General features: G+C 61.4%; 55 protein-coding genes and 1 tRNA gene (1 of these 56 running past the window's edge). 29 read left to right on the top strand and 27 right to left on the bottom strand.

Features of this window, described 5'->3' with window-relative positions; genetic code table 11:
* On the bottom strand, positions 1–881 hold the 5' portion of the coding sequence (locus tag C1725_RS01910; protein WP_102410000.1) for an FRG domain-containing protein. Its footprint begins 4 nt before the window's first position; the window shows 881 of its 885 coding nt (coding positions 1–881); the start codon lies at positions 879–881; its stop codon lies off the left edge, out of view.
* A 900-nt stretch (positions 882–1,781) separates the two neighbouring features.
* A tRNA-Thr gene (locus C1725_RS01905) sits at positions 1,782–1,857 on the bottom strand.
* 247 nt (positions 1,858–2,104) lie between these two features.
* Here C1725_RS01905 and C1725_RS01900 point away from each other — a divergent pair.
* The 6 genes from C1725_RS01900 (at position 2,105) to C1725_RS01875 (ending at position 10,387) form a co-directional block, all read left to right on the top strand.
* Positions 2,105–2,704, top strand: coding sequence for a flavin reductase (locus C1725_RS01900; protein ID WP_102409999.1), 600 nt, complete (start codon positions 2,105–2,107; stop codon positions 2,702–2,704).
* 341 nt (positions 2,705–3,045) lie between these two features.
* Complete coding sequence (leuS, locus tag C1725_RS01895; protein WP_102409998.1) at positions 3,046–5,460, top strand: leucine--tRNA ligase; 2,415 nt, start codon at positions 3,046–3,048, stop codon at positions 5,458–5,460.
* Between the two features lie 103 nt (positions 5,461–5,563).
* Positions 5,564–6,544: a hypothetical protein gene (locus C1725_RS01890; protein WP_102409997.1), complete on the top strand. Its 981-nt coding sequence runs from the start codon at positions 5,564–5,566 to the stop codon at positions 6,542–6,544.
* Positions 6,541–7,524, top strand: a complete 984-nt coding sequence (locus tag C1725_RS01885) for a CorA family divalent cation transporter (RefSeq protein WP_102409996.1) — start codon at positions 6,541–6,543, stop codon at positions 7,522–7,524. The genes C1725_RS01890 and C1725_RS01885 overlap by 4 nt, the downstream gene beginning before the upstream one ends.
* Before the next feature lie 131 nt (positions 7,525–7,655).
* Positions 7,656–9,647, top strand: coding sequence for an alpha-amylase family glycosyl hydrolase (locus tag C1725_RS01880; protein ID WP_102409995.1), 1,992 nt, complete (start codon positions 7,656–7,658; stop codon positions 9,645–9,647).
* Between the two features lie 53 nt (positions 9,648–9,700).
* Complete coding sequence (locus C1725_RS01875) at positions 9,701–10,387, top strand: zinc metallopeptidase (protein WP_102409994.1); 687 nt, start codon at positions 9,701–9,703, stop codon at positions 10,385–10,387.
* A gap of 155 nt (positions 10,388–10,542) precedes the next feature.
* On the opposite strand, the gene C1725_RS01870 is transcribed toward C1725_RS01875, so the two are convergent.
* From C1725_RS01870 to C1725_RS01860, 3 genes are all read right to left on the bottom strand, one after another.
* Entirely contained in the window at positions 10,543–11,607 is a 1,065-nt protein-coding gene (locus C1725_RS01870; protein ID WP_102409993.1) for a helix-turn-helix domain-containing protein, read from the bottom strand.
* 187 nt (positions 11,608–11,794) lie between these two features.
* Positions 11,795–12,058 carry a metal-sensing transcriptional repressor gene (locus C1725_RS01865; protein WP_102409992.1) on the bottom strand — a complete coding sequence of 88 codons (264 nt, stop codon included), beginning with the start codon at positions 12,056–12,058 and terminating at the stop codon, positions 11,795–11,797.
* A complete protein-coding gene (locus C1725_RS01860) occupies positions 12,058–14,676 on the bottom strand; it encodes a heavy metal translocating P-type ATPase (protein ID WP_102409991.1) in 2,619 nt (872 codons plus the stop codon). Before C1725_RS01860 ends, C1725_RS01865 begins: the two co-directional genes overlap by 1 nt.
* Before the next feature lie 166 nt (positions 14,677–14,842).
* Here C1725_RS01860 and C1725_RS18845 point away from each other — a divergent pair, with 166 nt between their 5' ends.
* Together C1725_RS18845 and C1725_RS01855 are read left to right on the top strand one after the other, a co-directional pair.
* Positions 14,843–15,010, top strand: coding sequence for a hypothetical protein (locus C1725_RS18845; RefSeq protein ID WP_346026246.1), 168 nt, complete (start codon positions 14,843–14,845; stop codon positions 15,008–15,010).
* 129 nt (positions 15,011–15,139) lie between these two features.
* The gene (locus C1725_RS01855) at positions 15,140–15,730 is read left to right on the top strand and encodes a CPBP family glutamic-type intramembrane protease (RefSeq protein WP_102409990.1); all 591 of its coding nucleotides are present in this window, start codon (positions 15,140–15,142) and stop codon (positions 15,728–15,730) included.
* Positions 15,731–15,778: 48 nt separating this feature from the next.
* Here C1725_RS01855 and C1725_RS01850 read toward each other — a convergent pair whose 3' ends face one another.
* From C1725_RS01850 to kduI, 3 genes are all read right to left on the bottom strand, one after another.
* A complete protein-coding gene (locus tag C1725_RS01850) occupies positions 15,779–16,318 on the bottom strand; it encodes a DUF3877 family protein (RefSeq protein WP_102409989.1) in 540 nt (179 codons plus the stop codon).
* Positions 16,319–16,443: 125 nt separating this feature from the next.
* Entirely contained in the window at positions 16,444–17,247 is an 804-nt protein-coding gene (locus C1725_RS01845; RefSeq protein WP_346026245.1) for a gluconate 5-dehydrogenase, read from the bottom strand.
* Between the two features lie 43 nt (positions 17,248–17,290).
* Positions 17,291–18,127 carry a 5-dehydro-4-deoxy-D-glucuronate isomerase gene (gene kduI, locus C1725_RS01840; RefSeq protein WP_102409988.1) on the bottom strand — a complete coding sequence of 279 codons (837 nt, stop codon included), beginning with the start codon at positions 18,125–18,127 and terminating at the stop codon, positions 17,291–17,293.
* A 162-nt stretch (positions 18,128–18,289) separates the two neighbouring features.
* Between kduI and C1725_RS01835 the strand changes: the two genes are divergently transcribed.
* From C1725_RS01835 to C1725_RS01810, 6 genes are all read left to right on the top strand, one after another.
* Complete coding sequence (locus C1725_RS01835; RefSeq protein WP_102409987.1) at positions 18,290–19,186, top strand: helix-turn-helix domain-containing protein; 897 nt, start codon at positions 18,290–18,292, stop codon at positions 19,184–19,186.
* A gap of 62 nt (positions 19,187–19,248) precedes the next feature.
* Entirely contained in the window at positions 19,249–20,148 is a 900-nt protein-coding gene (locus tag C1725_RS01830) for a hypothetical protein (protein WP_102409986.1), read from the top strand.
* 44 nt (positions 20,149–20,192) lie between these two features.
* On the top strand, positions 20,193–20,618 hold the full coding sequence (locus tag C1725_RS01825) for a DMT family transporter (RefSeq protein ID WP_346026244.1): 426 nt from the start codon (positions 20,193–20,195) through the stop codon (positions 20,616–20,618).
* A gap of 13 nt (positions 20,619–20,631) precedes the next feature.
* Positions 20,632–21,075, top strand: a complete 444-nt coding sequence (locus C1725_RS01820; protein ID WP_102409984.1) for a DMT family transporter — start codon at positions 20,632–20,634, stop codon at positions 21,073–21,075.
* Between the two features lie 54 nt (positions 21,076–21,129).
* The gene (locus tag C1725_RS01815; RefSeq protein WP_102409983.1) at positions 21,130–22,707 is read left to right on the top strand and encodes a DUF6056 family protein; all 1,578 of its coding nucleotides are present in this window, start codon (positions 21,130–21,132) and stop codon (positions 22,705–22,707) included.
* A gap of 321 nt (positions 22,708–23,028) precedes the next feature.
* Positions 23,029–25,305 (top strand): EAL domain-containing protein, encoded by a 2,277-nt coding sequence (locus C1725_RS01810; protein WP_102409982.1) that lies wholly within the window; start codon positions 23,029–23,031, stop codon positions 25,303–25,305.
* A 77-nt stretch (positions 25,306–25,382) separates the two neighbouring features.
* Here the strand turns inward: C1725_RS01810 and C1725_RS01805 are convergent, their stop codons facing one another.
* The 13 genes from C1725_RS01805 to C1725_RS01745 all read right to left on the bottom strand — a co-directional run bounded on the left by C1725_RS01805 (position 25,383) and on the right by C1725_RS01745 (position 37,082).
* Positions 25,383–26,054, bottom strand: a complete 672-nt coding sequence (locus C1725_RS01805) for a VTT domain-containing protein (RefSeq protein WP_102409981.1) — start codon at positions 26,052–26,054, stop codon at positions 25,383–25,385.
* Between the two features lie 21 nt (positions 26,055–26,075).
* Complete coding sequence (locus C1725_RS01800) at positions 26,076–26,906, bottom strand: glycosyltransferase family 8 protein (RefSeq protein WP_346026243.1); 831 nt, start codon at positions 26,904–26,906, stop codon at positions 26,076–26,078.
* Between the two features lie 67 nt (positions 26,907–26,973).
* Positions 26,974–27,579, bottom strand: a complete 606-nt coding sequence (gene lepB / locus C1725_RS01795) for a signal peptidase I (RefSeq protein WP_346026242.1) — start codon at positions 27,577–27,579, stop codon at positions 26,974–26,976.
* Between the two features lie 30 nt (positions 27,580–27,609).
* Positions 27,610–28,233 carry a signal peptidase I gene (lepB, locus tag C1725_RS01790; RefSeq protein WP_102409978.1) on the bottom strand — a complete coding sequence of 208 codons (624 nt, stop codon included), beginning with the start codon at positions 28,231–28,233 and terminating at the stop codon, positions 27,610–27,612.
* Positions 28,226–28,474, bottom strand: a complete 249-nt coding sequence (locus C1725_RS01785; protein WP_102409977.1) for a DUF951 family protein — start codon at positions 28,472–28,474, stop codon at positions 28,226–28,228. Before C1725_RS01785 ends, lepB (C1725_RS01790) begins: the two co-directional genes overlap by 8 nt.
* A gap of 61 nt (positions 28,475–28,535) precedes the next feature.
* On the bottom strand, positions 28,536–28,805 hold the full coding sequence (locus C1725_RS01780; protein WP_102409976.1) for a hypothetical protein: 270 nt from the start codon (positions 28,803–28,805) through the stop codon (positions 28,536–28,538).
* Complete coding sequence (locus C1725_RS01775) at positions 28,802–29,272, bottom strand: sigma-70 family RNA polymerase sigma factor (RefSeq protein WP_102409975.1); 471 nt, start codon at positions 29,270–29,272, stop codon at positions 28,802–28,804. Before C1725_RS01775 ends, C1725_RS01780 begins: the two co-directional genes overlap by 4 nt.
* A 152-nt stretch (positions 29,273–29,424) precedes the next feature.
* The gene (locus C1725_RS01770) at positions 29,425–30,258 is read right to left on the bottom strand and encodes an ATP-binding cassette domain-containing protein (RefSeq protein ID WP_102409974.1); all 834 of its coding nucleotides are present in this window, start codon (positions 30,256–30,258) and stop codon (positions 29,425–29,427) included.
* Positions 30,248–31,258 carry an ABC transporter ATP-binding protein gene (locus tag C1725_RS01765; protein WP_346026241.1) on the bottom strand — a complete coding sequence of 337 codons (1,011 nt, stop codon included), beginning with the start codon at positions 31,256–31,258 and terminating at the stop codon, positions 30,248–30,250. The genes C1725_RS01770 and C1725_RS01765 overlap by 11 nt, the downstream gene beginning before the upstream one ends.
* Positions 31,259–31,271: 13 nt before the next feature.
* Entirely contained in the window at positions 31,272–32,519 is a 1,248-nt protein-coding gene (locus C1725_RS01760) for an ABC transporter permease subunit (RefSeq protein ID WP_102409973.1), read from the bottom strand.
* 14 nt (positions 32,520–32,533) lie between these two features.
* A complete protein-coding gene (locus tag C1725_RS01755) occupies positions 32,534–33,538 on the bottom strand; it encodes an ABC transporter permease subunit (protein WP_102409972.1) in 1,005 nt (334 codons plus the stop codon).
* 110 nt (positions 33,539–33,648) lie between these two features.
* Complete coding sequence (locus C1725_RS01750; RefSeq protein ID WP_102409971.1) at positions 33,649–35,448, bottom strand: ABC transporter substrate-binding protein; 1,800 nt, start codon at positions 35,446–35,448, stop codon at positions 33,649–33,651.
* A 692-nt stretch (positions 35,449–36,140) separates the two neighbouring features.
* Positions 36,141–37,082: a DUF1861 family protein gene (locus tag C1725_RS01745; protein WP_102409970.1), complete on the bottom strand. Its 942-nt coding sequence runs from the start codon at positions 37,080–37,082 to the stop codon at positions 36,141–36,143.
* Between the two features lie 246 nt (positions 37,083–37,328).
* On the opposite strand from C1725_RS01745, the gene C1725_RS01740 reads away from it, so the two are divergent.
* The 3 genes from C1725_RS01740 (at position 37,329) to C1725_RS01730 (ending at position 41,375) form a co-directional block, all read left to right on the top strand.
* The gene (locus tag C1725_RS01740; protein ID WP_102409969.1) at positions 37,329–37,535 is read left to right on the top strand and encodes a DUF1858 domain-containing protein; all 207 of its coding nucleotides are present in this window, start codon (positions 37,329–37,331) and stop codon (positions 37,533–37,535) included.
* A gap of 484 nt (positions 37,536–38,019) precedes the next feature.
* Positions 38,020–39,729: an arginine--tRNA ligase gene (gene argS / locus C1725_RS01735; RefSeq protein ID WP_346026240.1), complete on the top strand. Its 1,710-nt coding sequence runs from the start codon at positions 38,020–38,022 to the stop codon at positions 39,727–39,729.
* 347 nt (positions 39,730–40,076) lie between these two features.
* On the top strand, positions 40,077–41,375 hold the full coding sequence (locus C1725_RS01730; protein ID WP_346026239.1) for an ATP-binding protein: 1,299 nt from the start codon (positions 40,077–40,079) through the stop codon (positions 41,373–41,375).
* A gap of 164 nt (positions 41,376–41,539) precedes the next feature.
* Here C1725_RS01730 and C1725_RS01725 read toward each other — a convergent pair whose 3' ends face one another.
* Both C1725_RS01725 and C1725_RS01720 read right to left on the bottom strand, forming a co-directional pair.
* Positions 41,540–41,761: a helix-turn-helix domain-containing protein gene (locus C1725_RS01725; protein ID WP_102409967.1), complete on the bottom strand. Its 222-nt coding sequence runs from the start codon at positions 41,759–41,761 to the stop codon at positions 41,540–41,542.
* 2 nt (positions 41,762–41,763) lie between these two features.
* Complete coding sequence (locus C1725_RS01720; protein WP_346026238.1) at positions 41,764–42,024, bottom strand: helix-turn-helix domain-containing protein; 261 nt, start codon at positions 42,022–42,024, stop codon at positions 41,764–41,766.
* A 216-nt stretch (positions 42,025–42,240) separates the two neighbouring features.
* On the opposite strand from C1725_RS01720, the gene C1725_RS01715 reads away from it, so the two are divergent.
* The 5 genes from C1725_RS01715 (at position 42,241) to C1725_RS01695 (ending at position 47,003) form a co-directional block, all read left to right on the top strand.
* Positions 42,241–42,579 (top strand): helix-turn-helix transcriptional regulator, encoded by a 339-nt coding sequence (locus tag C1725_RS01715; RefSeq protein WP_102409966.1) that lies wholly within the window; start codon positions 42,241–42,243, stop codon positions 42,577–42,579.
* A complete protein-coding gene (locus tag C1725_RS01710; protein WP_102409965.1) occupies positions 42,576–43,238 on the top strand; it encodes a permease prefix domain 1-containing protein in 663 nt (220 codons plus the stop codon). Before C1725_RS01715 ends, C1725_RS01710 begins: the two co-directional genes overlap by 4 nt.
* Before the next feature lie 113 nt (positions 43,239–43,351).
* Positions 43,352–44,203, top strand: coding sequence for a DUF4097 family beta strand repeat-containing protein (locus C1725_RS01705; protein ID WP_346026237.1), 852 nt, complete (start codon positions 43,352–43,354; stop codon positions 44,201–44,203).
* Between the two features lie 243 nt (positions 44,204–44,446).
* Positions 44,447–45,676 (top strand): S41 family peptidase, encoded by a 1,230-nt coding sequence (locus C1725_RS01700; RefSeq protein WP_102409963.1) that lies wholly within the window; start codon positions 44,447–44,449, stop codon positions 45,674–45,676.
* Positions 45,677–45,782: 106 nt separating this feature from the next.
* A complete protein-coding gene (locus C1725_RS01695) occupies positions 45,783–47,003 on the top strand; it encodes an SH3 domain-containing protein (RefSeq protein ID WP_102409962.1) in 1,221 nt (406 codons plus the stop codon).
* Positions 47,004–47,053: 50 nt separating this feature from the next.
* Here C1725_RS01695 and C1725_RS19115 read toward each other — a convergent pair whose 3' ends face one another.
* Positions 47,054–47,224, bottom strand: coding sequence for a DUF1540 domain-containing protein (locus tag C1725_RS19115; RefSeq protein WP_346026236.1), 171 nt, complete (start codon positions 47,222–47,224; stop codon positions 47,054–47,056).
* A gap of 279 nt (positions 47,225–47,503) precedes the next feature.
* Between C1725_RS19115 and C1725_RS01685 the strand changes: the two genes are divergently transcribed.
* From C1725_RS01685 to C1725_RS01665, 5 genes are all read left to right on the top strand, one after another.
* Positions 47,504–47,986 carry a QueT transporter family protein gene (locus C1725_RS01685; RefSeq protein ID WP_102413208.1) on the top strand — a complete coding sequence of 161 codons (483 nt, stop codon included), beginning with the start codon at positions 47,504–47,506 and terminating at the stop codon, positions 47,984–47,986.
* A gap of 210 nt (positions 47,987–48,196) precedes the next feature.
* Entirely contained in the window at positions 48,197–48,898 is a 702-nt protein-coding gene (locus tag C1725_RS01680; RefSeq protein WP_102409960.1) for an ATP-binding cassette domain-containing protein, read from the top strand.
* Positions 48,892–51,210 (top strand): FtsX-like permease family protein, encoded by a 2,319-nt coding sequence (locus C1725_RS01675; RefSeq protein WP_102409959.1) that lies wholly within the window; start codon positions 48,892–48,894, stop codon positions 51,208–51,210. The genes C1725_RS01680 and C1725_RS01675 overlap by 7 nt, the downstream gene beginning before the upstream one ends.
* Before the next feature lie 39 nt (positions 51,211–51,249).
* Entirely contained in the window at positions 51,250–52,314 is a 1,065-nt protein-coding gene (locus tag C1725_RS01670) for a biotin/lipoyl-containing protein (RefSeq protein WP_346026235.1), read from the top strand.
* A gap of 182 nt (positions 52,315–52,496) precedes the next feature.
* Positions 52,497–53,084, top strand: a complete 588-nt coding sequence (locus C1725_RS01665) for a TetR/AcrR family transcriptional regulator (RefSeq protein ID WP_346026234.1) — start codon at positions 52,497–52,499, stop codon at positions 53,082–53,084.
* Between the two features lie 75 nt (positions 53,085–53,159).
* Here the strand turns inward: C1725_RS01665 and C1725_RS01660 are convergent, their stop codons facing one another.
* Together C1725_RS01660 and C1725_RS01655 are read right to left on the bottom strand one after the other, a co-directional pair.
* The gene (locus C1725_RS01660) at positions 53,160–53,663 is read right to left on the bottom strand and encodes an AAA family ATPase (protein ID WP_102409956.1); all 504 of its coding nucleotides are present in this window, start codon (positions 53,661–53,663) and stop codon (positions 53,160–53,162) included.
* On the bottom strand, positions 53,660–54,361 hold the full coding sequence (locus tag C1725_RS01655; RefSeq protein ID WP_102409955.1) for a methyltransferase domain-containing protein: 702 nt from the start codon (positions 54,359–54,361) through the stop codon (positions 53,660–53,662). Before C1725_RS01655 ends, C1725_RS01660 begins: the two co-directional genes overlap by 4 nt.
* A gap of 168 nt (positions 54,362–54,529) precedes the next feature.
* Here C1725_RS01655 and C1725_RS01650 point away from each other — a divergent pair, with 168 nt between their 5' ends.
* Positions 54,530–55,015, top strand: coding sequence for a GNAT family N-acetyltransferase (locus C1725_RS01650; RefSeq protein ID WP_102409954.1), 486 nt, complete (start codon positions 54,530–54,532; stop codon positions 55,013–55,015).
* Positions 55,016–55,018: 3 nt separating this feature from the next.
* Here the strand turns inward: C1725_RS01650 and C1725_RS01645 are convergent, their stop codons facing one another.
* The gene (locus tag C1725_RS01645) at positions 55,019–55,669 is read right to left on the bottom strand and encodes a hypothetical protein (RefSeq protein WP_146009100.1); all 651 of its coding nucleotides are present in this window, start codon (positions 55,667–55,669) and stop codon (positions 55,019–55,021) included.
* Between the two features lie 104 nt (positions 55,670–55,773).
* Here C1725_RS01645 and C1725_RS01640 point away from each other — a divergent pair, with 104 nt between their 5' ends.
* Positions 55,774–56,049, top strand: coding sequence for a helix-turn-helix domain-containing protein (locus tag C1725_RS01640; protein ID WP_102409952.1), 276 nt, complete (start codon positions 55,774–55,776; stop codon positions 56,047–56,049).
* Positions 56,050–56,091 lie beyond the last annotated feature (42 nt).

Genomic DNA, 56,091 nt, shown 5'->3' with positions numbered 1-56,091 from the left:
GGTTCCCGCCATGCGGAGTTGGCATGCACGGACTTAATATATTTCGCCTGATATTGAAGCTCCGGAAAAAGAAAGGCATGATGAACGCCGATGATTTCAAGTTCCTTCAAAATACGGGCTTTCATATCATACGGAATATCGATATAATCGACCCCATCCTTTTCCGGCGAAAGCGAAAAAGGTCGTTTCCCGAAATCGCCCTCTCCATTTAAGCCAAACAGAATAAACCCGCCATTTTGACGCCTTATGCGTTCGTTGTTCATGGGCGACATAACGAGTTCGTAGCGAATCTGTAAAAGCTTTTTGAAGGTATCGAAATCTTCGCTATCCCGAATAAACCGGTTATAAACGCAGTGCTCCAGGAGCTCTTCCTTCGACCCTGTTTGGCAAAACACCAGAGACGCCAAATACTTAACCGCCTGTGCATCAGGTTTTTTCGGCGCTTTATCAAATATAAAAAAGCGCCCATCCTTGCCGCAGGTATCCGCATTATCTCCGCAATGGCAGGCGAAAAACAAAGCCACCAAAGGGTTAAAGGTTACATCCAACAGCCTTGTCGGCAATTCATAATGCTGCATCTTGATAAGATTTTCGTAAATGCTGAGCCTCTCAGGAAACTCATCCGGTTCCATCAGACGAAAGTCTTTGAACATTTCTTTTTCATCGTAAAAGCAATCGTTACGAAAGATACCGGGCGTTAAAGCAAACTCTGACGAGCTTTGTCCCCGGTAAGAAAATTGACGATACGACGTGGTTATTTTGCACTGATGAAAACGGGCAAAAAGTTTGCATAGGAATGCTCCGACGACGCTATCCGGACACTGATTAATATCGTCCTGAGTGAGTCTGTGCTCATCTGACCTAATCGTCCGATTTGACAATTTTGTCCCCTTCTTTCATGTAATATTTGCACAATCCCATTATAAGATATAGGCAAATGCTTGTCAATACATGGATAACAAGAATTATTTTCAAGCATGATGCTTCCATAATGCGCGAGCTTAGCGATTCTCGTGCCCACGTAAAACAGAGATGAAGACGCAAGAAAGATAAAGGTGTGCCTCGTATGCAACCGCACGCCAAGGATTCTCATCTTTTATCAAAGCATGAAAGGGACAGCAGGTAAATGTAGTACGCCGAGTGTACGAAGGGCAAGGTTACAGCGAAAGCGGACATGCAGCGGTACTGCTTTAAAAACCGCCGAAAACTTTCCGTGAGCCTATGGGGAAAGGGGCTGGCCCGCACAGACACCGTTAGCTCCCCATCCCAGATATGCAAAAGCCGCACCGGATGACAAAACGCAGATGCTGGGTGCGATGACATGCGCTTCGTATTTTAGAAATATGAATTTGACGGCAACCTACGTATACGACAATTCGGCTGATGCGCGGATGTTTGAGCAAGCGCTGGGCGGGCCGCAAAAATTATCGGTAAAGACGGCGGTTACGGTCCTAGCGACGAGCATGAACAGTATTCGATGAAATCAGGCGGAGGGTTCAAGGAGAGCGTAAGTGGCTCGAAGATATACAGAATGGAGCGAATAATGCAAAGATTGCTGGCCACTTACTGCAATCGTTAGCTGGAAAGGCTGAATATGCAATCCGTACATAAACTCACACCGCCGCTCACAGCAAAAAAATTAGCTGAAAAGGCAAAACTCGAACAAAAACAGCTGAAAAGCGCAACCCGCGCCGTTCGGAAAGGGGAAAATTGCGGTAAACGCGCAAACCCTTGAAACATAAAAAAACTCCCCTGCGAACGATTTCGCAGGGGAGGCGATATGGAGCTGATGACCGGAATTGAACCGGTGACCTCGTCCTTACCAAGGACGCGCTCTACCAGCTGAGCTACATCAGCGCATGCTGTAACAGCAGAAATGATTATACCGTACTTTTCGTCAAAAAGCAAGTCTTTTTAGGCCTTCCATAAAAATTTATCAAAAGGCGTTGACAGTGCCTTTCCCCTGCCGCACTATAGATGCAGCGAGATAAACAGGGGGTTGCGGGGCGGGTCATATGCCCGAAAGGAGCCCTTCCGCCGCGCGTTGCCGTACCGGCGGCGCATCCTCCCACTACACTCTAAATTGGAAAGGTGGACGAATGTCATGAAGAAGGTATCGCTTCCCGCTACGAACGACTACTGCCCGCAGACGCTCTTCGCCTACGGCACCTACAAGGAAGACGGCACGCCCAACTTCGGCCTGTTTTGCTGGCTGAGCTATTGCTGGGACGATGGGCTGAGCGTCATGTGCTGTATCGGCGAGGAAAAGCTCACGAAGGATCGCATCCGGGCGACGGGCCGGTTCTCCGCATGCCTCATCACCGAACCGCTGCTGCCGCTGGCCGACTACCTGGGCAGCACGAGCGGCCGGCAGCCCGACAAGATGAACCTTCCCGTCGCCGTCGGTACGGGCGCAAAGCTCGACGTCCCCGTTCTGGAGGAAAGCCCCGTCTGTTTTGAGCTGGAAGTCAAGCGCTCCATTCCGCTCAGTCCCGGCAGCGACCTCTTCATATGCCGCATCGTCAACGTTCTCGCAGACGCGCGCTGCGCAGACGCTGAAAATGCGGAATCGCTGCTTCGCACCTTCGCGCCCGTGCGCACGACCTGCCAGACCTATTTCGCCTATGATGGCCATGCGATGGGCAGGTGGGGCGAACCCGCGCAGGCAGCTAAGGCGTTGCGGACGCACGGTGAAACTCCCTGACGGCGGCGACGCATGGCAAAAAATTTCGCTTTTCATTTGACATTGCACGCGCTTTTGCTTATACTAGGGGAGTAAATTCGATATGCAGACGCTTGGATGGGGAATGCATTCGCATCGGCGCGCTTAGAGATCCGTCGGTTGGTGCAAGACGGAGGCGCATTGCGGTTCTCTCGCCCCGGAGCGTTCCAGATTTGGACGGCAGCACCCGTTATCGTGCGTCGAGCGGGCGGCCTTGCGCCGTCAAGTCGAGTGGTACCGCGGAACAGACGTTCCGTCTCTGACGATTGGAGACGGGACGTCTTTTGTTATCACATCTGCGAATGAATCAAGGAGGAACCCTCATGACCACCCCTTACAATCCATCTGCCATCGAAAGAAAATGGCAGAAAAACTGGGAGGACGCGCATGCCTTTGAGGCGGAGGCGTCGCACGACAAGCCGAAGTTTTACGGCCTGATCGAATTTCCCTACCCGTCCGGCGCGGGCCTGCACGTCGGCCACCCGCGCTCCAACACGGCGCTGGACATCATCTGCCGCAAGCGGCGCATGGAGGGCTACAACGTCCTCTACCCCATCGGGTGGGACGCCTTCGGCCTGCCGACCGAGAATTACGCGATCAAGAATCACGTGCACCCGGCCATCGTCACCAAGCAGAACATCGATCACTTCCGCGAGCAGCTCAAAAAGATCGGCTTTTCGTTCGACTACACGCGCGAGGTGAACACGACCGATCCCAAGTACTACAAGTGGACGCAGTGGATCTTCCTCAAGCTCTTCGAGAAGGGCCTGGCCTACAAGGCCGAAATGCCCGTCAACTGGTGCACGAGCTGCAAATGCGGCCTGGCGAACGAGGAAGTCGTGGGCGGCGTGTGCGAGCGCTGCGGCGGCGAGGTCATCCGCAAGGTCAAGAGCCAATGGATGCTGAAGATCACCGACTACGCCCAAAAGCTGCTCGACGGCCTGGACGACGTGGACTTCATCGAAAAGGTCAAGGTGCAGCAGCGCAACTGGATCGGCCGCAGCGAGGGCGCGGAGGTCGACTTTGGCGTCGCCGGAAGCGACCGCAAGATCCGTGTGTACACCACGCGCCCTGACACCCTGTTCGGCGCGACCTACATGGTGCTCGCGCCCGAGCACCCGCTCGTCGATGAAATGAAGGCGCGCATCGAAAACTACGAGGAAGTGCTCGCCTACCGCGCACAGGCGGCCAAGAAGTCCGACTTTGAGCGCACGGAGCTGGCGAAGGACAAGACCGGCGTCAAGCTCGAGGGGCTTACGGCGATCAACCCGGTGACGGGCAGCGAAATCCCCGTCTTCATCTCCGACTACGTACTGGTCACCTACGGTACCGGCGCGATCATGGCTGTTCCCGCGCACGACACGCGCGACTGGGAATTCGCCAGGAAGTTCGGACTTCCCATCGTCGAAGTCGTCGCGGGCGGCAACGTACAGGAGGAAGCCTACACGGACGTGTCCGACGGCGTGCTGGTCAACTCCGGCTTCCTCGACGGGCTGCGCGTGGCCGAGGCCAAGAAGACGATCATCGAATGGCTGCAGGAAAAGGGCATCGGCACGCGCAAGGTCAACTTCAAGCTGCGCGACTGGGTGTTCAGCCGCCAGCGCTACTGGGGCGAGCCGATTCCGCTGATTCACTGCGACAAGTGCGGCTGGGTACCCGTTCCCGAAAAGGAGCTGCCCGTGCTGCTGCCGGAGGTAGACAACTACGAGCCCACGGACAGCGGCGAGTCCCCCCTTTCCGTGATGACGGACTGGGTGAACACCACCTGTCCGCACTGCGGCGGCCCCGCAAAGCGCGAGACGGATACCATGCCCCAGTGGGCGGGTTCGTCCTGGTATTTCCTGCGCTACATCGACCCGCACAACGACGACATGCTCGCCGCGATGGAAGAGCTGAAGTACTGGCTGCCGGTGGACTGGTACAACGGCGGCATGGAGCACACCACGCTGCACCTGCTCTACAGCCGCTTCTGGCACAAGTTTCTTTACGACGAAGGCTACGTCCCCACGCCCGAGCCCTATCAGAAGCGCACGAGCCACGGCATGATCCTGGGCGCGAACGGCGAAAAGATGAGCAAATCGCGCGGCAACGTCATCAATCCGGACGAGACCATCGCGGAGATCGGCGCAGACGCCTTCCGCCTGTACGAGATGTTCATGGGCGCGTTTGATCAGGCGATTCCGTGGTCGACCGAGGGAGCGCGCGGCTGCCGTCGCTTCCTGGACCGCGTATGGCGGCTTCAGGATATGCTCAACGAAGGCGAAGGCATCTCCAAAAAACTGGAAACGCTCGTCCATCAGACGATCAAGAAGGTCTCCGAGGACTACGAAAAGATGAAGTTCAACACCGCCATCGCGCAGATGATGACGCTGGTGAACGAATTCTACGCGGCCGGGCAGATCACGCGCGGCGACCTGCGGATGCTGCTGCTGCTGCTGAACCCCGTCGCCCCGCACATCACCGAGGAAATGTGGGCGCAGTGTGGTTTTGGCGAGCCGATCTACCGCCAGTCCTGGCCCAAGTGGGACGAAAACAAGCTGCAGGAGGCGACGGTCGAAATCGCCGTGCAGATCAGCGGCAAGGTGCGCGGGCGCATCACCGTCCCTGCCGGCATGACCCGGGAGCAAGCCGAACGCGAGCTGCCGGAACGCGAGGAGGTCCAGCGCCTCATCGCGGGCAAGGCCATCAAAAAGCTCATCTACGTTCCCGGACGCCTCCTGAATGTGGTTGTCGGATAACGTTTGGGCTGGTATAATAGAACAAGCCAGTTGAGCCGGTGCGCGATCTGCGCGCCGGTTTTTTCGATTCTGCCGCCCGGCAGCCAGGAAGGGAGGGACCGCCTTGAGACATCGCTATGCCCGCTATCCGTTTTTGCAGCGCGCGGTCATCGCCCTTTGTGCGGCACTGGCGTGCATCTCCGATCTGGCGCACGGTCAGGGCAACATCACCCTGGCCCGCGCGGCCTTTTGCGCGACCCTCATGCTGCTTGCGCTTGCGCTCGCGCTCATGCGCTGCTGCCTGCTCGTGGACGCGGGCGGCGTATTCATCGGTACGCCCCTGCACCGCCACCGCCTCCTGTGGCGCGACATGGCCGCCGTCGGCTACGTGCAATGCAACGCCCGGCGCGTGTACCTATACGGCATGGCAAAGGGGGAGCCCTCCTTCGCACGCCTGATGCACGACGCTCCCTTTTGCGGCCCGCGCCACTTCGTCGTGCCCGCCTCCGCCTCCCTGCGTGCGGCGCTCGTATCGCTCTGCCCCTTTCCGCCGGACAGCGGTTTTGAACGCGCCGCGCCGCTGCCCCGTTCGCACCGGCGGCTGCTGACGCGCCTGTACATGCCCGCGCTGCTGCTGCTGCCCGGCGGCCTGCTCGCGCTGCTGACCGGCGGGCGCATCGCCTACTCCGTCTGCACGAGCGTCTACCCAACGGCGACGCTCGTAGCGCTTTGCGCGGCCTCGCTCCTTTGCGCCGCGGCGGGCGTTTACCTGCTCTCCTGCGCGCTGAACACGCTGTCGGCTAATCCCGTGCTCGGGCCGGAGGGCGTCCGCGTGGGCTTCCCCGGCCGCACGCTTACGCTGCGCTGGCAGGAGGCCGGCAGCCTCTGCCGCCTGCGGACGCCCGGTTCCAGCACGCTGTACGTGCTGTCCGGGGCGCTGCCGCCGTCAGGCGGCTCGCCCGCACAGCCGCCGCTGCGCTGCATCTCGCTGTACGACACGCGCAACGTCCTCTTTGCGGTGCACTCCTTCTGCCTGCTTCCGCTTCAAGAGGTTCGCATTCCACCCCGTTTTTTCAGGAGCATCCATCGAGGTGACGACGAATGACCGTTTACGCCATCGAAAACACGCTGCGCCCTCTGAACGCGCTGCCCGCCGTCCCGCAGGATTCGCAATCCTCGCAGGATTCGCAATCCCCGCAGGATTCGCAATCCCCGCAGGATTCGCAATCCCCGCGGGCTCCGCTCGCCGTATCGCTGACGTTTGAAGAGCTTGCCCGCTGCCCGCTCGCGACAGAGGAAATCCGCGAGCTCCTTATGCGCAGCCGTGACGGCCATTTCTGCAAGGCTGAGCTGCGCCGCTGCGGCATCGTCGGGGCCGTCAGCATGCCGTCCAAGTCCGGCAAGCACGAGCCTCTATGCTTTTCATACTTTTTGCGCCGCGAGTTCGTCCTCTTCTGCTGCGATGCCGGGAAGATCGAGCGGATGCTGGAAAGGCTGTCCCTCCGGCAGGATTGGGCCTCCCCGGACAGCGGGGAACTGCTGTGCAGCGTGCTCTTTTCGTTAATCGACGGGGATCTTCTTGCGCTCGAAGCGCTCGACACGCGGATCGAAAAGCTGGAAAACGCCGTGCTCTGCGGGCAAATCGAGGCGTTCAACCGCGAAATGCCGGCGCTGCGTAAGCGCCTCACCGCCCTGCAGCGGTTCTATTCCCAGCTCATCGATGCGGGGCAGAAGCTCATCGAAAGCGGCGAGCGTTTTCTGGACGCGGACGCGCTGATGCTCATGCGCCTGCTGTGCGAGCGGTGCATGCGCCTTCGCGAGGAAGCGCAGGCGCTGCGGGAATACGCCATGCAGGTGCGGGAAGAATATCAGGCGCAGATCGACTTAAAGCAAAACCGGGTTATGCAGATTCTGACCGTGGTGACGGTGGTCTTCATGCCGCTGACGCTGATCGCCGGTTGGTTTGGCATGAACCTGAAAATGCCGGAGTTCGAGTGGGACTACGGCTATCCCATGGTCATCGGATTGAGCGTGGTGGTGGTCGCACTCTGCATGCTGATCTGCAAGAAGAAGAAATTCTGGTAAACACCCCTCAAATTTTTCGTACATACATTTCTATTGCGGCAGGGAATCCTACTTTGCGCCGCGAATTTTGAAACGCTGTGGAATTATCCAGGCCCGGCGACGTTGCCGGACTTGATCGGAGGAATTATTTCATGTACCTGTATCACGACAGCCGAGATTCCTTTTACCGTCATCCGCTCGGCGCTGTCCCCTGCGGGCAGACCGTGCGCCTGCGGCTGCGTGTCGAGGGCGACGCGGCTCCGGATCTCGTCTTCCTGCGCATGTGGAACGGCGTCGAAAGGCGCGAGGCGCTTCGCATGCTCGGCGCGCAGGACGGCGGGTACCTCTACGAAACCGAGGTCGCGCTGTGCGGCCATCCCTGTATTACCTGGTACCGTTTTGAAGTGCAGCAGGGACAGGAAACCCGGATCTACGGCAACGCCGCGGACAATCTCGGCGGCGCCGGCCTGGAAGGCCACCTGGACTCCTATCAGATCACGGTATACGACCCCGCCTACGACACGCCCGAATGGATGCGCGAGGGCGTGATGTACCAGATCATGGTGGACCGTTTTTACAACGGTGTGCCCGACGGAAGCCTGCTTCGCGCGCGCAGCGACGTGCACGCGCATACGGACTGGTACGAGCGGCCTGAATGCGAAATCGCAGACAACGGCGACAACGTGGCGCGCGACTTCTTCGGCGGAAATCTCGAGGGCATCCGTCAAAAGCTGCCTTACCTGCGCGATCTGGGCGTCACGGTGCTCTACCTCAACCCGATCTTCAAGGCCCGCTCCAATCACAAGTACGACACGGGCGATTACCGGCAAATCGATCCTATGTTCGGCACGGAGGAGGATTTTTCCCGCCTGTGTGCGGACGCGGAAAAGCAGGGCATGCGCGTGATGCTGGACGGCGTCTTCTCCCACGTGGGCGACGACAGCCTGTACTTCAACCGCTACGGCCGCTACGACAGCGTGGGCGCTTATCAGTCCCAGCACTCGCCCTACGCGAGCTGGTTTCGCTTCAAGCGCTTCCCGGATTCATACGACTGCTGGTGGGGCTTCGACACCCTGCCGAACGTCAACGAGATGGATCCTTCCTACCGCAGCTTCATCCTGGAGGACGACGACTCTGTCGTGCGCCACTGGCTGCGCGCGGGCGCGAGCGGCTGGCGGCTCGACGTCGCGGACGAGCTGCCGATGGAGTTCCTGCGCACGATGCGCAGGCGGGTGAAGGAGCTGTCCGGCGACGACGCGGTGCTGGGCGAGGTCTGGGAAGACGCCTCCCACAAGGTGACGTACGACAAGATGCGCTCCTACGTGCTGGGCGATACGCTGGACTCGGTGATGAACTACCCGCTGCGCGAAGCGCTCATCGCCTTTCTGCGCGGGGAGAAGACCGCCCTGCAGGCATCGCGCGTGGTCGAGTCCCTGCGCGAAAACTACCCCAAACCCTTCTTCTATTCCCTCATGAACCTTCTGGGCAGCCACGACCGCGCGCGCATCATCGACGTGCTGAGCGATCCCTCGGTCGAGACGCTGCCGCGTGAAAAGCGGCCGGATCACCAGCTCACATCGGAGCAGCGGGAGACCGGCATCCTCCGCACGCGCATGATGCTCCGCCTGATTGCGTGCCTGCCGGGCATGCCCTGCATCTACTATGGCGACGAGGCGGGCATGACCGGCGCGGGCGATCCGCTCTGCCGGGCCGCCTATCCGTGGGGACGCGAGGACGCGTCGCAGCTCGCCTTCTTCAAGGAAATGCTCCGCCTGCGCGCCGCGCATCCCGTGCTGCGCACGGGCGAGATGCGCATGCTCGCCCCCTGCGCCGACGTGCTGGGCGTGCTGCGCACGGCCCATGGCGGGCGGGATGCCTTCGGCCGCAGCGTACGCGAGGAAGCCGCGGTCTGCCTCATCAACCGGAGCGCCCGGCCGATCACCGTGCGCATCCCCGTGCAGGACGCGGGCTGTGACCTGCTCGTCGGCGCCTCCGGCGACAACATCCGCGAGCAGGAAGGGGCGCTCTACCTGACAGTGCCGCCGCAAAGCGGCGAAACGTTCTTTCGCGGACGCGGCGGGTTTGAGTCGCTTAAAACGACAACTCATCGGGAAAGCGTTGCGCCGCTGCGCGCCATCGGTTAAGATAAGATCACATAAGTGGCCCTGGCCACGGACTTGGCAAGGAGGTCTTATCCATGTTCTTCTACGACTGGACGATGATCATCGTGTTGCCCGCCCTGCTGCTGGCGCTGTACGCGCAGTCGAAGGTATCGAGCACATTTAACCGCTATTCCAAGGTTTACGCCCGCTCCGGGCTCACCGCCGCGCAGGCCGCGGACGCGATCATGCGCCAAAACGGCATCACCGACGTGCGCATCGAGCGCGTGCGCGGCAACCTGACCGACCACTACGACCCGCGCGCTCGCATACTCCGTCTGTCGGACGGCGTGTACGATTCCACCTCCATCGCGGCGCTGGGCGTAGCGGCGCACGAAGCGGGACACGCCGTGCAGCACGCGCAGGGGTACATGCCGCTGGAGATTCGCAACGTGTTCGCGCCGGTCGCATCGATCGGCTCCAACGCGGCCATTCCGCTTTTCATCCTCGGACTCCTCTTCTCATGGGAGCCGCTGGTAACCGTCGGCCTGGTGTGCTTCTCGTTCGCCGTGGTCTTCTCGCTCATCACCCTGCCGGTGGAGTTCAACGCCTCCAGCCGCGCGGTGGCCTCGCTTTCGGGCTACGGCTACCTCTCGCAGGAAGAGACGGACGGCGCGCAGAAGGTCTTAAACGCCGCAGCGCTCACCTACGTCGCCTCCGCGCTGACGGCAATCCTGCAGCTCGCGCGCCTGTTCATCCTCTCCGGCCGGAGCAGAAGGGATTAAAGAGAACGTCCCGCCTGACCGGCAAAGCCGGCCGATGCGATCGCAGAGAAAGGGGAATTCCCTCTCTTGCATGACGATCCTTTGTAGACCGCAAGACCCCCGGGCAAGCGTTTGCCCGGGGGTCTTGCGCGCCTGCGAGAAGACGCGCCGCCGCGTCAAAGGCTCGCGCGCAGCTTCTCAACCGCCGCCCGAAAGCGGTCGTCCTCTAAAAACGTCGTACATTGCGCATCCTGCTCGATTCCCTTCAGCAGCATTTCGCGCATCTCGCGCGTCGCGGCCGGCTGCCCCGGCGCAATCTGCACGCCGGGCGCGAACAGCAGCGGATTGGGCGAAGCCGCTTCGCCCGCGTATGCCTCTATGAAGCGGGTCATGCTTTCCCGCTCCTCGCGCACAGATCCATCGCGCTTGTAAAGCTCCGCGCAAAAGCCCTCGTACATCCCGCCGCTGCAACCAAAGAGCGTCTCCACACCGCGATAAATCTCTGCAATAGCGCGCGCACGCTGGGCGTCCGGCTCCAATTCCTCGCGCATGCGCAGCATCAGGCAGCTTTCTACCTGGCGAATCAGGATGTACAGCCGCTTTTGCACCGCCTTCAGCGCCTCTTCCGTCTCGCCGCGCTTGAGGTGGAGCTCCACCCAGGCGATCGTGGTATCGAGCGCGTGTTCCGGCAGCGTGCGCAGGCTCGCCTCCGCCTCTTCCAGCTCGCCGTCCAGCGTCGCGAGGGTGGCGAGCTGCAAAGCCGCCTGCTGCCAATACGCGCTTTCGCGATCCCGTCGCACCGCCTCGAGCAGCTCCTTCTTGCGCCTGCGCCACCTGAGCTTCTCGTCCTCGTCGGCCTTGGGATCGAACATCCCGAACATCGTAAACGCGATGGCCGCGTAATACATCAGCGTGGCGTTCGATGGGTACTGGTGCAATCGCTCCTCCAGCAGCCTTTCAGCCTGCGCGCTGTCCCCCGTCCTGGCAAGCTCCAACACCTCGTTGCTGAGCTGCAAGGCGCGTTCCTCCGATAGCTTCTCCTCGAACTGCAGCAGCGTGTCCACGTCGGTGCCCAGTGCACGCGCAAGCGGACAGAGGAGCGCGATATCCGGGCAGGACTTGTCCGTTTCCCACTTGCTGACGGCGGGCGGGGATACGCCCACGGCCTCCGCCAGCTGTCCCTGCGTGAGGCCTTTGGCCCTTCGAAGCGCCGCAATCTGCGCGCCAAGCCCTGTTTCCATTGAAATACGCTCCTTTCGTCCCGCTCCCTGATAGCTACAGTATACCCCCGCGAGATGCCCCGCGCAATGGAGGCGTCGTTAACCAAGGGGCGGTTTTATCTAACCTGCGTTCAAGCCGCCGGAACGAAAAGACGGGCACCGCCATCCGGCAATGCCCCTCTGCGCTTCAAGAGCGAAGCTGTTCAAATCATTTGGACAGCTTCGTCAGGATATCCATGACCTCGTCGATCTTCTCATCGACGTTGCCGTTCTGCGCGGCCTCGCGCACGCAGCCCTTCATGTGCGCGCGCAGCACCTCGGTATGCGCCTTGCGCAGCACAGCCTCCGCAGCGAGCAGCTGGTTGGCGATGTCGATGCAATAGCGGTCCTCGTCCACCATCTTGAGCACGCCGTCGATCTGGCCGCGCGCAGTGCGCAGCAGCCGCGCCACCGTATCGTGATCCGCCTGCATCAGGACAACAGCCCCTTCTTCACGGTAATCGCGCCCGGCTCAAACCCCGCGTCGGAGACCGCCTTTCGCAGCACGTCGTCCGAAACGTCCTTCGCAAGCGCGATGGCCGCCGTCTTCTTCTCCAGGTCTACTTCCGCGTGCTTTACGCCTTCCACCGCGGAAAGCGCCTTTTCTACGCTCATCTTGCAGTGATTACAGCTCATGCCCTCGACCGTCATGATCTTTTTCATACCAGAATCGTCCTCCTCTTGTCCTTTCGTCTCGCCCGCTGCCCGCGGGACCGCCGTTTCCGGCGCTGCCGGCGTCATCCTCCTGCCGGACTGATCTATGGCCTCCGCGCGCGAATGCGGCCTGAAAAACCGTAGGCGCAGCGCGTTGGTGACGACGCAGACGCTGCTCAGGCTCATGGCCGCAGCGGCGAACATCGGCGACAGCCGCCAGCCCAGCAGCGGATAGAACACGCCCGCCGCCAGCGGAATGCCGATCGCGTTGTAGAAGAACGCCCAGAACAGGTTCATCTTGATGTTCCCAAGCACCTTGTGGCTGAGTTCTATTGCGGTGACCGCGTCGGCCAGGTCGCTTCGCATCAACACCACGTCCGCGGAGTCGATGGCGACGTCCGTGCCCGCGCCGATGGCGATCCCCACGTCCGCGCGCGCCAGCGCGGGCGCGTCGTTGATGCCGTCGCCGACCATGGCGACCTTGCGGCCGCCCTCCTGCAGGCGGCGCACCTCTCGATCCTTATCCTGGGGCAGCACCTCGGCCACGGCCTCGTCGATGCCCATCTGGGCGCGGATCGCCTCCGCCGTCGCCTTGTGGTCGCCCGTCAGCATGACGACTTTGATGCCCAGATGCTTGAGCGCAGCGATGGCCTCGCGGCTGGTAGGCTTCACGACGTCGGCTACGGCGATGACGCCCAGCGCCCGCGCCTGTGTGCCGCCCTGCGCGAAGTACAGCGGCGTCTTGCCCTCGCGCGCCAGCGCCTCGCCCGCCTCCTGCATACCCTCCATCGCGACGCCGCGCTCCTGCATCAGCGCCGCGTTGCCCGCCAGATACGGCGCACCTTCCACCTCCGCCTCGATGCCCCGACCGGGAATGGAGGTAAAGCGCTCGACGGCGAGCAGCTTCACGCCGCGCTCGGAAGCGCACTGCATGACCGCCTCGGCCAGGGGATGCTCGGAGGCATGCTCCATAGAGGCCGCGATGGCCAGCAGGCGGTTCTCGTCCGCCAGCCGTCCGGTGCGCACGTCCGTAACGCGCGGCCGGCCCTCGGTGATCGTGCCGGTCTTGTCCAGCACCACGGTCTTCACCGCATGCGCCGTCTCCAGCGCCTCCGCAGACTTGAAGAGGATGCCGTACTCCGCGCCCTTACCGGTGCCGACCATGATCGCCACCGGCGTCGCCAGGCCCAGCGCACACGGGCAGGAGATGACCAGCACGGCGATGCCGTAGGAGAGGGCGCGCGAGGCCTCCTCGCCCAGCAGCAGCCATACGACCGTGGTGAGCACGGCGATAGCGATGACGATCGGCACGAACACGCCGCTGATGCGGTCGGCCAGCTTGGCAATGGGCGCCTTGGAGTTGCCCGCCTCCTCTACGAGGCGGATGATCTGCGAGAGCGTGGTGTCGTCGCCTACGCGCGTGGCGCGCAGCTTGATGAAACCGCTCTTGTTGATCGTCGCGGCAGAGACCGCGTCGCCCTCGCCGCGCTCGACCGGAATGCTCTCGCCCGTGAGCGCCGATTGATCCACGCTCGTTTGGCCGGAGACGATCACCCCGTCCACAGGGACGCTGCCGCCCGGGCGCACCAGCACGATGTCTCCCAGCGCGACCTCTTCCAGCGGAAGCGTGATTTCCTGACCGTCCCGCTCGACCGTCGCCGTCTTAGGCGCGAGGTCCATCAGCCGCCTGATGGCCTCGCCGGTCTTGCCCTTGGAGCGCGTCTCCAGGTACTTGCCCAGGGTGATGAGCGCGAGGATCATCGCCGCGGACTCGAAGTACAGGTCCATCGAAAAGTGCATCACGCGCTCCGCGTCGTCGTGCCCCAGGCCGTAGCCGATCTCGAAGAGCGCGATCACACCGTAGAGCATGGACGCCGCCGAGCCGATAGCGATCAGGGAATCCATGTTCGGCGTGCGGTGAAGCAGCGCCTTGAAGCCGTTTTCAAAGTAAGCCCGGTTCACGTACAGCACGGGCAGCGCCAGAAAGAACTGAACCAGCGCGAACGACATCGCATTTTCCGTTCCATGCAGAATGTGCGGCAGCGGCAGGCCGACCATATGCCCCATGGAGACGTACATCATCGGCACCAGCATCAGGAAGGACACGATCAGCCGAAAACGCATGCTGCGCATCTGCTTTTCGGCGGGCAGCTCCGAGGGCTGCGCGGCGCTTTGCGACGCTTTCGCGCCCGCGGGGGACGCGCCGTAGCCTGCGTCCTCCACCGCGCGGACGACCTCCTGCGCGGAGCTCTGCCCTTCCTCGAACTCGACCACCATGTTGTTTGAAAGCAGGTTGACCGTCACGTCCTTCACGCCCGGCACCTTTCGCACGGCCTTTTCCACGTGCGCCTGGCAGGAAGCGCAGGTCATGCCGCTGACATCGAATTTTTCTTTCATGATCTTTTCTCCTCATATACCCCCAGGGGGAGGGGGTATCATGGAACCAGTATACATCCACCGCGGCCCGTTGTCAACAGAAAGAGGATAACCGAAACAGAGCGTGCGTAATCGGATTTGCACAAACGCAGGACATTTGTTATACTGGACGAAAAGACGAAGAAGGGTGGGGTGCGGCACGGCCGAGATGTGGCGGGAACACTGGCATCTGCTGGACGGCGGAATCCGCCTCGTGCTCTCCGGCCTTTCGCCCGCGTTCGTGGAAGAGGCGGCGACTCGCGCCGCCGGACTACGTGACTACGTGTTTTCCATGACCTCCATCGCCGGGCTGTAAGGCCTTGACCGGGACGCGCTGCGCGTCTGCTTTGAAAAGCGCATGGATGCGGACGGCGTGCTGCGCATTCCTAAGGAGTATGGAATGTTTCTCTGCACACGATAAGCGAAAGAATGGACGGAGACAAAAATGCTTATACTGGATGCGCTTCGGAGCACGCTGCTGGCGAGCGTGGTATTCGGGCTCGTGCCGGTCCTCTGGTGGGGAATCAAAGGCCGGAAAAAAACGGGGTTCGCCAAATCCTTCGGGCTAATCTTCCCCAGGACAGATCTGCGGTCCAGCGCAATCGCCCTTACAGCATACTGCGCGCTCTGGGCAGGAACCCACCTGCCCGTCTTCACGCAGTATACGCAGCCCTCGGCCAGCGCGTATCTGGGGCTTGGCGCGCCCGCCGTAATCCCGATCGTCATCGTCAGCTTTTTGCAGACAGGGTTTTTGGAGGAATTCCTGTTCAGAGGATTCATCAGCAAGCGTCTGGTCAGCGCGTTTGGGTATAAGGCGGGGATTCCCCTGCAGGCCGTGATCTTCGGCGGCTTACATCTGCTTCTGGCCTCCGACATAACCCCGGTGTCCGGCGCGGTCATCTTTACGACCACCGCGGCCGGCGGCTTCCTGCTGGGCTATCTAGCCGAAAGGTCGTTTAAAGGCTCAATCCTCCCGGGGGCCGCGCTGCACGGGCTGGGCAACCTCGTCATCAACCTGCTGCAGGCGTTTTCCTGAAACGCGCAGGCTAAAACGGGGAGGGCTGACGGCGCCCGCCGCGCCCATTCAGCCCATCAGCTCCTCGTAGTCCTCCGGCGTGAAGCGGTGGTAGCGCACATGGCCGCCTTCCTGCGTGAAGCAGTAACGGAAGCTGTCCGGCACCCCGTCCTCGAAGTAAACGAGGACGTCGAACTCGCTGCCCGCCGTCCGCTCCACATGCACGCGCTGCGAGCGGCTTTGAAACAGCGAGAGCACGTCGTCCAGGGTACAGTCCGCGCGTTCGATCAGGCGGATGAGCTCCGCGATGAAGGGCGCTTCTCCCATGTTCTCGTGGATATACTGGACGCCCTGCGGCGGCACGGCGAGGCAGTACCGGCCGCCCTGCGCGTCCATGACAGCCGTCACCTCGCCCAACGTCCCGCGCGCCTCCGCGCAGAAGCCGTGAAGCGCCTCCTCCAGGTGCGCCCTCTCCCCCTCGACGCCGAGCAGCCTTTGCAAAGAGGCGGGCGGATAGTACAGCCGCACCGTCTCGCGCCGGTATCCGAGCTTGAGCTGCTCCTCCACGATCACGTCGGACAAATTTTTCATCAGGTTTTCAAAGTTCATACGCTCTCGTCCTCCCCTCGCGCCGATGCGCGCCGGCGCCGCTTGATGGTCCCTATTATAGCACGAAAGGCCCCCGCAGAACCGAATCGTCCTTTCGGTTCCGCGGAGGCCCGCGTTTTCCCGCCTTACTGCGGCTGCTTGCCGATGTAGGCGAGGATGCCGCCGTCCACGTAGAGTACGTGGCCGTTCACGAAGTCGGAGGCGTCGGAGGCGAGGAACACCGCCGGGCCCATCAGGTCATCGGTCGTGCCCCAGCGCGCGGCCGGCGTCTTGGAGACGATGAACTGGTCGAACGGATGGCGGGAGCCGTCCGCCTGACGCTCGCGCAGCGGCGCGGTCTGCGGCGTCTCGATGTAGCCCGGCCCGATGCCGTTGCACTGGATGTTGTGCTCGCCGTACTCCGAGCAGATGTTGCGGGTCAACATCTTGAGGCCGCCCTTGGCCGCCGCGTAGGCGGAGACGGTCTCGCGGCCGAGCTCGGACATCATGGAGCAGATATTGATGATCTTGCCGTGGCCCTTCTTGATCATGGAGGGGATGACGGCCTTGGAGACGATGAAGGGGGCGTTCAGGTCCACGTCGATTACCTGACGGAACTGCGCCGCCGTCATCTCGCACATCGGGATGCGCTTGATGATGCCCGCGTTGTTCACGAGGATGTCGATCACGCCGACCTCCTGCTCGATCTTCGCCACCATCGCCTGCACCGCGTCCTCGTCCGTCACGTCGCAGACGTAGCCGTGCGCCGCGATGCCCTCCGCCTGATAGGCGGCCAGTCCCTTGTCCACGAGCTCCTGCTTGATGTCGTTGAAGACGATCGTCGCGCCCGCCGCTGCGTACGCCTTGGCGATGGCGAAGCCAATGCCGTAGGAAGCGCCGGTGATGAGCGCGACCTTGCCCTCCAGAGAGAATTTCTTCATGAAGTCCATTTGTGACATCTCCTTATCTGTTGATCCGAACGCGTGCAATCGCTTACTTGAGGTCGAGGGGGTTTAAGTTGTCCATGTCGTCGAACTCCTGGTTCTCGCCGCACATGCCCCAGATAAAGGTGTAGTTGCTGGTGCCCACGCCCGTGTGGATCGACCAGGAGGGCGAAATGACCGCCTGCTCGTTGTGCATGACGAGGTGGCGCGTCTCCTGCGGCTCGCCCATCATGTGGAAGACGACGTTGTTGTCCTTGAGGTCGAAGTAGAAGTAGACCTCCATGCGGCGCTCGTGCGTGTGGCAGGGCATGGAATTCCAGTTGCTGCCCGGCTCCAGCACCGTCATGCCCATGCAAAGCTGGCAGCTCTGCATGACGTCCGGGTGGAAGTACTGGTTGATGACGCGCTTGTTGCACGTCTCTGTGGAGCCCAGAGGACGCTTGGCGGCCTTTTCGATGTCCACCTTGACGTTCGGGTAGGTCTTGTGCGCCGGGCAGGTATTGATGTAGAACTTCGCGGGGTTCTTGGGATCGGCGCTTTCGAGCTTCAGCTCCTTCGCACCCATGCCCACGTACAGGCCGTCAAGGGGCAGCAGGTCGTAGACGGTGCCGTCCACGGTGATGGTGCCCCTGCCGCCCACGTTGATGCAGCCCATTTCCCGGCGCTGCAGGAAGGTGTCGGACGCCAGCTCCTTGCTGCCGGTGAGCTCCACCGCCTGGTTCACGGGCATGACGCCGCCCGCGATGATGCGGTCGAAGTGGCTGTAGGTGAATACGGCTTCGTCGGGCACGAAGACGGTTTCAATGAGGTAGTCCTTGCGCAGGCGCTCGGTGGTGTAGTGCTTCGCATCCTCAGGATGGCTGGGATAGCGTACGTTCAGTTGCATGGAAAATACCTCCTCTTGCTTGATTGAGTTCCGGTTTGTGACTTTATTATAGCATGCGATGCGCGCAAAGTCCTTGCAAATCTTCTCAAAAAGCTTGCAAATCGTAACCTGTTCGTGTATGATAATCCAATGAGCACCTGAAAGGCATGGGAGGGACGCGCGATGCAGGTATTCAGCCACTGCCAGGACGCGATCGAGGAATGCGCACGCACGCGGCGCTTCGCCGTAGCGCACCTGAGAAGCGACGAAAAGCCGCGCCATATGCACATTCACGACTGCCTGGAGATCTACTACTCCATGTCGGGCGACAAACAGTTCGTGGTCGAGGACAAGCTCTACGACGCGGACCCGGGCGATCTGTTCGTCGTCAATCCCTTTGAGGCGCACCGGCCCGTATGCGCCGAGGGCGCTGCGCACGAGCGGATGATCGTCTGCATCCATCCGGAGTACCTGCAAAGCCTTTCCACGCCGGACACGGACCTGTCGGCCTGCTTCTTCCGCCGCCCCGCGGGCTTTTCGCACCGCGTAATGCTCACGGAGAGCGAGCGGACGGACTTTACGATGCTGCTGCGCAGGCTCAGCGCGCCGCAGGGCTTCGGAAGCGACCTGCTGCAGAACAGCTGCTTCGTCGAGCTGATGGTGCTGGTAAACGGCCTGTACTTCGAGCGCCACGGCGATCTGGGCGCGGCCCCCAACCCGCACGCGAACGAACGCGCGGCGGACATCCTGACGTACCTGAACGAGCGCATCACCCAGCCGGTCTCCATCGACACGGTAGCCGAGGCGTTTTACCTTTCGCGCGGATACGTGTGCAGGCTGTTCAAGGAGGCGACCGGCACGACGATCAACAAGTACGTCGTCGCGCGGCGCATCAGCGTGGCCAAGCGCCTGCTCTCCGAGGGGAAGACCGTGCACGAGGCCTGCGAGCAGTCCGGCTTCGGCGATTACGCGCACTTCATCCGGGCGTTCGGTCAGGCGGTCGGCATATCGCCCAAGCAATACGCATTGGGCGAAGGGCGCCGCCCCTCGCCCGGTCCGGCCAAGGGCCCGACGCCCTGAACCTCCGGCCTTGCGCCAACCGGCGCGCACAGAAAACCGCGAAAAGAAAGGCGGACGCCGCAATGTATGACAGGAAAAAGGGCAAGTTCGCGCTTGCCGCCATTCTGGTTCTAGCCATGTGCGCAGGCGCGGCGCCGGCCGCATCCGCCGGGCGACCGGCGGAATCCCCCCAAGCCTGCCTCGCAGGAGGAAGGCGCGAGCCGGCAGCGAACGTCCATCGGATTCCGGTCGAGGCCGAGTCCGTCGAGAAATCCGCCTTTCACTGGATAGGCGAATACGATCTCTCCTACGGGGACAAGATCCGCTACAATGTGTCTGCGGAAACGGGGAGCGGCCTGCAGGTCGGCCTTGCCGCGCCGGGAAACGATTCGCCGGACAGAACCTTCTACACCTGGTCCACCCAGATGAACGGCGGCAGCCTGAAGGTCAGCGCCAGCTTTATCTTTTCCGCCCCTGTGGAGCCGGGGCGATACGCGTTGTTCGTCCGCGCGTCAAACGGCGGCGATTTAGGAAACGTCCGTGGCTTTGTCACGATCTCCAGGCAGGCGCTTGCGCTTGAATCGGTGACGCTCCAGGGGAAAACCTTCTATATGATCTCGACGAAGGAGCAGCTCCTGGCGCTTGCGTCGGGACAGCTCAGCCTCGATCAGGATTACATGCTCCAGCGGGACATCGACCTGTCCGACACGGAATGGATCCCCATCGGCACCGCCGGGGAACCGTTTACGGGGAGCTTTGACGGCAACGGCTGCGAAATAACCGGGCTCACAATAAGGGACCCCGGCACAAAGGCGTGCGGCCTGTTCGGGTATGCCGACGGCGCGAAGATCCACGACGTCACCCTTCGGGATTACGACATCGCCGCGGCAGGCGCAGGCCTTGAGGGCCGCTCCATCGCCCCTATCCTCGTCTTTGGAACGGATACGGAGTGTTTTGATAACTTCGCCTATCCGAAAGAATGAACGGGCTGCAAATTCCGCCATCTCAAAAGCAGGGAGGAAAACCGATGTACAACGCAGGCGCTTTTCTTGCGGGCGCGATCATTGCGGTCATGGTCTCCTGCAACGGCATGCTGCAGGCGGCCGTGGGCGACTGGACGGCCGTCGTCATCATCCACATCATAGGTCTTGCCACCATCGGGCTCGTCGTAGGATTCAGAAGAAAACGGCTGCACCTGATCGACCGCTCGCTCTCGCCCTTCCTCTACACGGCGGGCGTGCTGGGCGTGTTCACCACGGTCTTCAACAACCTGTGCTACGCGCCCCTCGGCGCAGCGCTGATGCTGGCGCTGACGCTGCTCGGCCAGCTCACCTGTGCCTGCGTCATCGACCAGTTCGGGTTGTTTGGGATGGAAAAGCGCGCGTTCAACCCCAAAAAGCTGGCGGGCTTCGCCTTAATGGCGCTGGGGCTCGGCGCGATGTACGCGTTGTAAGGAGGCATACAGCATGGCTATCTACGTCCTGCTTTCCATCGCTGCGGGCGCGCTCGTCGCGCTGACGACCTCCATGAACGCAGCGCTGGGCAAGCGCATCTCCGTCGAGGGCAGCACGCTCGTCAACTATGCGGCAGGGCTCGCCACTTCCCTCGTGCTCTCGCTCTTTCTGCGATCCCTCACCGTGCCGCGCCTCTCCGGTCTGCCCGCCTACGTCTATCTCGGCGGCGCGCTGGGCGTATGCGTGGTGCTGCTCAACTGCGTCGTGCTGCCCCGGGTGCCCGTGGTGCTGGTGACGATGCTGCTCTTCACCGGACAGGTGCTCATGGGCATGGTGGTGGACGCGCTGAACGGCATCCCGCTGACGGCCGGCAAGGTCTTCGGCGCGCTGCTGATCGTCGCGGGGCTGCTCTTTAACGTATGGGTGGACAGCAACGAAAAAAAGAAAAAGAGATAAGTGGAGATAACCTTCCAATTATCCCGAACTATTTATTCAAAAGTGGAGAGTTCTATGCAAATCAAGCGCAAAATCAACCGAAGGATGGCGATTGTCTGCCTATTCGTGCTGTGCCTGCTGATCCTGCTCGCCGCCCTCATGCCCTACGTAGACGACGACTGGGACTGGGGCACGCAGGGGGGGCTTGACCGGCTGTCGGAGGGCTTTGCGGACTACAACGGGCGCTACCTGGGGAACCTGCTGGTGCTGCTGCTCACGCGCGCGCCGCTCCTCAAGGCGCTGATGGTGGGCGCGGGCTTCTTCCTGATCGCCTACCTGCCCGCGCGCGCGGCAAAGCGGGATAGCGCAGAGGCCGTTCTGCTTTCCCTGACGCTGCTGCTCTGCATGCCCGCGGACATGCTGGGTCAGACGATGGCCTGGGCTTCGGGCTATGCCAACTACGGCGCGGGCACGGCTCTGCTACTGCTCTCTATTGCGCTGATGGCGCCCGTCTGGGAAGGGAAGCGCCTGCCTCCCCGGCGTGCGCCCGCGCTCTTCGCGCTCGGGCTGTGCGGCTCCCTGTTCATGGAGCACGTAACCCTCTGCCTGCTCGCGATGAGCCTGGGCGTCCTCGTCTACACCTCGCTGCGCGCGCGCAGGATGCAGGGCGCGCTGCTGCTCTTCTTCGCAGGCGCAGCGCTCGGCACGCTCCTCATGTTTTCAAACGGCGGCTATCGGGCCGTGGGCGCGGCGCAGGATCCCTATCGTGCATTTCTGCTGCCGGGCGGGCAAAACCCCATCCTTTACTACAGCGGGGAGTACGCTTCCCGCATCCGTCCGCACTTGTTCGACCGGAATCTGCCGCTGCTGCTGTCCCTGACCGGAACGGCGCTGGTCTTCGCCGTGCGGCGCGGCGGGCGACTTCCCCGCCTTTGCGCGCTGACGCTCCTGCTGTGCGCCGCCTATTTCGGCGTGCGCGCGGCAAATCCGGGCTGGTCACCCCTGGCCGCATACACCGCGCACTTTGAAAATCTGCTTTCTCTCGCCGCGGCCGCCGCGCTTTTCGGACTCGCGCTCTGCGCGGGAGAAGCGCCGCATCGGCGGCGAATGGTCTTCACGCTGCTGTGCATTCTCCTGCTCACCGCACCGCTCTTCGTCGTGCGGCCGGTGAACGCGCGCAACTTTCTGCCCATGTACGCATTGGAAATCGCCTTTACGCTCGACCTGCTCGCCGAGGCAGGTATGCTGACGCTGCTTCCTCGCCTGCGCGCGTCCCTTTGCGCGGTGCTGTGCGTGGTCTTCTGCTTCCTCTTCAGCATTTACGGCAAGGATTTCTCGGTCAGCCGTGAGCGCGCAGACTATGTGCGGACGCAGGCGCAATCGGGCGCCTCCTTCGCCTATCTGCCGCACCTGCCCTATGAGCGGCCCTACACCTGGGCTGCGACGCCGGGCGATTCGCAGCTGACGCACGTGTTTTTCAAGGCATTTTACGGCCTGCCGGAGGATCTTGAGCTGCGCGTGGTCGATTACGACGAGTGGTACGTCCTCCGCCGTCTCGAGCCCGGGCAAATCTCCGCCATGACGGAGGAGGAGATCAACGCCTGGATGATAGAAGAGGCGGGCATTCCGCTCACCGTGCAGGAGAAGCCTTAAAAAGACGCCCCGCGTACAAAGCCTATTTCTCGCCGCAAAGGCGACGCAAGAGATGGTCTCCCCTTCACGCATGCCCTTTTACAAGACGATACTTTGTTGATGGTCTGAGCCGCCCGATGGGGCGGCTTTCTTCATTGGGACGCCGAAGGGCGCGACATGGGCCCGTCCATACGATCTCACAAAAGGGCAGTACATCGCATAAATTCAGTTGCTTTGTACGAGGAGCGGCGTTATAATTGATATAATATTGTAAAAACCGCCAAATTGTTGCTGTGGATCGGGACGCGGCAACCAAACAAATGAGGAGACGTGGCGCAGACGATGAGAACAAAACGAGGGTTCCAGCTTTATACCGGCATGTGGGTTATCGCGGTTCTGCTCCTGGTCGTAATGCTCTGGCGAAATGTAGGCGATGCGCGAATCATCAACTACAGCGGACTGGTTCGGGGCGCCACGCAGCGGCTGGTCAAAGAGGAGCTGGACGGTCAGCCGGACGACGAGCTGATCGCGCGGCTGAACGGGATCATCTATGACCTGAGAACCGGCGAGGGAGCGTACGGGCTTGCGAAAAACAGCGGCAAGGCATTTCAGCAGCAGCTGACGGAACTGAATCTGGTTTGGGAAAGCATAAAAGAGGAAATTTACTCCGTGCGCTCCGGGGCCGTATCGGACAGGCAGCTCTATGACCTGAGCCAAAGACACTTTGAGATGGCGGACCGGCTGGTCCTGCAGGCCGAACAGGACTCCAATCAGAAACTCATCAGCTTTATTACGGTTTACTTTCTGATCCTGCTTCTCTCGGTTGCCGCTTTCGTGATCGTAAACAAGCGCAACCAAAAGACCCTGAAGGCGGCAACCTCGACGGATAAGCTGACCGGGCTTATGAATCGAGCCGGATTTGAATCCGTGGCCGCCGACCTTTTATCCCAGCATGCCCGGACAAAATTCGTGATCGTCCAGTTCGACGTCAATAATTTCAAGGTCGTCAACGACTCCATCGGTTATGCGCAGGGGGATCAACTGCTGCGTGTGCTGGCCGATGCAATCGTGGATTGGCAGAAGGGTGCGTACGTCTGCGCGCGCATCGACGCGGACGACTTCATTCTCTTGGCCGAAAAGAAAGACGCCTTGATCGACGAACTGAAAGCCGTGCTCGAGCAGGCGGTAAAGGCGCAAAAATTTTTAAGCCCGTTCGGCGGCATGGATTTTACCTTTGGGGCTTATCAAATCCTCGACAACGGGGAGTTGATCAAGACCGTGATGGACAAAGCAAACACGGCCCATAAGACGGCAAAGACGCAGGCGCACAAATCGCTTGTCTGGTATGACGAACAGCTCCTGCAAAAGCTGAGGCTGGAGCGCAGGCTGAAAGAACAGCTGTACCACGGCCTGTCCAATCAGGAGTTTGAACTGTACCTTCAGCCCCGGGTAGAATTATCCGATATGCGCGTTGTGGGGGCCGAAGCGCTGGTACGGTGGGAGCTTCCAGGACACGGCACCCTATATCCCGACGCCTTTATTCCGCTTTTTGAAGAAAATGGATCGATTGCGGAGCTCGACTTTTATATGCTGAAAAAGGTCTGCGCGTACCTGCACAGCCGCCGGGAGCAGGGGCAGGAGCTGTTCCCCATATCGGTCAATTTTTCACGCGTCACCCTTTATCATCAGGCGTTTTACGAAACCTTTCACACCCTTGTGGAGCAGTATAAAATCCCGCACGACTGCATCGAGCTGGAGGTAACGGAAAGCGCCTTTAACGACATTGCGGATGGGGTTCTCCAGACGCTATCCAGGCTGGATGATGAGGGTTTCCCCATAGCCATGGACGATTTTGGATCCGGCTATTCCAGCCTGAATCTGCTGGGCAGGCTGCCGCTGCAAATCATCAAGCTGGATAAAGCGTTCCTGCAAGAGGCGGATGAACACGAGAACGTAAAGGACATCATTGTTTTCGCGGTGGAGCTGGCCCATACCATGGGAAGTCAGATTGTCTGTGAAGGCGCGGAGGAGATTCAGCACGTCCATTTCCTCCAGGAGATCGGATGCGACTACGCCCAGGGCTATTACTTTACCAAGCCCATTTCACAGGAAGCATTCGACCGCAAATATCCCGTTTTTGAAAGGCGGACTCCTCTGCCGCCGCGGCGCATGCTCCGCAGCGGCGCCTCAGCCATTCCAAACTGGGAAATGAAAAGCCGACGGATGTTTGAAGAAATCCTCGTTGAAACCTTCCCGGGGTTTTTGAGCCTGAGAAACGAAGAGCAACAGATCGTCTATCTGAATCAAAACTTCAGGGACTGGATCGCGAAGTATACGGACGTCGATCCGCTGGGCAAAACAAATCTCGACCTGGCCGCCGTCGTGCCGGAAAACGTCGCAGATACCCTCATGCAGTGCCACGAAGGCAGCCTGAATCCGCTAAAGTCCCAAGCCGCGCTGTCTGGAACGAAAAAACTGCTGGAATTCAAGGGCGCGGCGGGGACCGATGAGCCGTCGCAGTATTTTGACACGCTGAAATACTGGATTACGCTGGACGGGTTAAAGTACATTTTCACCATCTCCTACGACGTGACCGGGCTTTATCAGGAAGTCGTTTGAGGCCGCCGACGCAGAAAAATCCCCACAGAACCAAACAGTGCCCGCGCCATGAATCAGCGCGGGCACTGTTGAATTTTCTATGCGTCCTTCCGCTTCTCACGGCTCCGCTTGTTGATGAAGTAGGCGCAGACGAACGAAGCGATGTTGAGCGCGGCAATGCCCATCAGCATGCCCGCCGAAAACTCGCCGGAAACCTGCACGCCCACGAGCGTCGCGGTCAGCATGCCCGGCAGCATGCCGATGAAGGAGCCCAGCAGAAACGAACGATAGTTCATGCGGATAGAGCCCATGAAGAGGCTGGCCAGATCCTCGGGAACGAAGCCCAGCACGCGCAGCGTGTAGGCGAGCAGAATGTCGTTATCGCGGTTGGCGTCGCGCACCTGTCCCAGCTTGGGGTGCTTTTCAATAAGGCGCACCACGATGTCCGTACAGGAGAATCGGCCGATGAGGTAAGGCACCGTCGTGCTGACCAGGATGCCGATGAGTCCCACGGTCACCGCCCAAACCGGCGGCAGGATTAGTCCGGTCGCGAAGTAGAGCACCATCACCGGAAAGACGAGCAGGAGCGGTTCTACTGCGTACGCCGCGAGCATGACCGCGGAGGCCGCCCACAGATTCTGCGGCGTATAGTTGAGCACGTCGTCCACGGTAATGCCTCTTACGCGGAAGCCCACGAAGATCATCAGCGCGAACATCACCAGCAGCGGCAGCCGCCGCAGCCAGATAGCGCCGTTTGTTTCCTTGCGCATAGACTGCCCCCTTTCTTTATATCAGCGGTTAAACGTCCGTTCTTCCGCTTCCCGGTAAAATACGCCCTGCGGCGCACGGTAATGCTCATCCCACGGCTTATTTTTCCCGCAGTAATGCACGATCGCGGTCTGCCGCCGCACGGTTTCCAGATTGAAGCGCTGCAGCTTGGCGGCGCTGAGCAGGCCGAAGTAGCGCATGTCCAGGTTGTACACCAACGGGTCCAGCAGCGCGGTGCGGCCGCCGTACAGGGCGTTGAGCGTGTCCTGGTCGGGCAGCACAAGCTTCGCCCTGTTCTGCTCGATGAAGGAGAGCGCGGCCCCCACGTCCTGCTCCAGCCGCAGCAGCGACAAATTCATCAGCAGCACGCCGGAATTGAAGTAGCGGCTCTCCACGGGCATTTGCAGCCGCAGCTTGTGGGTGATCTCCGCGGCGACGTTAATCGACCATGCGGCCGCGAAAAAGCGATCCGCAAGCTCCATGTCGTACAGCGGCGAGAGGTCCCTTAAGACCACCATGTCCGGGTCGAGATAGAGCGCGCGGGAAAGTGCGTCCGGCAAAAGCCCCGCGGCGAAGATGCGAAAGTACATCTCCCGCGAAAAGTGGAACGTCACCGGGGCATCCTGCAGGAAATCCTGCGAAACGGACACCGGGTGCAGCGCATAGCCGCCCTCTCCCAGCGTCCCGCGGATGAAGCCGATATCCCCCCCGGTGAGCTCCGTATGCAGGATGTATACGTCGATAAAGCGGCCTGTGTGCGCGTCCAGCAAAGACCGCAGCATCACGCAAAGCGGCCGTATATAGTTGCGGTTGATCGTCACCACGACGTTCATGGGCGCTTCCATCGCCTCCATACTCGTCCCCCCTTTCCCCCGGAGCACCCGGTCAAAGAAATAGCGGGCGCTCGCTTCGGAGCGTCCGCTAATACGCATCCTCTGGTTCATACACGACGGATCGGAAGGCCTTGAGCGGGTAGATCACCTGCACGACCTGGCCGATAATCGCATCTCGGGCGATGGCCCCGACCACGCGGCTGTCCCGGCTGTTCTGCCGGTTGTCGCCCATCACGAAGTAGTAGCCGGGCGCCAGGGTAATGGGCCCCAGGTTGTCCATCCTCGGGTGCTCGAGCATGTCCTGCGGCACGTACTCGCCGTCTACGTAGAGCACGCCCTCGCGCAGCTCGACCGTCTCGCCCGGCAAGCCAAAGACGCGCTTGACGTTGAGCTTCTGCGTATCCCCGGGATAGTAACAGGCCACGACGTCGTAACGCTTGGGATCGTCGAAAAGGTAGGGATACTTGGCGACGAGCACGTATTCGCCATCCTTCAGCGTTTCCAGCATAGAACGGCCGTCCACCTGCACGGGCTCGGCGATATAAGCCCGAACAAAGCCCGCGATGAGCAGCACCGCGACGAAGACAAGCAGCCACTCGAGCAGTTCCCGTCCGCCGCGCCGTTCCTCCTGTTCCTGCTCCTCCGCGGGACGCGAAGGGGTGGGGCCCTGCGGCGCAAGGTACGCATCCGTCATGCCCATCCCACCTCTTCGCCTCGGCCGCGCTTAATCCTCGATCCTGCGGAAGTTGTCAAACGGATAGATGACAAACTGGACATGTCCCTTGATCGCTGAGCGCGAAAGCGCGCCAACCTGCGGGTTACGGCTGTCGTTGGAATGATCGCGGTTGTCTCCCATCACGAAGTAGCAGTCCTGCGGCACGGTGTAGGGCCCATAATTGGCCAGGCTGGCCGTGCGGTCGAAGTCCTGCTCCACAAATTCGCCGTTTACGTACAATTCGCCCGCGCGCAGTTCGATCGTCTCGCCCGGCAGGCCAATGACGCGCTTGACGAAGTTTTCCGGCACCTCGCCGATGCCCAGCAGCCCCGCGCGCATGCGATCCGGGTAATGGCAGATGACGATATCGAAGCGCTCGGGATCCCCGAACAGGTAGTCGTACTTCGTAGCGATCATGTACTCGTGGTCGAGCAGCGTGTTCATCATCGACTGCCCGTCCACGCTGACCGGCTCGAACAGGAACGTGCGCACCACAAACGCCAGCACGCAGGCTACGACAAACACCATGATCCACTCAAACACTTCGCGCTTCGCACTCTTCTTTGCTTTTTCTTTGCCGCCCTCCTGGGCGCCGGTCTGGTTCTCCAGCTTTTCCACGTCGTTTTCAGCCATGGGGTTTCTCCTCTTTTCCAGATGCTTGTAGGGCCCCGGGGACGCTCTCGCCGTCCTCCGCGTGGGCAATGCACTTCTTCATGCGTTTGACGAATTCGGCGCGATCCATCATCACGATGCGCCCGCAGCCCGTGCACTTGATCTTGATGTCCGCGCCAACGCGGATGATCGTCCATCGGTCGCTTCCGCACGGGTGCGTCTTTCGCATCTGCACCAGATCGCCCAGCCGTAAATCATCCATCGCGCCGTCTCCTCTTTCTCACTCGCCCGCCGCTCCATGGGGCGGGAAATTCATTTGTATATTATATCAACATTACGGCCGGTTGGCAAGCGCGTACGATCCCCAAATGTTGTAAGCCGTCCGCCCGCCCGCTCGGACTGGGCAGCGCCACCAGCAGCAGCGACGTAAGGAGGCCGGCCGCGATCAGCCTTCCCAGCCGCCGTCTCGCATTTTGCGCAAGCGCCGCCTGCCCCGCCGCCCGAAGCATCGCGGCCTCCAGCCCCGGTGAAACCGTGAACCGATCCGCCGCGGCGCGCCGCCGCAGCGCCTCGTCCAGCGCCCTGTTTTTCATTCTTCCTCCTCCTTCAGCATGGTTTTCAGCTGCTTGCGCCCGCGGGATAGGCGCATGAGCACGGTGGAAAGCGGGCAGGAGAGGATGCCCGCGATCTCCCGCGCCTTGAAACCCTCGTAGTAGTAGAGCACCAGCACGCGCCGCGTGGCCGGGGGCAGGCGCAGCAGCACCTCGTACAGGCTGCCCGGCCGTGCCGCGACCGGCGGCTCGGGGCGCTCTACCTCCGCGCAGGGAAGCTCATGTTTCGCCTTTCGCAGGATGTCCAGCGCACAGCGCGCCGTGATGCGAAGCAGCCACGGCCTGAGCCTCTGCTCGTCACGAAGCGTATGCGCCGCCGCGTACGCATGAAGCACCGCCTCCGACACGGCGTCCTCCACGTCCTGGGGGCTGTTCAGGATGCTCGCCGCCAGGCGCGCCATGCTGACGCGATGCTGCCAGATGCCTGCGTCGAGCGCCTCCCGATCCATCGGCCTCTCCCCCCTTTCCCGTGACGTCTATAAGACGGACCGGCCGTGCGGATTATCACGCCCCGGGCAAAAATATTTTGGCGGCCGCCCGCATAAAGACGGCAAACGGCCCCGCTTCCGGCGTGGAAGCGGGGCCGCGCTGTCGTTTGAACTCATCCTTCGACGGGCGTAGAGAGATCCCACGGCTCGTAAATCTTGGGCACGTCGCTGATGAGACGCTTGGTGTAGGCTGCCTTGGGGTTTAAGATGACCTCGTCGGCGGAGCCGCTTTCCACGAACTTGCCGTGCTCCATGATGTATACGCTGTCGGAGATGTAATAGGCCAGGCCGATGTCGTGCGTGATGAAGATGATCGTCATGCCCGTCTCGTCGCGCAGGTGCAGCAGCATATCCAGAATCGTCGCGCGCGAGCAGGCGTCGATCATGGAGGTCGGCTCATCCGCCAGCAGGATGCTGGGCTTCAGCAGGAAGATGCGCGCGATCATCAGGCGCTGCATCTGTCCGCCGGAAAGCTCGAAGGGGTACTTGTTCGTCAGCTCCGCGTATTTGAGGTTGACGAACCCGCAGGCCTCCGTCATCATTTCGACCTTTTTTTCCTTGGAAAGGCGGCGGCCGCCGCGCATGTTGATGCAGTCCAGCAGCACGGTGTCGATCTTGTTAAAGACGTTGAAGGAGGAGAAGGGATCCTGAAAGATCGCCTGAATGCCCTTCCAATATTCCTTTTTCTTGGCGCCGCTGGAGATGTCCCTGGGCTTTCCCTGGAAGAAGATCTCGCCCTCGGTGGCGTTCAGGAGCCCGAGCAGCATCTTCGACAGCGTCGTCTTGCCGCTGCCGCTTTCGCCCACGATGCTCACCAGTTCGCCCTGACGAAACGCAAAATCCACATGATCGACCGCTACGGTCGTCTTGTTGCCGTAACCGAAAACCTTGGTTACCCCCTTGCCGCTCAGGCAGAGAGGGCGTTCTTTCACGTTTTCATTCTTCATCCTGATACAACTCCCTCAAATGCGCCACGGAATGGCCGCAGCGGTATGTCCGTCCTTCTCCCGCGTCGATCATCGGCATGGCGCTCGCGCGGCACAGAGGCACCGCGTACTTGCACCGCTCGGCAAACCGGCAGCCCTGGGGCGGCTTTTTGAGGTTGGGCGGCGTGCCGGGGATCGCCGTCAGCTTGTGCGCACGGGTCCCCTCCTCGGGCACGAGGATGGACTTCATCAGTCCGCGCGAGTAGGGATGAATCGGGTCGAAAACCATTTCCTTGGCCGTGCCGCGCTCCACGATCTGCCCGGCGTACATGACCATGATGTCGTCCGTCACGTTGTAAAGGAGCGGCAGCTCGTGCGTGATGAAGATCATGGCCTTGATGTACCCCTTCTCCATCATCTCCCGGAGCATGCGAATGACCATCTTCTGGCTGGTGACGTCCAGGGCGGAGCTCGGCTCGTCCGCGATCAGCACCTTGGGGGAAAGAATGGTGGAGATCGCAATGACCACGCGCTGCTTCATGCCGCCGGACAGTTCCACCGCGTGTTTCTCCAACGCGCTCACCGGCAGCCCCAGCTCGGCGAAGCGCGCCTTGGCCATCTCCTGAATCTCCTTTTTGTCGCGCTTCGGGTCGTGGGCCAGGATGACGTCCTCCACAAATTTACTGATCTTGCGCGTGGGATTGAGCGCGTTCATGGCCGCCTGGGGAATGTAGGCGATCTCAGTGCCCAGGATGTTCTTGCGCACGTCGTCCGGCTTCATGCCGGAAATATTCCGTCCGTCGATGACGATGTCGCCGCTCGTGTAGTGCAGCGGCGCGAAGTAATAGCCCATCAGGCTGAGCGCCAAGGTCGATTTGCCGCAGCCGCTTTCGCCCGCGATGCCCAGGCTCTTGCCCTCCTCGATCTTGAGCGACACGTGATCGACCGCATAGACGTCCTCGTGAAAGCGGGTGATGTATTTCGTCGTCAGATCTTTGACTTCCAGTATCGTCTTGCTCATGGCTTCGCCCTCCTTAGTCTCTCAGCGTGGGATTGAAGACCTGATCCAGCCCCGTGTTCATCAGGTTCAGCGAGAACGAGATGAGCGCGATGGTCAGGATGACGGGGAAGTACGCCCACCACGAGCCGTTCAGGTGCGCGGAATAGAGCATGGCCCAGTTCATCATCAGGCCCAGGGTCGGCACCTCGGTGGTCTTCGGGCCCAGGCCCAGCAGCGAAAGCTGCGCCTCAGCGAGGATGGCCGAGCTGATCTGCAAAATGAAGGCCATCACCACGTAACTGGCAATGTAGGGCAGGATATCCGTCATGATGATGCGCATCAGGCTGTGGCCGGAGAGCTTGGAAAGGTTCACATGGTCGCGCCCTCTTAGCGAAATTACCTGCGAACGCACGGAGCGCGTCGTCCACACCCAGGAGGTCAGGCCGATGACCAGCGCGACGGTCGACGCGCCGCGCTGATCCTGACCGATGGAATAAGAGATGAGGATGAGCAGCACGAAGCTGGGGATGACGGTAAAAATATTGGTAACGAACATGATGATGTCGTCGACGATGCCGCCCAAATACCCGGCCAGCAGGCCCAGCATCAGGCCGATCAGCGTGGCGACCGTTCCGGCGATGAGGCCGATCCGGATGGAGGTGCCGCAGGCGGATACCAGCTCCTTGAGCACGTCGCGCCCAAAGTTATCCGTGCCCAGGGGCAGCGTGAGCGTATTGGCGACGTCCGCGACGTTCACGTAGTCGTTCTTCCCGATGGTGCCCTTTTCCGCGAGCTCGCCCGTCTCTGTATCCGGCACCATGACGCTCAGCTGCGCTGCGCTGGTGAGCTCGTTTAACCGCCTATCGATGCGTGAACAGGCGTTGCGCTGCGCCTTTGTCATGCCGCTGGGGCGAAGGGAGGCATCGTATCCCGCGTGCCAGAATTCGATCAGCGCTTCCGTATTGGTGATGTCGAGGCCGCTCACATCGATGCCCGCGGCGCTGAGCCAGCCGACCATGGTGATGCGGTCCTCATAGCTGAGCAGCTTGCCCATGCGCTTGTCGTCCGCATCCGAAAGCTTGAATGTATTTCTGCTGGAATCGACGGAATCGTACAGCGAGAAGTACGTGCCCGGCCTGAGCAGGCCGTCGCCGATGATTTCTAGCGGATTGCCGGGGTTAAAGAGGGGGTAGAAGAACATGAGCAGCAGGATGAACACAAAGATGCTGAAGCCCGCCACAAACTTCGGGGAGTGAAATACCTGACGCAACGTATTTTTCATATGATCTCCTCCCCTCAATCAAACTGCGCGGCCTTGACGCGCGGGTCGATGAAGCCGTAGACGATGTCCAGCACAAAGGTACAGATCAGCACCATGAAGGTGATGATCAGCGTCGTCGCGGAGATCAGCGGATAGTCCCCCGCGGTGACCGCCGCGTACATGGTAGAACCCAGCCCCGGATAGCTGAAGATGATCTCCGCCACCAGCGCGCCGCCGATCATGGTGCCGATCGAAAGCGCGAGGCCGGTTACCTGCGGCAGCATGGCGTTACGGAACACGTAGCCCACGATCTTGCGGTCCTTGATGCCCAGGAAACGCGCGTATTTTACATAATCGGCGTTCAGCTCGTAGATGGACATGGATCGCATGCCCACCGCCTGGCCGCCGATGGATATCAGCACGATGGACCAAAAGGGCAACTGATAATGCCAGATGACCGATTTGATGAAGTTCCAGCTGAAATTGGGGATCATTTCAAACGAGTAGCCTCCCGCGGTCGGCGCGATCCCCAGCTTGATGGCGAACACGACCAGCAGGATGACCGCCATGCCGAAGGCGGGGATGTTGCTCATGAACAGCGAAACAGGCATGAGCACCTTGTCAAAGCCCTTGCGGATATAGGCGGCCAGCGCGCCCAGAAGATTGCCCAAAAACCAACCGACGATGATCGCGGGCAGCTGAAGGCAGATCGTCCACATGATCGCGCTGGAGATGATGTCCGAAACCGTGCGCGGGTATTGGCTGAAGGAAACGCCCAGGTTGCCGTGGAAGAGGTTCTTGACGAAAATGAAGAACTGCTCGTACATCGGCTTGTTCGTCCCAAACTCTTCCTGATAGCGCGCGTAGACCTGCTGAATCGCGGTCGGGTCCGTCGATCCCTGAAGCGTCTTTCCGGCGATGGCAGCCACAGGATCGGCGGGCATCAATCGCGGCAGGGTAAAATTGACGATTACGGCCGCGACGAGCGTAATCAGGAACCATACGATTTTCTTGGTAAAGTATTTCCGGTATCCCTTCATGTTCCATTCCCCCTGAAATGTTCAGCGCCGATCCATCCCTCGATAATGCAGAGAGGGGCGTGCCGCCAAGCGGCCTTGGCGGCATGCCCCCTCTCTTGCATCATGAGGTTTTACGGATTGACAAGCTCCAGATCGAACAGTGCAGCGATGCCATAGCCGTCGGTGCAGTCGGCCGGCGGAATGTTGCGGCCGTCGCCGTCTTCCGGATAGTTGGTCCAGATGCTCTCGTTCACGGCGTGGAACACGGCCGGACGATACATCAGCGAGAAGGAGGGAACTTCGGTCAGGTAGATCTCGGTCGCCTCGGTGTACAGCTTATTCAGCTCGGCCTCGTCGGTCGTCAGCGGAATCTGCGCGATGATCTCGTCCGCGCGCTCGTTCTTGTACTGGCCGAAGTTGCCGGTCCAGTTGTTCTGCACGCCGATCAGGTCGCCGCCCATGAGCTGGCGAACGCGCGCCCACGGCATGGAGGGAGCGGCCGCGCCCACGGAGTACATGAAGATCTGATACTCGGTCTGATCCGGGTTGGTGAACACGGTCTGATAGATGGACCATTCGGGGTAGAGGGTCGTGATTTCGACGCCGATGTTCTTGCCGGCCGCAGCCACGATTTCCATGGCGGCCTGCCAGTCGGTCCAGCCGTTCGGGCAGCAGGCGTTGAAGCTCAGCTTCTTGCCGTCCATCTCGCGCCAGCCGTCGCCGTCGTTGTCCACGATGCCGGCCGCGTCGAGCAGCGCCTTCGCGCCTTCGATGTCGTTGCCGACCCACTGCAGATCCTTCACGGCCTCATGGTCGTACATGGCCTGCTCGCCCGCGGTCGGGTTCATGACGGAACGCGGCACGTCCGCGAACGAGGGGCTCTGGTTGGTCATCGCGTTGGCGATGATGGTATCATAGTCCACCGCCATGGCGATGGCCTTGCGCAGATCGCGGTTCTGCAGCTCGGGGATGTTCATGTTGAACCAAGCGGTCGGCATGGTCAGGCACACGCCGTAGGGCGCTTCTTCCATGTAGGTGGAAATCGGCAGCCCGTCCTTGAGCCACAGGTTCTGGATGTTGGGCAGGAACTGCTGGTTCACGTCGATTTCGCCCGCCTTAAAGGCGACTTCCAGCGCGGCGTTGTCGGCGTAGATGCCGTGCGCGATGTACTTGGGCACCGGCAGCTTGCCCCACATGGAGGCGTCCTGGCCCCAGTAGTTGTCGTCGCGCACCAGCACGACCATCTGGTCGTTGGCGAAGAACTTGGTGTACGGGCCGGACCAGACGACGTCTTCCGCCGGGTCGTTGGCCATGGCCACGCCGTCGCCGCCGCAGCGGGTCTCAAGCGTTTCCAGCCAGCCCTTTTGCGCGATGAAGACGCCCGTGAGGAAGTCCTTCAGGAGCAGCGGGTTGACCGGCTTGCCGTCCTCCGTCAGCTTGGCCTTGATGACGACGGTAGCGTCGTCCGCGGCCTCGATGGCGTCGATGTAGCCCTGATAGGCGACCGCGGCGGTGTTGCCCGTGGCGATGTCGATTTCCCAGGTCTTCACCACGTCGTTTGCGGTGACCGGCGTGCCGTCGGACCACTTCGCCGCGGGGTTGATCTTCACGGTCACTTCGGTCAGGGCGTCGTTCCAGACGGGCTCGCCCTCGGCCAGCAGCGGTTTCATGGAGCCGTCCATGAAGTTGTACATGTACAGGGTTTCAAACATGATGGTGCGGCTGCCCTGCGCGTTCGCGGTGGTAGCCATCGCGTTGTTCTGGTTAGCGCCGACAGGATTCCAGGAGTTGACGGTACCCCACTGCTGTCCGCCAAAGTACAGCGTCTCGTTGCGGGGCAGCTCGGTTACGTCCTGCGCATGGGCTGCAAGGCCCATGGACAAGACCATGACCAGCGCGAGAAAAAGGGCCGCGAGTTTCCTGTTTTTCATGTTTTCTCTCCTCCGTTAATTTTTATTTTCCACAATCCGCCAAATACAGGGATTGGGAGAATACGCAGGCAGATGAACCGCCGCGCCCCGGCGGCACAAAATACAGACATTTTATGACGGCCTCGATCGGATGTCCTGCGGAAGCATTCTGCCTTCCCGGACGTCCGGTGTTTTCTTTTTTGGCGCGGCCCGAATGGTCTCCCATTTGCGCCACCGTGCGCGTCCAAGGGCGGCGCCTGTAGAATCCCCCGTGCCTAAACCGTTTTCGTTTTTCGGAAAAATAAAAGGCTTTTCTGATTCGCACGACACCCCATCGCCATTTAATCCACTATTTCCCGCATCTTCTTGAACACATTATACAAACTCTTTCAAAAAAATGCAACCCATTTATTAAATTTTACCTCAAAAGATTGATTTTCGTAAAATTTATAAATCCATATCATGCGGATTCCCCCATATTCCGCACGTCTTATTGCTCTAAAAGAATATGATTTATGTGGTTTTTTATGACAAACAACGAAAATTTTCTTGGACACTATCGAAAGACCCGCAGCGGCGGACGGGACGTCCTTCGCTGCGGGCATCAGATTCTCGATAAAGTTTCGCCACGTAAGAGGGGCTGCAAGAGGGAGAGCCTCCCCCGCTGCCTTCGCGCAAAATGGATCTTTATTTTACGCGCGGCCCGTAGGTGCTCAAAGCAGGCCGGCGAACGGATTGTCGATGGTCACGCGGCCTTCGCAGGTGTCGCCCACGCCGCTGTACAGGTCTACCCTGCCGTCTTCCCTTTTCACGATGCCGGACGTAAAGGCGCAGTCGAGCAGGTTCGGCATCTTGGCCGGCGCGGCGGGGTAACTGCGCCTCGTAGCGATGATCTTAGGCTCTGTCGCCTCGTGCGTCTTCGGATCGAAGATGAAGGCCACATTCAGGTAGACCAGCTGTTCCGCCGCGGCCTCACCCTTTTCCTGATAGCACTTATGCCCAATCACGCCGACGCGGCCGTCCCGCAGCAGATAGCACTGGTTGCAGCCGCCCCATTCCCCGCGGCCGAAGAGATTGCCGATGGCGGGCGCGCCCGCGATGACGTCCGAATTCAGCGCATTCAGGCTGTCGATCACCGCAAAGCCGATGACCGCGCCCGACCCGTACTTTTCCTCGACCTCCGGGCCGCGCGGGCGCGAAAACACGCCGATGCGTCCGTCCGCCAGCTGGATCAGGCGGATGTCCTTCATCCTGTCCGGGCCGGTGGTAAAATAACGCATGTCCTCCAGCTCCGTGCCCCGGTAAAAGTAGCCGTAGTACGTCTCGATGTTTCCCGACTGCTTGCGCACATGCGTGCCGCCCAGCACGAGTTCGCCGCCGATCCGCTGAATGAACGGGTCCTCCAGCGGATAGATCATCGATTCGGGCACGATTGTATAGGTATCCTTGCCCGTCTTTTCAAACAGGCGTACCCAGGAGCGCGCCCATTCGCCGCGCCGCTCCACGCGGCCATAGATGTACTCGCGCCCGTTCCAAGAGAAGGGGATGGAGCAGTTGTACACGTCGAACCCGTCGACGCCCAAAAAGGTGAGCAGCGCAGCGTCGTAAATTTTGCCCTCCCGCTCAAAGCGGGCTTTCTTTTCGCGCATGTCCATTGCGAAGCCTCCACATATCTGTCCTGCTTGGCCGCGTTACAGGCGGCCCATAAAGAGCTTTTTGTTTCTTCTTCACCCCTGCGCGTTCTTCCTTCTTTTCCCGCTGATTTCGCAAAGTCCGCCGTATCCTTCTGTTTTCGCGTTTGTTTTCTTGTAAAACGGGGTAAATTGTTGTATGATAGATGCGGCATTCCGCATTCATATTGCTTTCACCTTTCGGTGAAATTTTAGAGGAGGAATCTTCCCATGGCGAACGTCACCAAGGAAATGTCCATCGGCGAGGTGCTGCGCCTGAACCAGGGTACCGCCCGTATCTTCATGGAATTTGGCATGCACTGCCTGACCTGCCCGCACGCGACCGCTGAAAGCATTGAAGATGCCGGCAGCGTACACGGCGTCAACGTGGACGAGCTCGTGCATCAGCTCAACGAATACCTGGCCGAGCAGGCATAAGTCAGCTATAGCCGCAAGGCGCGCGGAGGTTCCAAGCGAACCCCGCGCGCCTTTTTTGTCCGCGCCGCAGGCGGGCTCGGCACAGAGATTTCCCAAAGAAAATCCCCAAAACTCCGCTTATCCGCAGGCCCTTTCTGTTTCAGCCGCAAGTTATCCACAAAAAAGCCGAAAATGTGGACAATTCTGTGGAAAACTTTGCACAACCTTTCAACATGCGGTTTCACCAGCAAAACCCGACATTTCCCGACCCTTTTCCACATTGTCCACAGGAAAGGCGGCAAAAGGTGTGGAAAATGCCGTGGAAGGATGTGCGCAAAATGGAAAAGGTGCCCGCCGGTTTTTGGTGAAACTCTGGAAATTGTGCGCCCCAAAAAATCGCCCAAAGAAAGAGGCGCACTCCGCCTTGCGAAAAAGCGATGCGCATGCTATCATAAACAGACTGATATAAGGAAATGAAATTTTCGTTTGAAAGAAGGACGTTCTTATGGATATGAAGCTTCGCATCGCATCGCTCGTCTTCGACGCGCTCAAGGCCGGCTTTGACGCCTGCGAGCCAGATGCGCCCGCCATCGCGGACATGCTGGAGATTCCACCGGAACCCGGCCTGGGCGACTACGCCTTCCCCTGCTTCAAGCTGGCCAAGACGCTGCGCAAGGGCCCGCCGATGATCGCCTCGACCCTGGCGCAGCACATCGACGCGCCCGAAACCGCGAGCGTGCAGTGCGTAGGCGGCTACCTGAACTTCTTCCTCAACCGCGAAAACTTCGCGCGGGAAACGCTCGCCGCGGTGCTCCAAAATCCGGGCCGCTGGGGTTCTTCAAGCGTGGGCGCGGGCAAGACCGTATGCCTGGACTACAGCTCCATCAACATCGCCAAGCGCTTTCACATCGGCCATCTGTCCACGACGATGATCGGCCACTCGCTGCGGCGCATCTACGATTTTTGCGGCTACAAGACGGTGAGCATCAACCACCTGGGCGACTGGGGGACGCAGTTCGGCAAGATGGTCTGCGCCTACAAGAAGTGGGGCTGCCGGGAGGACGTGGAGCGCGGCGGCGTGCAGGCGCTGGTCGACCTGTACGTGCGCTTTCACAGGGAGGCCGAGGAGAACCCCTCGCTCGAAGACGAAGGCCGCGCGTGGTTCAAACGGATTGAGGACGGCGACGAAGAAGCCCTCGCGATCTTCAACTGGTTCAAGGAGGTCACCCTGCGCGACACCCAGCGCGTATACGACCTGCTGGGCGTAACGTTTGACTCCTACGCGGGCGAGAGCTTCTATCAGGACAAGATGGAGCCCGTCATTGAGGAGCTGCGCGAAAAAGGCCTGCTCGTGGAAAGCGAGGGCGCCGAGGTCGTGGACCTGTCCGAAAGCAACATGCCGCCCTGCCTCATCCTCAAAAAGGACGGCACCACGCTCTACGCCACGCGCGACCTCGCGGCCGCGTTCTACCGCAAGAAGGCCTATGACTTCGACAAGTGCCTGTACGTCGTGGCCTACCAGCAGGATCTGCACTTCCGGCAGCTGTTCAAGGTCATCGAGAAGATGGGCTATCCCTGGTATAAGGACATGGAACACGTCGCCTTCGGCATGGTGAGCTATGAAGGTCAGGCGCTTTCCACGCGCAAGGGCAACATCATCTACCTGGAGGATCTCCTTTCGCGCGCGATGAACAAGGCGCTGGAGATCATCGAGCAGAAGTCGCCCAACCTGGAGAACAAAGAAGAGGTCGCCCGTCAGGTCGGTATCGGCGCGGTGATCTACACGGACCTGCAAAACAGCCGCATCAAGGACATCGACTTCCGCTGGGACCGCATGCTCAACTTCGACGGCGAGACGGGCCCCTACGTACAGTACACGCACACGCGCTGCTGCTCGGTGCTGCGCAAGGCCGAAGGGCTGAGCACCGCGCCCGATTATGCCGCCCTGTGCGACGACGAAGCGCAGGCGCTGCTCCGGCTGCTGGCGCGATTCCCCGAGGCGGTGGAGGAAGCGCGCGAGCGCAACGAGCCCTTCATGATCACGCGGCATACCACGCTGATCGCCCAGGCCTACAACAAGTTCTACTACGAGCACCGCATTCTGGACGACAACCCCGCCGCCGCCGCCGCGCGCGTCCTGCTCACCCGCGCGGCGCAGCGCACGATCAAGACCGGCCTCTATCTCATCGGGATTGAAGCGCCGGAAAAGATGTGAGGCGCGACGTCTTTCTCAATCCGCCCCCGATTTGCGCGGGGGCGGTTTTCTTTCGCTTCTCTTAAATTCAAAGGCGGGGTTACCAGAAAAACACCTTGACCACGAGCGCCAGGATAATCAGGTGCGCAACCACGCCGTGAACGATTTCCCAAGCCATAACTACACCTCCGTTGTCGAGCGGACGAGGGCCTTTCCGCGATGCGCGGCGCCCTCTTCTGTATGTTATGGCGCATCCCCGCGCCGGGTGCGCCCGCAACCGGCCTCACCGGCCCCAAACCCGCGATAAATTGCGTTTTGCAACGCGACGGATTTGTGGTACACTGTCCCCATACATCGGAGGTGGAAACATGATCGATCAACCGACCGCGCGGGCGCTTTACGCCCGCCTGCAATGCCTGACCGCGCTCGCCCATGTGCGCCGCGTGCCTGCCGTCGCGGCTCTGGAAGCACTGCTCCTCGAGGCCTCGCGCGACAGGGTGGATACCGGGGACTTTGCGCACGCTTACTGCGAGGCCTACAGCGCGTGGCTTTCCTGCATCGCAAGGGGTCTGTCCGGTTTTGGCGAGGCGGCGCTCAAAGCCGTGCTCTTTCAGGACAGCGCCTTTGCCTCCGTCTGCGCGGGCACCCCGGCGGAAAGCCTGCCCTACAGCGTGCTGCGCGCGGGCGCGCGCGACCTGGAGGCGTTGGGGGAGCTGACGGGCATCGAACCGGCCGCGTTCCTCACGCTCGCCGCGCACGGCTGCGTCGACCAGTCGGTCTTTGAGCACCTGCCGGCCTGGGAGCTGGAGACGCCGCGCGGAGAAGCCGACCCGCGCCTCGCGGGACTCTCCCTGCGCGCCAGCCAGATCGGGGACTTCGCCGCCTTCTTCCGCCGCCACGGTACCGGCCTGTTCGCCCGTTACCCCGGCTGCACCTGGGTCGGGGAGAGCGCGCAGCACCCGCTGGGGCTGCGCGGCATCGAGCGGCCCGACCCCATCCGCCTGGAGGACATGGTGCTCTACGAGCAGCAGCGCGGCGCGCTCGTCCAGAACACGGAATTGCTGCTCGCTGGGAAGCCCGCCGCGAACGTGCTGCTCTACGGAGACAAGGGCACCGGCAAGTCCGCGACCGTCAAGGCGCTGCTCACCACCTACTGGACGCAGGGGCTGCGCATCGTGGAGGTGCCGCTCGTGCACCTGACCCGCCTGCCCGCGATCTTTTCGATGCTGCGCCGTCAGCCCGGCAAGTTCATCGTCTTTGTGGACGACCTGGCCTTTTCCGACAGCTGCCCGGAGTATACGGCGCTCAAGACCGTGCTCGAGGGGGGGCTCGAGGCGCGGCCTTCCAACGTGGTGGTCTACGCCACGAGCAACCGGCGAAACATCGTGCGCCAGCGCTTTTCCGAGCGGCAGGACGACGTCAACGAGCGCGACACGCTGGAAGAAAAGTTCTCCCTCGCGGACCGCTTCGACATCCGCATGACGTTTACGGCCCCCACGCAGGAGGAATACCTGCACATCGTCAAATGCCTGATGGAAGCGCGCGGCCTTTCCCGCCCCTGGGACGATGTGCGTCCGGAGGCGCTCGCCTGGACGGTCAGCCACAGCGGCTGTTCCCCGCGCATCGCCCGACAGTTTGTAGACTTCCTCGCCGGACGCGGCGCGTGAACGGAAAAGGAATGCCGCATAAGGACAGAAGGAATGTTCCCAAGCGCGCGGCCCGTTATCTTTCAAATCGAGCGCGGCGGCGGAGAGGACACGGGAGCGGTTGGGGAAAATGGAATCTGAAAAGGGAGCGCCCTGTGGAAATGAAGCCTTCCACGGGCCGCTCCCTATTTTTCGTCCGGCTGAACGCGGCTGCCGGTGCGTTCCAGGATGTAGTCCACGCTGACGCCGTACAGGTCCGCAAGCCTGCAGAGCACGCCGGGGGGGATCATCCGCTCCCCCGTCTCATAGTATGCGTAGGTACGGCTCGTCACGTTGATGCGCCTGCCCACCTCGGCCTGCGTGAGGCCGCGCTCCCTGCGCAGAAGCAGGATCCGCGCATACCGCATCGTCAGGCCCCCTTCTCCTCGTGCCGTTTGGGCGGCACGAACTCCAGCAGGTCGCCAATTTCACAGTGCAGGACGGTGCAAAGCCGCGCGAGCACGTCGATATCCAGACGGGTTATTCTGTTGTTGCAGTAATTGTTGATCTGTGCGCGCTGCATTTCGGCTCTGTGGCTCAGCTTGTTCTTGCTGAGGCCCGCGTTTTGAAGCAGATCGTCCAGCTTGATCCGGATGGTTCCGTATTCCTCCATAAACGTTCCCCGAAGCATTTCGCTCTTTCCTTCGTATTTTTATTTTTTTATTAGTATATATTGGGATGGGCTGCTTTGTAAGCTCTAAGATTTCTCATCTGACATGCTGCACATTCGTCTTCTCATACAATTTTAATCTGCGAGATACATTGACAGGCGAGGTATCGCTGGTATAATACAGGTAACCCGCGAAGAGGCGGCCTCTCCTGCGGGCGCTGAAACGGAGGAAGCGCCATGCTCAACCTGTCGGACGTGCTGCGCGGACTGACCGACACGATCATCCTTGCGCAGCTGACGCGGGGCGACAGCTACGGGTACGTCATCAACAAGACCCTGCAAGAGATCACGCACGGCCAGTTCGAGCTCAAAGAGGCGACGCTTTACACCACGTTCCGCCGCCTGGAAGCGGCGGGGTGCATCCAGTCGTACTGGGGCGACGAGACGTCCGGTGCCAGAAGGCGGTACTACACCATCACCCCCGCCGGGCGTGCGCTGTACGAGGAAAACATGAGGGATTGGGAGAACATTCGGGGGCTGATCGACCAACTGACGGGTGCAGGAGGGAACACATGAACAAGCGGATCGAAAGCTACATCGCGGGGCTCTTTCGCGGTGTGCCGATGACGCGCAGAGCACAGGAACTGCGCGAAGAGTTGACGGCCAACTGTCTGGAGCGCTACGAGGACTACCTGCGCGAAGGGAGGAGCGAAAGCGAAGCCTTCAGCCTCATGGCGGCGAACGTCGGCGACATCGACGCGCTGCTGGACGACCTGAAGCCCGACGCTCCCCTAAAGGAGCTGATCGATTACTACCGGCAGCGCAGGGCGCGAAACACGGCCGTGTCGGTGGCGCTCTACATCCTCTCGCCCACCGTAGTCATCCTGGGCTCGGGCCTCGGACTGGAGGATTCGTCCGTCGTGCTGATGTTCCTGCTCATCGCCGCGGCGACGGGGCTGCTCATCTATACGCACATGAGCGTGCCCTACGACGTGGCGGCTTACAACCGCAGCCTCTCCGGCGCGCCGGATCCGGACGACGAAGACGGCTATAGGATGCGCAACGGGGAATCGCTGCGGTCGATCGATTCGCTGATCTGGGCGATTACGACCGTTATCTACTTCATATGGAGCTTTAGCACGATGCACTGGCACATCACCTGGGTCGCCTGGCTGATCGGCTATGCGCTGACCCGCATCGCGCACCTGCTCTTTGAGATGGGGCGTGCACAATGAAAAAAGGGGCTATCCGGTTTCAACTCGTCCTTTGGGGGATCGTTCTGTTTCTACTGCTGTGTTTTGCAGGTTTCATGATGACCAAAGCGGATAATGGATTTGGAGGGTTTCATTTGAACATCTTTTCAGGCGGCGACCCGAAGTACACCCTGCTCGACGAGGCCTATGACGCGCAGGGCCTCTCCCTCATGGACGTCCGCATGGTCTCGGACACCATCGAGATCCTCGCGGAAGGCCGCGAGGACGTACATGTAACCTACCTTTGCAGCGAGGACGACATGGCCCGCTGCCCGATCGTCACCGTGGAGAACGGCGCAATCGTCATCGAATCGCCCAGAAACTTCCGGCTAATCTCGTTGGGCAGATGGCCGGGCAGGCTGACCGTGCGCGTGCCAGAGCGCCTTGCCCTCGGATACAAGCTGAGCAGCACCAGCGGCTCGCTCACGGTGGACGGCGTGCGCATGACGCGCGCCCAGATCAGCGGCGTCAGCGGCAGCATCCATCTCTCGCCCGACCTCTCCAGCCGCGCCTCCGCCATCGACGTCAGCAACACGAGCGGAAGCCTGCACATCGCCGCAAACGCAGACGCGCTGCACGCGAGCACGGTTTCGGGCAGCGTGCGCGCCGAGGGCTCGTTCGGCACGGTAGACGCCTCCACCACCAGCGGCAGCGTGCGCATCAACTGCTGGACCGCGCCTTCGTCCGTCAATCTGGAATCCGTCTCCGGCTCCACGCGCCTTACCCTTCCGCGGGATGTCGCGGGCTTCACGCTGGACACCTCCAGCGTCTCCGGCAAGCTGCACAACGACTTCGGGGAGAACCCCTATGGCGACCGTTCGACCGTCGTGCGGCTGCACACGGTATCCGGCGGCATGTACGTGAGTCCCGCAGAATCGGAGGACGCAGAAAGAGAGGACGACGATTCCCCGTCGGACACCTCCCAGGGCGCCCAGCGCTCCTTCTAATTGCCGCTGTGCCCCGCGCCGTTCTGGACGCCTCGCCTCCTTACAGGCGGGGCGTTCTGCGAAGTCCAATGCGCGGCATTTGCGAAGGGGACGTCTTTGTACGCGCTAAACGAGCTTTCATTTTACACAAAGCCATCGGCTGGGGCGATGGCCTGGGGCGCGCCGCATGCGGCGCGCCTCGTTTGACATTCGACCTTGATCGCGTTATCATAGGCGCAGTCAACCAGAATGGGAGGAACGAAGATGAACATGAAACGCCTGCTGGCCGGCTTGCTCACGGCCCTCATGCTGCTGACGCCGGCCCTGAGCCTGGCGGATGCCGAACGCCGCATTGAGGCGCTGGAAAGCCTCTGCGGCACGCTGGAGCAAAACCACTATAACCTCTATGCGCTCACAGGCGAAGCGGATTGGAAGGCGCGCAAGGAAGAGACGAAGCGCCTCGCGCAGACGCTCGACGACGAGGCGTTCGCGTATGCCTTAATCGAGCTCGTAGCGTCGCTGCACGACGCGCACACGCAGGCCGGGCTCGCCCCGGAGGCGCAGGAAAGCATGCGCGTCCTCCCGTTGTCGGCCTATTGGTTCGACGACGGCCTGCGCCTGCTCGCCGTGCCCGAAGAGCAGGCGCAGCTCGTGGGCTGTACCCTGCTCGCGATCGACGGCACGCCGGTCGAAACGGTGTACGAGCGCTTTTCCGTGCTGCTGAGCTACGATAACGAAGCCTACCGGCGCAAGCAGTTCGCCCAGAGCTTCATGAATGCGGACGCGCTCTCCTACCTCGGCCTGCTGAGAAACGCGGATGGCGCTACCCTCACGGTGCGGGACGAGAACGGAATCGAGTCGGACGTGCGCCTGGACGCGCTTTCCTCCGCGCAGATACAGTCCACCCGCTTTGCGTTTGCGCAGCGCGCGGCGACGCCGGCCGCGGAGCAGGCGCGCGCGATCTATCAGGCGACGGAGCTCACGGAGGACGCGCTCCTCATCTCCTACTACAGCTGCCAGGAGGACCCGAACCTGCCGATGGCCGCGTTTGCACAGCAGGTGAAGGCGCAGCTCGAGGCGGGCAGCTACACGCGCGTGCTCGTGGACCTGCGCTATAACGGGGGCGGCGATTCGTCGGTCATCGAGCCCCTGCTGAATGTGCTGGACGGGCTGCGGCAGAGCCGGGACATCAAATTGATAACGCTCATCGGTGAGAATACGTTCTCCTCCGCGCTGATGAACGCGGTGCAGCTGCGCCAAATCGGCGCGCAGCTCGTGGGCAGGCCCACGGGCGGCAGCGTCAACCACTACGGCGAGCTGGGCTATGCGGAGGTCGAGGGGCTTCCGCTCGTCGTCTACTACTCCACGAAGCGCTTTGTCATGGACGCTTCCTACGGCGAAGGATCGCTCCTGCCGGATACCCAGGTGCCCTTCCTCTACGCGGACTACATCGAGGGGCGCGACGCGGACGTCGAGGCCGCGCTGGCGCTGTAAAAAGAAACCCGTATCGCTTCGGGACGAAATGCCGTCCCTCAGGCGTTAAATGGAAAAAGCGGGAAATCCCCGCGAGTTTCCCGACGCTTTGAAGGAGGGCTCAGGAATGCGCAGAACCATCTCCCGCGCCGTCTGCGTTTTCACCGCCGCCCTGCTCTTCGCCGTGCAGCCCCTCCCCGCAGGGGCGCAGACGAAGACCTGGACGGAAGCGATCGCAGGCGTACACCTGTCGTACACCTACACGACCTTTGACGAAGAACTGCCGGACGAACTGGCTCAGGCGCTTTCGGACGGCGAATGGGCGGATGCCGCATGTATTCATGGGGCGATCCGCCAAAGCGTCCAGCAGGACTTTCCCGCCATCGCGATGATCGCGCTTAAGCGCGAAGGGGAAACCTACCTGCTTGCGCTCGAAAAGCCCAAGGAATCAGAATGGACTCTCGCGGACAGTGCGGCGCATGCCGTCCTGTCCAACCGAAGTTTTACCTTCTCCTTTGACGATCGCGCCGGGTTTCTGCTCCGTTACCCTTGCGGCGACGGCGGGGAAGAGGTCTTTACCTACGGCCTTCGCAGCGTACGGGGCATGCAGGAGGGCGAGCAATACCGCTGCCTCGTCTTCGTCAACTACGAGCACCGGTTTCCTGACGGCAGCGCGCTCACCATCGGTTCAGACTATCCGCGTACCTGCTTCGTCGTCACACAGACCCCGCCCGTCGGCGAAACACAGGAGGAATACATTCCCTGCGTACATACGGAGTTTCTGGAATACCTGAACGCCGACGAGTTTCCCCGCACGCCGGAGGCGGTTCATGCCTACGCCGCCTCCGCGCCGAAATTTGACGCGGACGTGGCCGTCGCGGGCGCCTCGGTCAACCTGCGCACGGCCGCAAGTTCACGCTCCGAATCGCTGGGGAACTACTTTAACGGCACGCTCGTCCACGTATTGGAGACGTACCCCGGCGAATTCTGGCCCTGGTTCCGCGTGCGGCTGGGCGGCGTCGAGGCCTACATGAGCCGCCCCTACGTTTCGGAGCCGAACCCGGAACGCGTGGCCGCCGCGCTAAACGGTAACCTGCTGCCCGTGGCCAAGACGCTTACGGCCTGTACGCTCTACGAAAAGCTGGGCAGCGCCTCCAAGCCCGTCGCGGAGCTGGAGGCGGGCACGCGCCTGCACGTGCTGGGCACGGCCGGAAACCACGGGCTGTGGCTGCATGTATGCGTTCCGCGAGGGGAGATCGGCTGGGTCATGGACATCGAGGGCACGTACGGCTATCTGCGCACATCGGACGTACGGATCGCCCCGACGATTCAGCGGCTGGACGATTAGAAAAGCACAAAGGGAGCGGCTTTCGCCGCTCCCTTTGTGCGCGTACCACCTTACTTGCAGCACTCGTAGCTGCCGCACATGCTTTCGTCCTTACAACCGTTGTGGCAGTTGTTCTTGGCGACGACCTTGATGCTCTCCAGGCCGCACATGTCCTGCGTATCGTGATACTTACAGGAACTGACGGAGCAATGGATGCACTGACTATGCTTTTCAGTATGCATTTTTTCCTCTCCCCCTTTCTCTGCTCCCATAGCATGCCCGCCGCGTCCGCGGGCTATGCGCAAAAGCACTTGCTTTTTTGCGGGCAATCGCGTACAATAAAGCGGCTTTAAAAATTGCATCGGACTGTTCGAGACCATCCAGTCCTTAAACAAAACTAGGGATTCGCGCGCGGCTGCGGCTGCGCGTTTGCGGCTACGTTCGCCAGATGGAGGCGAATGCAGGCGCTTTTGTTTTGTCTGGACGCGGACGCGCGGCGGCCGATGCGAGGGAGAATGAAAATGCGAAAAACGAACGTCAAGAAACTCACCCGCGCGGCCGTCATCGCCGCGCTCTACGCCGCGCTCACCCTCGTGCTCGCGCCCATCAGCTACGGCGCGATGCAGGTGCGCGTGTCGGAGGGGCTGACGCTGCTGCCCGTGCTCCTCCCGGAGGCCGTGCCCGCGCTCTTCGTCGGCTGCCTGCTCGCCAATCTGCTCGGCGGCTGCGCGCTGCCGGACATCGTCTTCGGCTCGCTCGCGACGCTGCTGGCGGCGGTTTCCACCCGCATGCTGCGCAAAAACAAGTGGCTCGCCGCGCTGCCGCCCGTCGTCTTCAACGGGCTGATCGTGGGCGCGCTCGTGCACGCGCTCTACACGCCGGAAATCCCCCTTCCGCTGTGCATGCTCTACGTCGCCGCGGGCGAAGCCATCGCCTGCTACGCGGTGGGCATGCTGATGCTCAAGGGCATGGAGCGGATGCCGGAAAGCCTCATGGGCAACTGACGCGCGCCAGAATAGACGAATTCGCCGCCGGACGAAGGGCTGTGTTCCCCCTATGTCAGGGGACGAACGCCCTCGCCCGGCGCTTGATTTTTCGCGCCGCAGGCGATCTTCCCCCGGTCAGTTGACATTTTCCTTCCAGCGCGTATAATAAAAACATAAAATCAATTTGTTTTTATGGACTTGTCTCCCGTGATAGAAAGGAAAATGTGCATGGCTTATATCGCTTTTGAGGACGTGTGCAAGGAGTACCCGACCGCGGGCGAGCCGGTGCGCGCCGCGAACCACGTGAACTTCGAGATCGAGAAGGGGGAGCTTTGCGTGGTGCTGGGCCCCAGCGGCGCGGGCAAGACGACGGTGCTCAACCTCCTGGGCGGCATGGATCGGGCGACCAGCGGCACGATCACCGTCGGGGGCAAGGTGGTGACGGCGCTCACGCCGCGCCAGCTCACGGAATACCGCCGTCTGGACGTGGGCTTTGTGTTTCAGTTTTATAACCTGATGCCCAACCTGACGGCGTTGGAGAACGTAGAGCTCGCCCAGCAGGTGTGCAAAAACGCGCTGAACCCCCGCGAGGTGATGGAACAGGTCGGCCTTGCGGACCGCATGGGCAACTTCCCGGCGCAGCTCTCCGGCGGCGAGCAGCAGCGCGTCTCCATCGCGCGGGCGCTGTGCAAAAACCCCGCGCTGCTGCTGTGCGACGAGCCCACCGGCGCGCTCGACTCCAAGACCGGCGTGCAGGTGCTCTCGCTCCTTTCCAACCTCTCGCGCGACTTCGGCACCACGGTGGTCATCATCACGCACAACGCGATGATCGCCCCGCTGGGCCGGCGGGTCATCCGCATGAAGAACGGCGGGATCGATTCGGTCACGCTCTGCGAAAACCCCGCCAGAGTGGAGGACATCGCATGGTAAAAGACAAGAATACCCTGCGCAAAAAGCTGCTCCGCGACATGTCCAGGGCGAAGCTGCAGTTCATCTCCATGATGCTGCTGTGCGCGCTGGGCACCTGGGTGTTCAGCGGCCTGGACGCGGCCTGGCGCATGATCGACCGCACCATCGAGACGTACTACGAGGAACAAAACCTCGCGGACTTCTGGGTGCAGCTGCCGGGCGCGGACCGCGAGGCCCTGCGCCGCGTGGAGCGCCTGACGGGCGTTCAGCGGGTGCAGATGCGCGTGAACGCGGAGATGGACACCAACCTGCAAAGCGGCGGCACCTTGCAGGTGCTGGGCTACGACGGGGCGGCGGAGATCAACGCGCCGCTTCTCAAGGAGGGCGCGCTGCTCGCGAAGGACGACAAACGCGGACTGCTGCTGGAAAAGCAGTTCGCCGACGCCAACGGCCTGTCCGTCGGGGATACGTTCCGCCTGAAGCTGGACGAATGCGGCTACGACCAGAGCTTCACCGTGCGCGGCATCGTGCTGAGCCCCGAATACGTCATCACCGCCAAGGACGTGACGCCAGACCCGATGCACTATGGCTTTGCGATCGTGAATCTGCCGGCGCTTTCCCCCATTCCCGCGAGCGAACTGCTCGTGGAACTTTCGCCGGGCGCGGACGAGGCGGCCGTGCGCGGGCGCATCGAGGACCTCTATCCCTACGCGCTGGTGGTAGACCAAAAGGCCAACGGCTCCACCCAGCGCACGCGAAACGACGTGACGATGTACAGGCGGCTTTCCTACGTGTTCCCGATGCTCGCCTTCGCCGTCTCCGCGATGATCGTGCTTACCACCATCACGCGCCTGATCGACAACCAGCGCATGCAGCTCGGCACGCTGAAGGCCCTGGGCTACGGCGGAAACAGGGTGACGCGCCATTATCTGGCCTATGCGTTCTATCCCTCGCTCGTGGGCGCGCTGCTGGGCCTGGGGGTCGGACGCGTTACGCTGCCGAAGATGCTGTGGGACATGGAGGCGAGCCACTACGTCTTTCCCTATCAGCTCCGCGCGCCCGTATCCGCGGCGGCGTGGTGCATGTGCGCGCTCTCCGTCGCGCTGAGCTGCGCGGTCTGCTACTTCGCCTACCGAAAGGCAGCGCGCGAGGTCACGGCCTCCCTGCTGCGGCCCAAGCCGCCCAAGGACGGCAGCCGCATCTTTCTGGAGCGCTTTACCGGCCTGTGGAAGCGCCTGAGCTTCAACACGAAGATGGTCGTGCGCAACCTCTTTCGCAACAAGCTGCGCGCCGTCATGCTGCTCATCGGCATCCTCTGCTGCAACATGCTGATCATCACCTCCCTGGGGCTGGAAGATTCCGTTCGCTTTTTCGTGGGCGAATACTACGACGGCACGATCCAGTACGACCTGCGCGCCGACCTCACGGACGAGGGCGGCACAGCGCAGTCCTATTACAGCCGTCTGGACGCCGAGCGGGTGGAGGGCATCATGGAGAAGGCGGTCAGCCTGCGCGCCGAAAAGAACGCGCGCACGACCACCCTGACCGTGGTAGAGCCCGGGCAGCGGCTGCTCAACCTGGGCGAAGACCGCACCTGGACGGAAATCCCCGCACAGGGCGTTGCGGTGACGAAAAAGCTCTGCGAGACGATCGGGCTTTCCCCCGGCGACGCGGTGGAAATCTGGCTGCCGGGCGACGACCAGCCCCTGCGGGAGACGGTCGCCAAGGTCGTCTACAGCAACATCGGCCAGGGCGTTTACATGAGCCGCGCGCTGTGGGATACGCTGGGCAAGGGAGACTTCAGGCCCACCTCGCTGCTGCTCAAAGCCCCCACGGACGCCTGCGCCGCCAGGGTGCGCCAGATGGACGAGCTGGACGCGCTCAAGGATCCCGCGGTGCAGCACGAGCAGAACCTGAGCATCCTGAAGTCCCTGACCGGCATCTTCAACCTGATGAGCGGCGCGGCGCTGGGCCTCGCGTTCGTCATCCTATACAACATGGGCATTCTGAACTTTATGGAGCGCAACCGCGAGTACGCGACGCTCAAGGTGCTGGGCTACCACCAAAAGGAGATCAAGCGCCTGATGGTGCGCGAGAACAACTGGATTACGACGATCGGCGTGCTGCTGGGCATCGGCCCGGGCATCTGGCTGACGGGCGTGGTCATGCACTCGGTCGAATCGGAGCAGATGGTCTACGGGGCGCACGTGGAGCTGCAGTCCATCCTCATCGCCTGCGTCGTGACGTTCGCGTTTTCCCGGTTCGTGCAGTGGATTCTGACCCGCAACGTAAGGAAGATCGACATGGTGACCTCCCTCAAGAGCGTCGAGTGATGCGTGAACACATCCCAAGCGAAGAAAGGAATGTTTGATATGCGGAAAATCTCTTGCCTGCTGCTTTGCCTGCTGCTCGCGCTCACGGGGAGCGCCGCCCTGGCCGAAACCGACCTCGGCGCGATGGACACCGCCACCGGCGAGGTGGAGGCGGTGCGCACCTTCGACATCACGGCTCCCTACTCCGGCGTGCTGCTGCCCTTCGACCTGGAGCTGGGCGACCGCGTGAAGCTGGGCGACGCCCTCTTTGAGCTGGACACCGCGAAGGTATACGCCCCCTGCGACGGCACGCTGGGCGCGCTGTTCGCGGCGGCCGGGGACGACGCGGACGCCGTGACCCGCCGCTACGGCGGCATCGCGGCCGTCGAGCCGAAGGAAAACCTGATCCTCGACTGCACGACCACCGGCGCCTACGACGAGGCCGAAAACAAGCTGCTGCACGTGGGCGAGCTGCTCTACTACAAGAACGCCTCCGGGGACAAGGCGAACGGCACGGGCCGGGTCACGGCGGTGTCGCCCTCCGGGTATCAGGTGGAAATCCTCTCCGGCACGCCGGAGGTCAAGCAAAGCGTAAACCTCTACCGCGATTCCTTCTACACGCGCGAAAGCAACGTGGGCAAGGGCACCTGCGCGCCCGCGAGCCCTGTTTCGGTGCCGGGCAGCGGCAGGGTGCTGCGCGTACACGCGGCGGAAGGGCAGAGCGTGAAGGCGGGCGACCTGCTCTTCGAGCTCGCCGCCGCGGACGCCGCGCCGGACGCCCTCTCCGCAAAGGTTCCCTCCAGCGCCTCCGGCGTGATCAGCGCGCTCGCCGCCGCCAGCGGCCAGCAGGTCTACAAGGGCCAGCTTCTGTGCACGGTCAGCGACGAGAGCGCCCTGCAGGTCACCGCGGACGTGGACGAAATGGACCTGGGCTCGCTCACCGTGGGCGACAGCGTGCCCGTGGTCTTCGACCGCTTTCCGGAGACGGTCTATCAGGGCACGGTGACCTCGATCTCCGCGCTGGGCACGGTCAAGCAAAACGCCAGCTATTACACGGTGAAGCTCTCCGTCGGCGGCGCGAACCTGCTGCTGGGCATGAGCGCGACGGTGTACCTTACCAAGTAAATCCATCAGGGGCTCCGCCCCTGAACCCCGCTCAAGGGGCATCGCCCCTTGAGAATCCCACTTTGCGCTGCGGCGCGGGGGCCGCGTCATGCTACAGACGAACAGGACGGGATTCCAAAGGGACGACGTCCCTTTGGCGGGAGGATTGGAGGGCAGCGCCCTCCAAAGAAAGGATGAACGCAATGGCGACGGCATTCAGCATGCAGGAACGCGAAACCATCACCCGGCTGCTCACGGATGCCGCCCGGCGCTGCGCGGCGACGATCGGCATGAAGAAGACGACGCTGGAGCAGCTTACGCGTGAAGCGGGCATCTCCAAGAGCGCCTTTTACCGGTTTTACGACAGCAAGGAGCACCTCTTCCTCGACATCCTGGAGGAATGGCACGCGGACATCTACGGCAGCGCCGAGTCCGTGCTGGACGGCCGCATGGATTTGCCGCTCAAGGCCCGCGTCGCCCAGGCGATCCTCACGGCCTGCCGGGTTATGGGCCAGGGCGAGACCATGGCGCTCTTCGCCAAGGACCTGCCCGCCATCCTGCGCCGCCTGCCGCCGGACGTCCTGCGGGAACACTACCACAGCGACAGCCAGCACATCGCGCGCCTGATCGACCGCTCCGGCGCACGGCTCAAGGTGTCCAGGGACATCGCCGAGGCGATGCTGCGCATGATCGTCATGAGCTACTTCCAGCGCGAGGACATCGGCGAGCACTATCAGGAGGCCCTGGAAGCGCTGGTATACAGCGTCTGCGAGCAGATCATCGAGGATTGATTTCAATTTTAAAAAACTTCCCCGCGGGGCGTCCGGCGAACCCAATCGCCGGCGGCCTTACGGGGGATGTTTGATTCAAAGGGTGCAGCGCGCCAGAATAAGCGCCGCGGCCTCCGGCACGGACAGATGCGTCACGTCGATCTTCGGATAGGGCACATCGTCGTAAGCGGCCCGCGATACGCGCAGCGCGCGCTCGATGCGCGCCTCGTCGCGCCCGTCCAGCCGCATCCGCCGGACGTTTTCCGCCTCGCCGCAGGTGAGCAGGAAGGGGAAGAAGCGGAAGCTCTGCCCTGCGAGGTCTTCCAGCACGCCCTCGAAGATTTCCCTTCTGCGCCCGTGAAGGCCGTAGGAAAAGAGCACCGTGTCCACAGCCGGGCATTGCAGGTAATTTGTCAGCACGCAGGACAGGTTCTTTTGAATCGCCGGCGCCGTCTCGTCGCTGAGCACGAAGGGGTTCGTCTGCCGCCGCGGGTCGCTGTCCACATAGGCGCTGCCCGGCGTCCTGCGCAGAATTTCCCGGCAAAGGGCCGTCTTGCCCACGCCGTTGGGGCCGCACAGGAAGATCAGCCGCTTTCTCATCCCTTCACCGCCCGGATCATCGGCGTATGGTTGTCCCCCGGCAGAAAGCCGATGCACTCCACGCGCGCAAAGCCCGCGTCCCGCAGGGCCTGCATCTCGTGCGAGAGCGTCAGCGGCGTATCGAAGTGCACGAACGCCTCCGGCGCGATGCCGTCCCGCGCCCGCCGCCGCGCGCTCTCCGCGAACACGAGGTCTTCAATCGCCTGCGTCCCGGCGATGTAGTCGCACTCCAGATACACGCCGCCGGGCCTGAGCGCCTGCCGCAGCCGCCTGAAGAGCAGCGTCTTGCGCTCCATCGTGTAGTGGTGCAGCGTCTCAAAGGACACCGCCGCGTCGAAGACGTTCTCCCCCAGCGGATGGGTAAAGTAATCCGCCCGCACGAGGGAAAGGCGTTTATCCCCGTGCTTGCGGCGAAGCTGCGCGAGCATCTCCGCCGACAGATCGACGCCCGTCACGCAAAGCGCCGGGAAGCGCCGAAAGATGCAGTCCAGCTCCAGCCCGGTGCCGCAGCCGATGTCCAGCAGCGTTTCGATCCCCTCCGGCAGCAGGCCCGCCATCCAGGCATAGTGCTTTTCCCAGGGCGACATGTGCGCCTCATAATCGCCGATGCGCGCGTCGAAAAATGCGTCCATGGCCTCCAGCGGCGCGTCCCGCGTCTCGTCCAGCCAGGCCTTGAGCTCGAGGTAGTCCTCGTCCATGCGTCATACCTCCGATCGGTCTTTCAAATCATTGAAATCATTGTAATCCCTCCGCGCCGCCCTGTCCACCCCGTTCATTTTTTGAACGAAAGATGCGGCGCGCAAAGATGCGGCGCGCGTGGTATAATAAACCGGATAGCAGACACCAATGGAAAGCGGGGAACGCATATGGAAATACGCCGCGCCGATTCGGGCGATCTGGACGAAATACTGTCCATCTATGACCACGCGCGCAGGTTCATGGCGGAAAACGGCAACGCCGGGCAATGGGGGAACAGCTACCCGGCGCAGGCGCTCCTGGAGGAAGACATCCGGCTGGGCAGGCTGTACGTCTGCCTCGCGGACGGCAGGCTCGCGGGCGTCTTTGCCTACGCACAGGAGGAAGACCCGACGTACCGCGTGATCGAAGACGGCGCGTGGTTAAACGACGCGCCCTACGCCGTCGTGCACCGGGTCGCCTCCGCGCCGGGCACGAAGGGCGCGGCGACCTTCTGCCTGAACTGGGCGTTTGCGCGCTCCGGGAACGTACGCATCGACACGCACGCGGACAACGCGCCCATGCAGGCGCTGCTCGGCAAGCTCGGCTTTACGCGCTGCGGGAACATCCGCCTCGCGGACGGCTCGCCCCGGATCGCGTTTCAAAAAACGCGGTAACGGCTACAGGCGAAGCGGCCGCACGGAGGGCGGGGCGCAGCGCAGAAGCCGCTTCCCCAGCTTTCGCTTGTCCCGGCCCTCCGGCTGGCGCGCGTAGAAGGCACGAAGCCAGCTCCTGAATAGCTGCTTTTCCCTTCCCTCGTACTTTTTGAGCGCCGCGAAGCCCCGGTTGACCCCCGCAGCGCCCATCCTCGCGGCCAGGGAAACGGTCAGCGCCCCATAGCCCACGCCAATCGCCAGGTACAGCAGACGGAATTGTTCCAGCCCGTCCCCGCCCTCCACGAGGAGGGCTTCTTCTTTTTCATCGCACCAGCGCAGGAAGGAAAGAAGCTGCCCCAGGCGCTTGACCTCATATGCCTGCGGCTCGCCGTTGGATGGATCGACCGTAAGCTGCTCCAGCAGGTTCTCTTTCCGCGGGCCCGGATTTCGCGTTATGTCGCAGAGGATCATCGCTGTCAGCAGTTCAAACCGTCCGTCCCGGAGGAGCTGGCTCTCGATTTCCTCCCGCTCCGTCTTCTCGCAGGGAACCTGTCCCATGATTTTGAGCACCGTTTCCTGATGGGACGCGCACCACGCGGCAGCGCCGCCCGCCTCCATAAAGACGCGGGCGGGGATAACGTTTAGCATCGGATTTAGATTAGGATTCTTCTGCATATTTACCTCCACGCCAAATTTGGAATGTATACATTCCAATTCTATCATTAAACCCATGTACAATCAAGTGGAATGTATAAATTACATTTCCGGGAGTGGGTGCGATGGCTAGAAGGTTAAAGCAAGATATATCGATAGGACAAAATCTTCAAAAGTTACGTATTGCGGCAGGTCTAACACAAGAAGCTGTTGTTGCTAAGCTAACTCTTATGCAAGTTCCTATAAGTAGGGAAATCTTATCTCAGATGGAAGCTGGTCGCTATAGTATCCGTATTAGTGTGCTACTAGCTTTATCGGAAGTCTATGACGTAGAAATTGAAGAGTTCTTCACTGGTGTTTCGTGGAGAGATTTGCCATCAGATAGTTCAAAGGAAAACTAACGATTATTTAATTATAAAAACGGGAAGCAGAGCTCTCACCCT

Origin of the sequence: Beduinella massiliensis, assembly GCF_900199405.1 — a bacterium.
GTDB classification, from domain to species: domain Bacteria; phylum Bacillota; class Clostridia; order Christensenellales; family Aristaeellaceae; genus Beduinella; species Beduinella massiliensis.
This window is presented reverse-complemented; position numbering and strand designations above follow the sequence as displayed.

Excerpts from the sequence above, each read along its gene's own strand:
- C1725_RS01900 (WP_102409999.1), top strand. The coding sequence starts at position 2,105 with ATGAAGAAGGTATCGCTTCCCGCTACGAACGACTACTGCCCGCAGACG.
- leuS (WP_102409998.1), top strand. The coding sequence starts at position 3,046 with ATGACCACCCCTTACAATCCATCTGCCATCGAAAGAAAATGGCAGAAA.
- C1725_RS01885 (WP_102409996.1), top strand. The coding sequence starts at position 6,541 with ATGACCGTTTACGCCATCGAAAACACGCTGCGCCCTCTGAACGCGCTG.
- C1725_RS01880 (WP_102409995.1), top strand. The coding sequence starts at position 7,656 with ATGTACCTGTATCACGACAGCCGAGATTCCTTTTACCGTCATCCGCTC.
- C1725_RS01875 (WP_102409994.1), top strand. The coding sequence starts at position 9,701 with ATGTTCTTCTACGACTGGACGATGATCATCGTGTTGCCCGCCCTGCTG.
- C1725_RS01870 (WP_102409993.1), bottom strand. The coding sequence starts at position 11,607 with ATGGAAACAGGGCTTGGCGCGCAGATTGCGGCGCTTCGAAGGGCCAAA.
- C1725_RS01865 (WP_102409992.1), bottom strand. The coding sequence starts at position 12,058 with ATGCAGGCGGATCACGATACGGTGGCGCGGCTGCTGCGCACTGCGCGC.
- C1725_RS01860 (WP_102409991.1), bottom strand. The coding sequence starts at position 14,676 with ATGAAAGAAAAATTCGATGTCAGCGGCATGACCTGCGCTTCCTGCCAG.
- C1725_RS01855 (WP_102409990.1), top strand. The coding sequence starts at position 15,140 with ATGCTTATACTGGATGCGCTTCGGAGCACGCTGCTGGCGAGCGTGGTA.
- C1725_RS01850 (WP_102409989.1), bottom strand. The coding sequence starts at position 16,318 with ATGAACTTTGAAAACCTGATGAAAAATTTGTCCGACGTGATCGTGGAG.
- C1725_RS01845 (WP_346026245.1), bottom strand. The coding sequence starts at position 17,247 with ATGGACTTCATGAAGAAATTCTCTCTGGAGGGCAAGGTCGCGCTCATC.
- kduI (WP_102409988.1), bottom strand. The coding sequence starts at position 18,127 with ATGCAACTGAACGTACGCTATCCCAGCCATCCTGAGGATGCGAAGCAC.
- C1725_RS01835 (WP_102409987.1), top strand. The coding sequence starts at position 18,290 with ATGCAGGTATTCAGCCACTGCCAGGACGCGATCGAGGAATGCGCACGC.
- C1725_RS01830 (WP_102409986.1), top strand. The coding sequence starts at position 19,249 with ATGTATGACAGGAAAAAGGGCAAGTTCGCGCTTGCCGCCATTCTGGTT.
- C1725_RS01825 (WP_346026244.1), top strand. The coding sequence starts at position 20,193 with ATGTACAACGCAGGCGCTTTTCTTGCGGGCGCGATCATTGCGGTCATG.
- C1725_RS01820 (WP_102409984.1), top strand. The coding sequence starts at position 20,632 with ATGGCTATCTACGTCCTGCTTTCCATCGCTGCGGGCGCGCTCGTCGCG.
- C1725_RS01815 (WP_102409983.1), top strand. The coding sequence starts at position 21,130 with ATGCAAATCAAGCGCAAAATCAACCGAAGGATGGCGATTGTCTGCCTA.
- C1725_RS01810 (WP_102409982.1), top strand. The coding sequence starts at position 23,029 with ATGAGAACAAAACGAGGGTTCCAGCTTTATACCGGCATGTGGGTTATC.
- C1725_RS01805 (WP_102409981.1), bottom strand. The coding sequence starts at position 26,054 with ATGCGCAAGGAAACAAACGGCGCTATCTGGCTGCGGCGGCTGCCGCTG.
- C1725_RS01800 (WP_346026243.1), bottom strand. The coding sequence starts at position 26,906 with ATGGAGGCGATGGAAGCGCCCATGAACGTCGTGGTGACGATCAACCGC.
- lepB (WP_346026242.1), bottom strand. The coding sequence starts at position 27,579 with ATGACGGATGCGTACCTTGCGCCGCAGGGCCCCACCCCTTCGCGTCCC.
- lepB (WP_102409978.1), bottom strand. The coding sequence starts at position 28,233 with ATGGCTGAAAACGACGTGGAAAAGCTGGAGAACCAGACCGGCGCCCAG.
- C1725_RS01785 (WP_102409977.1), bottom strand. The coding sequence starts at position 28,474 with ATGGATGATTTACGGCTGGGCGATCTGGTGCAGATGCGAAAGACGCAC.
- C1725_RS01780 (WP_102409976.1), bottom strand. The coding sequence starts at position 28,805 with ATGAAAAACAGGGCGCTGGACGAGGCGCTGCGGCGGCGCGCCGCGGCG.
- C1725_RS01775 (WP_102409975.1), bottom strand. The coding sequence starts at position 29,272 with ATGGATCGGGAGGCGCTCGACGCAGGCATCTGGCAGCATCGCGTCAGC.
- C1725_RS01770 (WP_102409974.1), bottom strand. The coding sequence starts at position 30,258 with ATGAAGAATGAAAACGTGAAAGAACGCCCTCTCTGCCTGAGCGGCAAG.
- C1725_RS01765 (WP_346026241.1), bottom strand. The coding sequence starts at position 31,258 with ATGAGCAAGACGATACTGGAAGTCAAAGATCTGACGACGAAATACATC.
- C1725_RS01760 (WP_102409973.1), bottom strand. The coding sequence starts at position 32,519 with ATGAAAAATACGTTGCGTCAGGTATTTCACTCCCCGAAGTTTGTGGCG.
- C1725_RS01755 (WP_102409972.1), bottom strand. The coding sequence starts at position 33,538 with ATGAAGGGATACCGGAAATACTTTACCAAGAAAATCGTATGGTTCCTG.
- C1725_RS01750 (WP_102409971.1), bottom strand. The coding sequence starts at position 35,448 with ATGAAAAACAGGAAACTCGCGGCCCTTTTTCTCGCGCTGGTCATGGTC.
- C1725_RS01745 (WP_102409970.1), bottom strand. The coding sequence starts at position 37,082 with ATGGACATGCGCGAAAAGAAAGCCCGCTTTGAGCGGGAGGGCAAAATT.
- C1725_RS01740 (WP_102409969.1), top strand. The coding sequence starts at position 37,329 with ATGGCGAACGTCACCAAGGAAATGTCCATCGGCGAGGTGCTGCGCCTG.
- argS (WP_346026240.1), top strand. The coding sequence starts at position 38,020 with ATGGATATGAAGCTTCGCATCGCATCGCTCGTCTTCGACGCGCTCAAG.
- C1725_RS01730 (WP_346026239.1), top strand. The coding sequence starts at position 40,077 with ATGATCGATCAACCGACCGCGCGGGCGCTTTACGCCCGCCTGCAATGC.
- C1725_RS01725 (WP_102409967.1), bottom strand. The coding sequence starts at position 41,761 with ATGCGGTATGCGCGGATCCTGCTTCTGCGCAGGGAGCGCGGCCTCACG.
- C1725_RS01720 (WP_346026238.1), bottom strand. The coding sequence starts at position 42,024 with ATGCTTCGGGGAACGTTTATGGAGGAATACGGAACCATCCGGATCAAG.
- C1725_RS01715 (WP_102409966.1), top strand. The coding sequence starts at position 42,241 with ATGCTCAACCTGTCGGACGTGCTGCGCGGACTGACCGACACGATCATC.
- C1725_RS01710 (WP_102409965.1), top strand. The coding sequence starts at position 42,576 with ATGAACAAGCGGATCGAAAGCTACATCGCGGGGCTCTTTCGCGGTGTG.
- C1725_RS01700 (WP_102409963.1), top strand. The coding sequence starts at position 44,447 with ATGAACATGAAACGCCTGCTGGCCGGCTTGCTCACGGCCCTCATGCTG.
- C1725_RS01695 (WP_102409962.1), top strand. The coding sequence starts at position 45,783 with ATGCGCAGAACCATCTCCCGCGCCGTCTGCGTTTTCACCGCCGCCCTG.
- C1725_RS19115 (WP_346026236.1), bottom strand. The coding sequence starts at position 47,224 with ATGCATACTGAAAAGCATAGTCAGTGCATCCATTGCTCCGTCAGTTCC.
- C1725_RS01685 (WP_102413208.1), top strand. The coding sequence starts at position 47,504 with ATGCGAAAAACGAACGTCAAGAAACTCACCCGCGCGGCCGTCATCGCC.
- C1725_RS01680 (WP_102409960.1), top strand. The coding sequence starts at position 48,197 with ATGGCTTATATCGCTTTTGAGGACGTGTGCAAGGAGTACCCGACCGCG.
- C1725_RS01675 (WP_102409959.1), top strand. The coding sequence starts at position 48,892 with ATGGTAAAAGACAAGAATACCCTGCGCAAAAAGCTGCTCCGCGACATG.
- C1725_RS01670 (WP_346026235.1), top strand. The coding sequence starts at position 51,250 with ATGCGGAAAATCTCTTGCCTGCTGCTTTGCCTGCTGCTCGCGCTCACG.
- C1725_RS01665 (WP_346026234.1), top strand. The coding sequence starts at position 52,497 with ATGGCGACGGCATTCAGCATGCAGGAACGCGAAACCATCACCCGGCTG.
- C1725_RS01660 (WP_102409956.1), bottom strand. The coding sequence starts at position 53,663 with ATGAGAAAGCGGCTGATCTTCCTGTGCGGCCCCAACGGCGTGGGCAAG.
- C1725_RS01655 (WP_102409955.1), bottom strand. The coding sequence starts at position 54,361 with ATGGACGAGGACTACCTCGAGCTCAAGGCCTGGCTGGACGAGACGCGG.
- C1725_RS01650 (WP_102409954.1), top strand. The coding sequence starts at position 54,530 with ATGGAAATACGCCGCGCCGATTCGGGCGATCTGGACGAAATACTGTCC.
- C1725_RS01645 (WP_146009100.1), bottom strand. The coding sequence starts at position 55,669 with ATGCAGAAGAATCCTAATCTAAATCCGATGCTAAACGTTATCCCCGCC.
- C1725_RS01640 (WP_102409952.1), top strand. The coding sequence starts at position 55,774 with ATGGCTAGAAGGTTAAAGCAAGATATATCGATAGGACAAAATCTTCAA.